The organism is Hyphomicrobium sp. D-2, from assembly GCF_029872155.1.
Lineage (GTDB): Bacteria > Pseudomonadota > Alphaproteobacteria > Rhizobiales > Hyphomicrobiaceae > Hyphomicrobium_A.
The window spans coordinates 289589-345992 of record NZ_JARXLA010000008.1 but is presented as its reverse complement, the minus strand read 5'-3'; the positions used below and the strand labels follow the sequence as shown (position 1 = coordinate 345992).

At 61.2% G+C, this 56404-nt stretch carries 54 protein-coding genes, 1 tRNA gene and 1 pseudogene (1 of these 56 only partly in view); 35 read left to right on the top strand and 21 right to left on the bottom strand.

Annotated elements, in window-relative coordinates; translation table 11 throughout:
• Nucleotides 1-93, top strand: the 3' portion of a protein-coding gene (locus QEZ49_RS14065; RefSeq protein WP_280387830.1) for a hypothetical protein. 471 nt of this gene lie to the left of the window's left edge; the window shows 93 of its 564 coding nt (coding positions 472-564); its start codon lies beyond the left edge, outside the window; it ends in the stop codon at nucleotides 91-93.
• A 169-nt stretch (nucleotides 94-262) separates the two neighbouring features.
• Here the strand turns inward: QEZ49_RS14065 and pqqA are convergent, their stop codons facing one another.
• Nucleotides 263-352, bottom strand: coding sequence for a pyrroloquinoline quinone precursor peptide PqqA (pqqA, locus tag QEZ49_RS14060; protein ID WP_068459738.1), 90 nt, complete (start codon nucleotides 350-352; stop codon nucleotides 263-265).
• A gap of 141 nt (nucleotides 353-493) precedes the next feature.
• A complete protein-coding gene (locus tag QEZ49_RS14055; protein ID WP_280387828.1) occupies nucleotides 494-769 on the bottom strand; it encodes a hypothetical protein in 276 nt (91 codons plus the stop codon).
• A gap of 63 nt (nucleotides 770-832) precedes the next feature.
• Between QEZ49_RS14055 and QEZ49_RS14050 the strand changes: the two genes are divergently transcribed.
• The 3 genes from QEZ49_RS14050 (at nucleotide 833) to QEZ49_RS14040 (ending at nucleotide 2941) form a co-directional block, all read left to right on the top strand.
• On the top strand, nucleotides 833-1243 hold the full coding sequence (locus tag QEZ49_RS14050) for a hypothetical protein (RefSeq protein WP_280387826.1): 411 nt from the start codon (nucleotides 833-835) through the stop codon (nucleotides 1241-1243).
• Nucleotides 1244-1327: 84 nt separating this feature from the next.
• Nucleotides 1328-2449, top strand: a complete 1122-nt coding sequence (locus QEZ49_RS14045; RefSeq protein ID WP_280387824.1) for a choloylglycine hydrolase family protein — start codon at nucleotides 1328-1330, stop codon at nucleotides 2447-2449.
• 171 nt (nucleotides 2450-2620) lie between these two features.
• A complete protein-coding gene (locus QEZ49_RS14040; protein WP_068459732.1) occupies nucleotides 2621-2941 on the top strand; it encodes a hypothetical protein in 321 nt (106 codons plus the stop codon).
• Between the two features lie 68 nt (nucleotides 2942-3009).
• Here the strand turns inward: QEZ49_RS14040 and QEZ49_RS14035 are convergent, their stop codons facing one another.
• Nucleotides 3010-3456 carry an NUDIX hydrolase gene (locus tag QEZ49_RS14035; RefSeq protein WP_280387822.1) on the bottom strand — a complete coding sequence of 149 codons (447 nt, stop codon included), beginning with the start codon at nucleotides 3454-3456 and terminating at the stop codon, nucleotides 3010-3012.
• A gap of 242 nt (nucleotides 3457-3698) precedes the next feature.
• Here QEZ49_RS14035 and QEZ49_RS14030 point away from each other — a divergent pair, with 242 nt between their 5' ends.
• Nucleotides 3699-4340 (top strand): hypothetical protein, encoded by a 642-nt coding sequence (locus QEZ49_RS14030; protein WP_280387820.1) that lies wholly within the window; start codon nucleotides 3699-3701, stop codon nucleotides 4338-4340.
• A gap of 126 nt (nucleotides 4341-4466) precedes the next feature.
• Nucleotides 4467-5246: a succinate dehydrogenase iron-sulfur subunit gene (locus QEZ49_RS14025; protein WP_068459728.1), complete on the top strand. Its 780-nt coding sequence runs from the start codon at nucleotides 4467-4469 to the stop codon at nucleotides 5244-5246.
• Nucleotides 5247-5594: 348 nt separating this feature from the next.
• Here the strand turns inward: QEZ49_RS14025 and QEZ49_RS14020 are convergent, their stop codons facing one another.
• From QEZ49_RS14020 to QEZ49_RS14010, 3 genes are all read right to left on the bottom strand, one after another.
• The gene (locus QEZ49_RS14020; RefSeq protein WP_280387817.1) at nucleotides 5595-5717 is read right to left on the bottom strand and encodes a hypothetical protein; all 123 of its coding nucleotides are present in this window, start codon (nucleotides 5715-5717) and stop codon (nucleotides 5595-5597) included.
• A 416-nt stretch (nucleotides 5718-6133) separates the two neighbouring features.
• Nucleotides 6134-6529: a hypothetical protein gene (locus QEZ49_RS14015; protein WP_280387815.1), complete on the bottom strand. Its 396-nt coding sequence runs from the start codon at nucleotides 6527-6529 to the stop codon at nucleotides 6134-6136.
• A 257-nt stretch (nucleotides 6530-6786) separates the two neighbouring features.
• Nucleotides 6787-7389, bottom strand: a complete 603-nt coding sequence (locus QEZ49_RS14010; RefSeq protein ID WP_280388564.1) for a GNAT family N-acetyltransferase — start codon at nucleotides 7387-7389, stop codon at nucleotides 6787-6789.
• Between the two features lie 262 nt (nucleotides 7390-7651).
• Here QEZ49_RS14010 and zapE point away from each other — a divergent pair, with 262 nt between their 5' ends.
• Nucleotides 7652-8785 carry a cell division protein ZapE gene (gene zapE, locus QEZ49_RS14005; RefSeq protein WP_280387813.1) on the top strand — a complete coding sequence of 378 codons (1134 nt, stop codon included), beginning with the start codon at nucleotides 7652-7654 and terminating at the stop codon, nucleotides 8783-8785.
• A gap of 116 nt (nucleotides 8786-8901) precedes the next feature.
• Here the strand turns inward: zapE and QEZ49_RS14000 are convergent, their stop codons facing one another.
• The gene (locus QEZ49_RS14000; protein ID WP_280387811.1) at nucleotides 8902-9828 is read right to left on the bottom strand and encodes a matrixin family metalloprotease; all 927 of its coding nucleotides are present in this window, start codon (nucleotides 9826-9828) and stop codon (nucleotides 8902-8904) included.
• Between the two features lie 237 nt (nucleotides 9829-10065).
• On the opposite strand from QEZ49_RS14000, the gene mdh reads away from it, so the two are divergent.
• The 8 genes and pseudogenes from mdh (at nucleotide 10066) to QEZ49_RS13960 (ending at nucleotide 20189) form a co-directional block, all read left to right on the top strand.
• Nucleotides 10066-11031: a malate dehydrogenase gene (gene mdh / locus QEZ49_RS13995; protein WP_068459717.1), complete on the top strand. Its 966-nt coding sequence runs from the start codon at nucleotides 10066-10068 to the stop codon at nucleotides 11029-11031.
• Nucleotides 11032-11070: 39 nt separating this feature from the next.
• Nucleotides 11071-12276 (top strand): annotated as a pseudogene (sucC, locus tag QEZ49_RS13990) (ADP-forming succinate--CoA ligase subunit beta); the annotation flags it as partial.
• Between the two features lie 151 nt (nucleotides 12277-12427).
• A complete protein-coding gene (sucD, locus tag QEZ49_RS13985; protein ID WP_280387808.1) occupies nucleotides 12428-13327 on the top strand; it encodes a succinate--CoA ligase subunit alpha in 900 nt (299 codons plus the stop codon).
• Nucleotides 13328-13459: 132 nt separating this feature from the next.
• Nucleotides 13460-16429, top strand: coding sequence for a 2-oxoglutarate dehydrogenase E1 component (locus QEZ49_RS13980; protein ID WP_280387806.1), 2970 nt, complete (start codon nucleotides 13460-13462; stop codon nucleotides 16427-16429).
• A gap of 104 nt (nucleotides 16430-16533) precedes the next feature.
• The gene (gene odhB / locus QEZ49_RS13975) at nucleotides 16534-17856 is read left to right on the top strand and encodes a 2-oxoglutarate dehydrogenase complex dihydrolipoyllysine-residue succinyltransferase (protein WP_280387804.1); all 1323 of its coding nucleotides are present in this window, start codon (nucleotides 16534-16536) and stop codon (nucleotides 17854-17856) included.
• Nucleotides 17857-17904: 48 nt separating this feature from the next.
• Nucleotides 17905-18333, top strand: coding sequence for a VOC family protein (locus QEZ49_RS13970; protein WP_280387803.1), 429 nt, complete (start codon nucleotides 17905-17907; stop codon nucleotides 18331-18333).
• A gap of 13 nt (nucleotides 18334-18346) precedes the next feature.
• Nucleotides 18347-19747 (top strand): dihydrolipoyl dehydrogenase, encoded by a 1401-nt coding sequence (lpdA, locus tag QEZ49_RS13965; protein ID WP_280387801.1) that lies wholly within the window; start codon nucleotides 18347-18349, stop codon nucleotides 19745-19747.
• 76 nt (nucleotides 19748-19823) lie between these two features.
• Nucleotides 19824-20189, top strand: coding sequence for a hypothetical protein (locus QEZ49_RS13960; protein WP_280387799.1), 366 nt, complete (start codon nucleotides 19824-19826; stop codon nucleotides 20187-20189).
• 164 nt (nucleotides 20190-20353) lie between these two features.
• Here QEZ49_RS13960 and QEZ49_RS13955 read toward each other — a convergent pair whose 3' ends face one another.
• From QEZ49_RS13955 to QEZ49_RS13945, 3 genes are all read right to left on the bottom strand, one after another.
• Entirely contained in the window at nucleotides 20354-21379 is a 1026-nt protein-coding gene (locus QEZ49_RS13955; protein ID WP_280387798.1) for a TraB/GumN family protein, read from the bottom strand.
• A 131-nt stretch (nucleotides 21380-21510) separates the two neighbouring features.
• Nucleotides 21511-22452: a tyrosine recombinase XerC gene (locus QEZ49_RS13950; RefSeq protein WP_280388563.1), complete on the bottom strand. Its 942-nt coding sequence runs from the start codon at nucleotides 22450-22452 to the stop codon at nucleotides 21511-21513.
• Nucleotides 22453-22639: 187 nt separating this feature from the next.
• Entirely contained in the window at nucleotides 22640-23968 is a 1329-nt protein-coding gene (locus QEZ49_RS13945) for a DnaJ C-terminal domain-containing protein (RefSeq protein ID WP_280387796.1), read from the bottom strand.
• A gap of 234 nt (nucleotides 23969-24202) precedes the next feature.
• Here QEZ49_RS13945 and QEZ49_RS13940 point away from each other — a divergent pair, with 234 nt between their 5' ends.
• Entirely contained in the window at nucleotides 24203-26428 is a 2226-nt protein-coding gene (locus QEZ49_RS13940; protein ID WP_280387795.1) for a primosomal protein N', read from the top strand.
• Nucleotides 26429-26491: 63 nt separating this feature from the next.
• Nucleotides 26492-27649, top strand: a complete 1158-nt coding sequence (locus tag QEZ49_RS13935) for an AAA family ATPase (protein ID WP_280387793.1) — start codon at nucleotides 26492-26494, stop codon at nucleotides 27647-27649.
• Between the two features lie 322 nt (nucleotides 27650-27971).
• On the opposite strand, the gene QEZ49_RS13930 is transcribed toward QEZ49_RS13935, so the two are convergent.
• Nucleotides 27972-28268, bottom strand: a complete 297-nt coding sequence (locus QEZ49_RS13930) for a hypothetical protein (protein WP_280387791.1) — start codon at nucleotides 28266-28268, stop codon at nucleotides 27972-27974.
• Nucleotides 28269-28620: 352 nt separating this feature from the next.
• On the opposite strand from QEZ49_RS13930, the gene QEZ49_RS13925 reads away from it, so the two are divergent.
• From QEZ49_RS13925 to QEZ49_RS13895, 7 genes are all read left to right on the top strand, one after another.
• A complete protein-coding gene (locus tag QEZ49_RS13925; protein WP_280387789.1) occupies nucleotides 28621-29178 on the top strand; it encodes a F0F1 ATP synthase subunit delta in 558 nt (185 codons plus the stop codon).
• A 105-nt stretch (nucleotides 29179-29283) separates the two neighbouring features.
• Nucleotides 29284-30819 (top strand): F0F1 ATP synthase subunit alpha, encoded by a 1536-nt coding sequence (atpA, locus tag QEZ49_RS13920; protein WP_280387787.1) that lies wholly within the window; start codon nucleotides 29284-29286, stop codon nucleotides 30817-30819.
• A 73-nt stretch (nucleotides 30820-30892) separates the two neighbouring features.
• The gene (locus tag QEZ49_RS13915; protein ID WP_280387785.1) at nucleotides 30893-31774 is read left to right on the top strand and encodes a F0F1 ATP synthase subunit gamma; all 882 of its coding nucleotides are present in this window, start codon (nucleotides 30893-30895) and stop codon (nucleotides 31772-31774) included.
• Between the two features lie 32 nt (nucleotides 31775-31806).
• The gene (locus QEZ49_RS13910) at nucleotides 31807-32211 is read left to right on the top strand and encodes an organic hydroperoxide resistance protein (RefSeq protein WP_280387783.1); all 405 of its coding nucleotides are present in this window, start codon (nucleotides 31807-31809) and stop codon (nucleotides 32209-32211) included.
• Between the two features lie 22 nt (nucleotides 32212-32233).
• Nucleotides 32234-33667 (top strand): F0F1 ATP synthase subunit beta, encoded by a 1434-nt coding sequence (gene atpD, locus QEZ49_RS13905; protein ID WP_068459683.1) that lies wholly within the window; start codon nucleotides 32234-32236, stop codon nucleotides 33665-33667.
• 54 nt (nucleotides 33668-33721) lie between these two features.
• The gene (locus tag QEZ49_RS13900; RefSeq protein WP_245281800.1) at nucleotides 33722-33997 is read left to right on the top strand and encodes a hypothetical protein; all 276 of its coding nucleotides are present in this window, start codon (nucleotides 33722-33724) and stop codon (nucleotides 33995-33997) included.
• A gap of 14 nt (nucleotides 33998-34011) precedes the next feature.
• The gene (locus QEZ49_RS13895) at nucleotides 34012-34407 is read left to right on the top strand and encodes a F0F1 ATP synthase subunit epsilon (RefSeq protein ID WP_280387779.1); all 396 of its coding nucleotides are present in this window, start codon (nucleotides 34012-34014) and stop codon (nucleotides 34405-34407) included.
• A gap of 498 nt (nucleotides 34408-34905) precedes the next feature.
• On the opposite strand, the gene QEZ49_RS13890 is transcribed toward QEZ49_RS13895, so the two are convergent.
• The 4 genes from QEZ49_RS13890 to QEZ49_RS13875 all read right to left on the bottom strand — a co-directional run bounded on the left by QEZ49_RS13890 (nucleotide 34906) and on the right by QEZ49_RS13875 (nucleotide 39275).
• Nucleotides 34906-35472: an RNA pyrophosphohydrolase gene (locus QEZ49_RS13890; RefSeq protein WP_280387777.1), complete on the bottom strand. Its 567-nt coding sequence runs from the start codon at nucleotides 35470-35472 to the stop codon at nucleotides 34906-34908.
• 117 nt (nucleotides 35473-35589) lie between these two features.
• On the bottom strand, nucleotides 35590-36108 hold the full coding sequence (locus tag QEZ49_RS13885) for an RNA pyrophosphohydrolase (RefSeq protein WP_280387775.1): 519 nt from the start codon (nucleotides 36106-36108) through the stop codon (nucleotides 35590-35592).
• A 327-nt stretch (nucleotides 36109-36435) separates the two neighbouring features.
• Nucleotides 36436-37827 (bottom strand): S41 family peptidase, encoded by a 1392-nt coding sequence (locus QEZ49_RS13880; RefSeq protein WP_280387772.1) that lies wholly within the window; start codon nucleotides 37825-37827, stop codon nucleotides 36436-36438.
• Nucleotides 37827-39275 (bottom strand): peptidoglycan DD-metalloendopeptidase family protein, encoded by a 1449-nt coding sequence (locus QEZ49_RS13875; protein WP_280387770.1) that lies wholly within the window; start codon nucleotides 39273-39275, stop codon nucleotides 37827-37829. The genes QEZ49_RS13880 and QEZ49_RS13875 overlap by 1 nt, the downstream gene beginning before the upstream one ends.
• A 184-nt stretch (nucleotides 39276-39459) precedes the next feature.
• Here QEZ49_RS13875 and QEZ49_RS13870 point away from each other — a divergent pair, with 184 nt between their 5' ends.
• The 6 genes from QEZ49_RS13870 to QEZ49_RS13845 all read left to right on the top strand — a co-directional run bounded on the left by QEZ49_RS13870 (nucleotide 39460) and on the right by QEZ49_RS13845 (nucleotide 44060).
• Entirely contained in the window at nucleotides 39460-39651 is a 192-nt protein-coding gene (locus QEZ49_RS13870; RefSeq protein ID WP_280387768.1) for a twin transmembrane helix small protein, read from the top strand.
• Nucleotides 39652-39724: 73 nt separating this feature from the next.
• A complete protein-coding gene (locus tag QEZ49_RS13865) occupies nucleotides 39725-40306 on the top strand; it encodes a cob(I)yrinic acid a,c-diamide adenosyltransferase (protein WP_068459671.1) in 582 nt (193 codons plus the stop codon).
• Between the two features lie 103 nt (nucleotides 40307-40409).
• The gene (locus tag QEZ49_RS13860; RefSeq protein ID WP_280387766.1) at nucleotides 40410-41129 is read left to right on the top strand and encodes a rhomboid family intramembrane serine protease; all 720 of its coding nucleotides are present in this window, start codon (nucleotides 40410-40412) and stop codon (nucleotides 41127-41129) included.
• Between the two features lie 274 nt (nucleotides 41130-41403).
• Nucleotides 41404-42156 (top strand): electron transfer flavoprotein subunit beta/FixA family protein, encoded by a 753-nt coding sequence (locus tag QEZ49_RS13855; protein WP_280387764.1) that lies wholly within the window; start codon nucleotides 41404-41406, stop codon nucleotides 42154-42156.
• Nucleotides 42156-43097 (top strand): electron transfer flavoprotein subunit alpha/FixB family protein, encoded by a 942-nt coding sequence (locus QEZ49_RS13850; protein ID WP_280387762.1) that lies wholly within the window; start codon nucleotides 42156-42158, stop codon nucleotides 43095-43097. Before QEZ49_RS13855 ends, QEZ49_RS13850 begins: the two co-directional genes overlap by 1 nt.
• Before the next feature lie 39 nt (nucleotides 43098-43136).
• A complete protein-coding gene (locus tag QEZ49_RS13845; protein ID WP_280387760.1) occupies nucleotides 43137-44060 on the top strand; it encodes a 3-hydroxybutyryl-CoA dehydrogenase in 924 nt (307 codons plus the stop codon).
• 61 nt (nucleotides 44061-44121) lie between these two features.
• Here QEZ49_RS13845 and QEZ49_RS13840 read toward each other — a convergent pair whose 3' ends face one another.
• Together QEZ49_RS13840 and argB are read right to left on the bottom strand one after the other, a co-directional pair.
• Nucleotides 44122-44841 (bottom strand): pyrimidine 5'-nucleotidase, encoded by a 720-nt coding sequence (locus QEZ49_RS13840; RefSeq protein WP_280387758.1) that lies wholly within the window; start codon nucleotides 44839-44841, stop codon nucleotides 44122-44124.
• A 71-nt stretch (nucleotides 44842-44912) separates the two neighbouring features.
• Nucleotides 44913-45830 (bottom strand): acetylglutamate kinase, encoded by a 918-nt coding sequence (gene argB, locus QEZ49_RS13835; protein WP_280387756.1) that lies wholly within the window; start codon nucleotides 45828-45830, stop codon nucleotides 44913-44915.
• A gap of 265 nt (nucleotides 45831-46095) precedes the next feature.
• On the opposite strand from argB, the gene QEZ49_RS13830 reads away from it, so the two are divergent.
• Nucleotides 46096-48489 (top strand): Clp protease N-terminal domain-containing protein, encoded by a 2394-nt coding sequence (locus tag QEZ49_RS13830; protein ID WP_280387754.1) that lies wholly within the window; start codon nucleotides 46096-46098, stop codon nucleotides 48487-48489.
• A 114-nt stretch (nucleotides 48490-48603) separates the two neighbouring features.
• Here the strand turns inward: QEZ49_RS13830 and yihA are convergent, their stop codons facing one another.
• The 4 genes from yihA to rpmH form a co-directional block, all read right to left on the bottom strand.
• A complete protein-coding gene (yihA, locus tag QEZ49_RS13825) occupies nucleotides 48604-49251 on the bottom strand; it encodes a ribosome biogenesis GTP-binding protein YihA/YsxC (RefSeq protein WP_280387752.1) in 648 nt (215 codons plus the stop codon).
• A gap of 162 nt (nucleotides 49252-49413) precedes the next feature.
• Nucleotides 49414-51378, bottom strand: a complete 1965-nt coding sequence (gene yidC / locus QEZ49_RS13820; RefSeq protein WP_280387751.1) for a membrane protein insertase YidC — start codon at nucleotides 51376-51378, stop codon at nucleotides 49414-49416.
• 40 nt (nucleotides 51379-51418) lie between these two features.
• On the bottom strand, nucleotides 51419-51850 hold the full coding sequence (gene rnpA / locus QEZ49_RS13815; protein WP_280387749.1) for a ribonuclease P protein component: 432 nt from the start codon (nucleotides 51848-51850) through the stop codon (nucleotides 51419-51421).
• A 4-nt stretch (nucleotides 51851-51854) separates the two neighbouring features.
• Entirely contained in the window at nucleotides 51855-51989 is a 135-nt protein-coding gene (gene rpmH, locus QEZ49_RS13810) for a 50S ribosomal protein L34 (RefSeq protein ID WP_068459654.1), read from the bottom strand.
• A gap of 290 nt (nucleotides 51990-52279) precedes the next feature.
• Between rpmH and QEZ49_RS13805 the strand changes: the two genes are divergently transcribed.
• The 4 genes from QEZ49_RS13805 (at nucleotide 52280) to QEZ49_RS13790 (ending at nucleotide 56215) form a co-directional block, all read left to right on the top strand.
• Complete coding sequence (locus QEZ49_RS13805) at nucleotides 52280-53752, top strand: FAD-dependent oxidoreductase (protein WP_280387746.1); 1473 nt, start codon at nucleotides 52280-52282, stop codon at nucleotides 53750-53752.
• Between the two features lie 90 nt (nucleotides 53753-53842).
• Nucleotides 53843-55300, top strand: coding sequence for a HAMP domain-containing sensor histidine kinase (locus QEZ49_RS13800; RefSeq protein WP_280387744.1), 1458 nt, complete (start codon nucleotides 53843-53845; stop codon nucleotides 55298-55300).
• A gap of 205 nt (nucleotides 55301-55505) precedes the next feature.
• Nucleotides 55506-55582: transfer RNA gene (locus tag QEZ49_RS13795), tRNA-Arg, on the top strand.
• 327 nt (nucleotides 55583-55909) lie between these two features.
• The gene (locus tag QEZ49_RS13790) at nucleotides 55910-56215 is read left to right on the top strand and encodes an EF-hand domain-containing protein (RefSeq protein ID WP_280387742.1); all 306 of its coding nucleotides are present in this window, start codon (nucleotides 55910-55912) and stop codon (nucleotides 56213-56215) included.
• The last annotated feature ends 189 nt before the right edge of the window (nucleotides 56216-56404 follow it).

The window sequence follows — 56404 nt, the reverse complement described above, 5'->3', positions numbered from 1 at the left end:
TGGGGCAATGCCGTGGATGCCGATATCGATTGCCGCGGGCTGAAGGGCGGCAACACGCAGTGCATCGCGTTGGCGACGGCCTGCCTGCCCTGATCGGCAGCACGTTGATTGATTGAATGAGGGCCGTTCCTGCTGGGGCGGCCCTTTTTCGTATCCGTTTGCAGTGCTCGGCGGGTCACGCGGTGGCGAGGGTGGCCCAAAAGAAAGCGGCGGCCGGGTGTCCCGGCCGCCGCTCAAAATCTGTCAGCTAATTCGGATCGAATTAGATGATGTCGATCTCAGCCGGCATGTAGGAGGTGACCTCAAGGCCAACTTCCTGCTCGCGAACGGCTGGCTTGCTCCAAACCTTCATTGTCTTTCCTCCTGCTAAAGCCTAGGCGGCGAGTACCGCCTGTCTGATGGACAATATGTAGCAACTTCCGGCGATAAACAGAAATCGCAATTGCGTGATGACGCAATAAGGGAATCTGATCGGCTCGATAAGGTCGCCGCATCATTTAATGTAGTTGTTTTTCAATGACTTAATAATTTTAGCGCGGCCGTTGGCGCTGTTTCGGCGCTTGGCCTTTGGGGTGCAGAAGAGCGCCAGATCACGGAAGGTTCGAGAATCAGAACTTCCGAGCCACCCATTCCGGTGCCACCGGGGCCGATTTGAGCCCTCGCGGATCTCTGCCAGCTTCTCCGCGCGGCAGATCCTTACAAGCCGTTTTTGCAATCCAAAGAATTTGCGCAAAACCTGCGCGCCCGATTTTGCAGCCTTCTCAGGCAATTGCGCTAGCCTCCCTGCTGTCGCCGGAGTGTCCGGCCCGCAGATACAACAGGGGCTTTTTGCATGCCGTCCATTCTTGTCGTCGTGGCCTCCTCGATCGCCGCTCTTGTGTCCGTGTCTGCAGCCGATACTGCCCCTGCTTCATGTGTCGAGGGGCTCTCCAGGATCGCGCAGCAGATGCGCATCGCCGAGATCGGAGCAAGCAACGCTCAGACCGCCGCCGTGACATCGCAGCCGATGCGGGTGGCTGAGATCGAAACGCAGCAGGAAAATCTGGACGCGGATGTTCATCATCCGGGTCAGAAGGGCGATGAGGCTGAAGCGATCCTGAAGGAATCGAAGGAGAGCTTCAAAGTCACACATCAGAGTTTCGACGACTGCATGAAGGATTGGGGCCCTTCAACGCAGATGAGCAAGGAAGAGTGGGCGCAAAGCTGCCGCTCGACGCTCAAGTATTTCCCCGAAGGCAAGTAACAGCGGCTCGGGACGGGTCCGCGGGGAGGGGGCGTCTGCTCGCGAGGGTGAGGCGCACTTCGCTTTCACATTACGAGGTAAAAGATGAAACACACTCTGCTGCGGCGCGCCGTGGCCACGCTTTGTGCTGGCCTGATGGCATCGACACCCGCTCTCGCCTGCACCGACGTGCGCCTGATGGCGAAGGATGGCTCCGCGTTCAGTTCGCGGACGATGGACTTCGGCATGGACCTCGAAAGCGCGCTGCTGATCGTGCCGCGCGGCAATGAGGTGGTTTCACCTGCTCCGAAGGGCAACGGTCTGACGTGGAAGGGCAAGTACGGCTACGTCGGCATGAATGCATTCAATCTGCCGATGATGGCCGATGGCATGAACGAAAAGGGCCTCGGCTTCGGCGCGCTCTATCTGCCGGGCGAGACGAAATATCAGGACGTGCCAGCCGATGGCAGCGCAAAGGCGCTTTCGAACGCTCTGTTCGGCGACTGGGTGCTGAGCAACTTTGAGACGGTTGAAGAAGTGAAGGCCGCTCTGGATGGCGTGACGGTCTGGGGCGAGAGCATGCCGCAGTTCGGTTCGTTCATTCCGCTGCACTTCACGATTCACGACGCAACCGGCAAGAGCATCGTGATCGAGTATGTGGGCGGCGCTGCGAAGGTCTACGATAACACCGTCGGCGTGCTGACCAACTCGCCCACCTATGACTGGCACATTCAGAACCTGCGCAACTACGTTTATCTGTCGCCGCTGAACGCAGGGCCTGAGAAGATTGGCAACGTGACCTATACGGGAACGGGCCAGGGCTCGGGGCTCTACGGCCTGCCGGGTGATCCGACTCCGCCGTCGCGCTTCATCATGGCCGTGGCCTCGTCGCACCTCGCCATTCAGCCGAAGAACTCTGCTGAGGCGCTGACGCAGGCGCAGCACATCATGAACCGCGTCGACATCCCGAGGGGTTTGGTGCGCGACTATTCAAAGACGACCAAGGGCACGGTGGCCGGCGACTACACGCTCTGGACGGTTTTCCGCGACCACGCCAATCTGGTCTACTACTGGAAGACGTATGACCACCCCAACCTGCGCGCTATCGATCTGACGAAGATCGATTTCAGCAAAGGCCAGTCAATTCGTCAGTGGGCTATTACAACTTCACAGCCTGCCGCTGAGATGATCGACTCCAAGGATCTCAAGCCAGCCAAGCTGCAATAATTGGCGGCTACCCTTGATTCGCAGTAGACGCCGGAGGGCAACAGTAGCTCTGTTGCCCTTCCGGTGTGCTGTTACACCCGTTCCCTTGCCGTCCAAACGCCTCTGGATTCGATTGCGAATCACTGGCAGCGGTTTTCCTGCCGGAGACAAGCGCTTTCCGGAGGTGTCTGTATGAAGGCTCTGCGGCTCAGACTGGCCGTTGCTGCAGCGGCATTTTTCATCGTGACGCCGATGGCGATGCCGGCAAACGCAGCTATCAAATGCCGTGACGGCAACCAGAACATCTCCGGCAACTGGACGCCGACACCCTATTGTCAGGACAAGCTGCTGTTTGAAGTGGCCAACTCGCGCGGCTTCAAAACCTCGTTCGCGGCGATCCGCAACAATCCCAACCACAAGAAAGAGCTTTGCCGCTTTCTGTTCACCGATATTCGCGTCGAGATGACGTGCCTAGACGCAGGTGTTCCCGGCTTCATCGGCGGCGGGCGATGAATCTGGACGAATGCGTTGAACCAATTCGCCCGATGATCATTGCTGCATGGCGCATCGACGTGGCGCGGTTATCGCTCCGGTTCCGAGTTAGTTGATAGCCCCTGAAGCAGCAGGCGTTCGGCATCTGCAATGATCTGGGCGTGATCGAAGGCGAGCTGCAGTTCGCGCCAATTCGCAACCCACTCGGCACTGGCGGCATCATCGCCGCCCTTAACGGGTGTGTTTCTTGTCTGGGTGAGGTAGGCGACCGAGCAGGTATGTCCGCGCGGGTCGCGCTTCGGATCGGAATAGACACCGACCAGACGCAGCTGGTCGACAGGGATCTGAAGGCCCGTTTCTTCGTGTAGTTCGCGGCGGCAGGCATCATCGACACGCTCGCCGATGTCGACGAAGCCGCCGGGAAGCGCATATCCACCACGGAACGGTTCGTTGGCGCGTTGAATTAGAAGTACGCGTCGCTGGTCGTCAAAAACGACACAATCGGTTGTCAGAGCGGGTGTCGCGGGGAAAGCCATTGGTCGATACTCTTTCAAGAAGCGGGTCAAAAGGCGGTTTCTGGCTGTTTCGCGGTGACAGGCAGGAACTCGATCCCAATTCTACCTTGCCGCCGATCGCCGGGCGTGACGGAAGCTTATCCCTGTTGCGCCGGGCTGTTCCCGCTTTGCCTAAGGCGCTGAGGCATTTAAAAAAGGGCGGCGTTCAAGAGGAAGCTGCAGCGCGTGACACAGAACAAGACCTACCGATGCGGGAACCGGCCGTGACCGATGAACCCAAGGCGGCCGCAGCCGAAGTCGCTGTCGAACCGCAGGCTCAGCCACGCCCTGCGGAAGTTGTCAGCGAAACGCGGCTGGCGCCAGATCCGTTCACGGCGGTGCTGCCGGCCTTAGCAGCCCTGGGCGCGATTGCTTCCATCGCCACGATCAACTGGGCGGCGCAGGAGCGCACACCGGACCGCAGCCGTTCCAAACGCAAGGCGGCCACGGCGTTGCGGGATCTTGAAACCTGCTGTCTCGGCCTGCTGGAGATCTTTCGGCGCTTCCAGCGCAATCCGCGCCTTTTCGCGGGCGAAGGGGCGCCGGCATCTTCTCCGCTGAAATTTGGTGTGCATGGACCGCGCGTCGGCCCCGATGCGGCACGGCTCTTTCAGCAACTCATCAATGACGTCGCGTCGATGCTGGTGCTGGCTTCCCAGAACGCCTTCGATGTGATGTCGGCGGTCGAGGATGGGGAGATCGAGGCGCCGGAAGAGCTGTTCTTTGGCTTCGGTGAACAGCAGGATCGGCTTAATCAGCTTATCCAGTCGCGCGCGACGTTGAAGGCCTCGGTGGATACCGGTGCCGATGTGGCAGCACGGCTGACGCTTCTGGTGCGCGAACTCAAGCGCTGCCGGCCTGAATAGCCAACTCTACGGGTCAGGTTTTGCTACTAAAACGCGACGCCAGCGAGCGTTGACATCGGCGTTTGCGGTGCGTCATGTGGGGCTGACGGGTGTGGCATTTGCCGACAGCAGGAAAGCCCCAATAATATGGTCCACTTCACACTCCCCAGAAACTCCAAGGTCCAGCGCGGAAAGACCTGGAACCAGCCGGAAGGCGAGGGGTCGTGGAAGGAGTTCCAAGTTTATCGCTGGAACCCGGATGACGACGAGAACCCGCGGGTCGACACCTATTGGGTGGATACCGACCGCTGCGGTCCGATGGTGCTCGACGCACTTATCAAGATCAAAAACGAGATCGATTCCACGCTGACCTTCCGGCGTTCGTGCCGTGAGGGCATTTGCGGTTCGTGCTCGATGAATATCGACGGCACCAACACGCTTGCGTGCCTCAAGGGCTATGACGACGTCAAAGGTCCGGTGCGCGTCTACCCGCTGCCGCATATGGAAGTGGTGAAGGATCTCATTCCGGATCTGACCAACTTCTACGCGCAGCATCGGCTGATCGAACCGTGGCTGCAGACCGATACCCCGGCGCCGCCCAAGGAGTGGCGTCAGTCGCATGCGGATCGGCAGAAGCTTGACGGTCTGTACGAATGCATCCTGTGCGCGTGCTGCTCCACGTCGTGCCCAAGCTATTGGTGGAACCAGGACCGTTATCTCGGTCCGGCCGCGCTGTTGCAGGCATTCCGCTGGGTTCAGGACTCGCGCGATGAGGCGACCGGTGAGCGGCTCGACAATCTGGAAGATCCGTTCCGGCTCTATCGCTGCCACACGATTTTGAACTGCACCAAGGCTTGCCCGAAGGGCCTAAACCCCGCCAAGGCGATTGCGGAGTTGAAGAAGCTGATGGTCGAGCGCCGCGTCTGATAGTCAGGCCGGTCGCGCCGTCGTACGCGGTTTTCCTTTGTGCCTCGCGCCCACCACCGCGAGCAGGCAGTAGCCGCGAGGCTGCTGCCTTTTTGTTTGCGGAATGCATCGCCCGTCGTGGCGCGAGCTGTGTGGCTGGCAGCGCGATGGCTTTTCATCGCATCGCGGCGCAGCTCCAGCTCATTGGTGAGGCTTGCGATGCACGCTGATGGTCAGATGCGATCATGTTCAGTGGGCGGGTAGTGCGCCGCGATGCGCCTCATCGAGTGTCGTCGCATTCCGAATGCGGAATGGCTGGGCGCGGACAGCGCAGCGCCGAAAGCGCGTGAGCATTATTGGACTGAAGCGCTAGGTGGTCAGCGCGCTTGCGGGTGCGCCTGCGAGCGAGGCGTACGCCAGCGGCCATTCGCCTTTAGGAATGGCGTCGAACTTAACGGCAAAGCCTGAGTTTTCGGCGCTTTTGCTCGCCATTCCGGAAAATGCTGCGACGCAGCATCACGTCAATTCTGGCGGCTATTTCGGGCTCAGCGGCCCTTCAAACGCCCGCCCATTTCAGGCCAATTCAGGCCCATATGGGAATGGCAAAAGGGGTCTTTTCACCGGCCGTAAGAATGGCCGAAAGGGCCATTGCCGGTTCACCGCGAAATGGGCCCATGTTTCAATGATGGTTAATGCAACTTAATCTGTTTAGGACGGTGCTTGCGGGAACTGCCGCTGCGGGTGCACCCGGCCGATATCCGATCGGCAAAAAAATAAGACCGGAGCAGCGTATGCTGCCACCGGTCTTTGACAGGTGTTGAAGGCTGAGGTCGGCTTGCTGGCCCAACAGCCTTCACCATCGCGCGGTACGAGGGAACTGGCGCGTATTCCTTGTCTGATGCCTTGAATTAGGCAGCAGCAGCGGCCCGACGGGTCTTCTTAGCAGCAGCCGGCTTGCGAGCGGCGGTCTTGCGAGCAGCAGCAGGCTTACGGGCAGCAGCGGTCTTGCGAGCGGCGGCCGGCTTGCGAGCGGTGGTTGCCTTGGCAGCAGCAGGCTTACGGGCAGCAGCCGTCTTGCGGGCGGCGGCAGGCTTACGGGCAGCAGCGGTCTTGCGAGCAGCGGCGGGCTTACGGGCAGCAGCCGTCTTGCGGGCGGCGGCGGGCTTACGAGCAGCAGCCGTCTTGCGAGCGGTGGTGGATGCCTTGCGAGCCGTCGTCTTGCGGGCTGCGGCGGGCTTCTTCGCTGCAGCGGTGCGAGCGGCAGGAGCCTTCTTCACTTTGCGAGTAACTGCTTTCTTGACCATGGGAGTTCTCTCTTTCTGGCGTCGTTGTTTCTATCTCTCTCAGTCCGAATCACTCGAACTAAAAAAATCATGTGCAAGTTCGAACATTTTGTTGACACGAAATTGCAAATTGAAAGCTAACGCATGCGCATTCAATCGCATGTGTTGCGTGAAATCATCATTTTTCTCGTATTTCGAATGTCATGCGCCATTGAGTGAAGACTCTTGTTGCAGTTTTCGTCGTGCAAACGCTTCGCGCTTCGACAACACAATGCGCACTAAATGACGTCGCGCCGACGCAGATCGGTGTTGGTTTTGACGATGCGTGATTGCAGATCGAGTACCGCCATCATGAAGCCGAAGCGATCGTCGACTGCCTCCGCGAGCAGCGAAAAGTAGTTCGGGCTGCGCGGTACAATCTCGCCAACGATCTCGCCGTACTCGAACCGAAGGTCAGCGTCGTAGTGTTTGGCGATGGATCGCATCTTGGCGTTGTCGGCGAGACAGACCAGGCGCAGGTTTCTGACACCGCGGTTGCGGGCGGCGCGGATCACGCGTCCCATCAGTTCGGTGCCGATGCCGTGTTCCTGTAGAGGTTGTTCGACGGAGAATGCGGCTTCGGCATCGAGCCCCCAGACGGAGCCTATCGTCTTGAGTTCAGCTGCGGCCCTCACCTCGTCACCGTGAAAGAGGCCGTAGACGATGTTCCCGACATCGCCGATGTCGTGCGCGTACTTCTCGATGAAGGAGTCCGATACGGCATGGGCGAAGCGCATGTGCCGGCTGGCTGTATCGAGCCGCAGCAGATGATCGCGGAACTTGCGTGCCTCGCTGGGCCACAGTTTACGGATGGTGCCTGGGTTTACTTGGCCGGTTTCCATCACACTACCTCTGCTCTTATGCGTGCAGGTTCTGAAGGTCATAGCGGTTTCGCAAATCCGGTATGCTGCCAGATGACTTGATTTGCGGGCCGCCGACGCTTCTACTGCGCCGCACAAATATGCGATCGATGATGGTGTTTTTCCATTCCTGCCCGTTAGCCGGATCTAGTGGGCCCCCGTGTTATCGATCAAACCGGCTTGGTGACATTCCGCCGCGGCGTACATTTCAGTGCCGTTGGCGGATGCGGAGAATTTGAGACGAATGACCGCTTTTCCGTTGGAGCAGCTGCAGGCAAGGGTTCGCGCAGGCTCACTGGAGGCCGATCCGGCGCAGCTTGCTGTTGCCGGGCTGCTGGACGCGCTTGCGCGCCGTTTGCCGGACTGGAAGCCGGAGCGCCGTGGGCCGTTGGCGTTTCTGGGACGCGGGAAGAAGTCGTCACCGCCGCGCGGGCTCTATGTCCATGGCGAGGTCGGGCGCGGCAAGACGATGCTGATGGACCTGTTCTACAATTCCGTCAGCTTTGCGCCCAAGCGGCGCAGCCACTTCCATGAGTTCATGGCGGACGTGCACGAGCGCATCGCGGAGGCGCGGCGGACGCATCCCGGAGACCCGATGCCGGTGGTTGCAGCCAGCATCGTCAGCGAGGCGCGGCTGCTGTGCTTCGACGAACTGCAGGTCACGGACATCGCCGACGCGATGATCCTGGGCCGTCTGTTCGAGCATATGTTCGCAAGCGGTATCGTCGTCGTCGCTACGTCGAACTCTACGCCTGCAAGCCTCTATGAGAGAGGGTTGAACCGCCAGCTCTTCCTGCCGTTCATTGCTCTGGTCGAAGCGCATATGGATGTCGCGGAGCTGCAATCGGCCCGTGATTACCGGCTGGAGCGGCTTGCGGGATTGCCGCTGTACTTCTGTCCTGCCGACGATCGCGCATCGGCGGAACTGGATGCCCATTGGGATCGGCTGACCGGGCATCAGTGCGGGTGCGCTGAAACGCTCGACGTGAAGGGACGGCAGCTTCGCGTGCCGCAGGCGGCCATGGGCATCGCCCGGTTCTCGTTCCACGACCTGTGCGAGGCGCCGTTGGGCACGGTGGACTATCTTCGGCTGGCGCACACCTATCACACGGTGGTGGTGGATGGCATTCCGAGGCTCGATCGGGACCGGCGCGAGGTTTCCCGACGCTTCATCAATCTGATCGACACGCTGTACGACAATAAGGTGTGCCTGATCGCGTCGGCGGCGGCGGAGCCTGAGGCCCTGTGCGAAGACCCGGCCACCGCCAAGGTTTTTGAGCGGACCGTTTCCCGCCTGATGGAGATGCGGAGCGCCGACTATGTCGCTTCGCGGGGCGTGACGCGGGATGGCGTTGCGATGGGCCAAGCCGAAGGGTGATACGGGCCGGGCCGTCGTCGCTTCGTTCTCGTGCCGGTACTTACGTAAAGGGAGTATTCAGCGGGCGAGCGGCGGCATCAGGCAATGCAAGCCGGATTATGCAGGCCGAAGGTTGATCAGCGGGCTTTGTTGGCTAGTGGTAGCTGCGATGTGGGTGCGATCGGCGTAATGGACCCCGTCTCCGGCGGAGCTACCGCTACCGTGTCGCCAATACCGAATGTCCGGCCATCTTCCGCATCGGGCGCGACCGCAGCTTCGGTTGAGCTGTCGGAATTGGCATAAACTTCGGTTGCCGGCCGCGCACCGTACAGCGTCACCGCGCCTTCAATGTCGCCCGGTTGCAGGCCCTGGTGCCGCTCATCATAGCGATAGGACATGAGCTGGCCGGAAGCGCTGGGATGGTCGAGCCCGATCGCATGGCCGATTTCGTGGGCCATGGTGTAGCGCAGGTCATAAACCTGCAGGCGGCCATCGAAGCCGATCTTCCACGGCTGTTCCGGGTTGAGGCAGATGAGCGAACGGCCGATGACTTTGTTGGTGGCCGGTTGATCTGCCGCGCCTGAGATGGTGGTGGCCGCTACGGATGCGGTTGTCAGGCCGCCATTGTCGGTTGCGCTGGCTTTCAGTGCCACGTTGGTGAAAGCGCGGCCGATGGGGTCGGCCTGCGCGCCGATGAGAATGTTGGCCTCAGCAGGATCGCTGATTTCGCGGAAGGCGAGGTTGGCAACCTTCTCCCACATGCGGAAGGCTTCAGCGGTTTCGTTGCGGAAGTCCTGCTCGGCGATGCCCGAGCGCGTGTAGGCCATGGCAGCGGACTGCATGCGCGCGCAGTTTCGCGCGCCCTCCGAGGTGACGGGCTCGGTGACGAAGGCATAGGTGATCGTTGCACCACTGCCGAGCACCGGCGTGTGCCATCGCACCGACTTCTGCTCCATGTCGAGCAGCCGGAAGCCTAGATATGTCGAGCCGCCTCCGGCAAAAGCGGACGCTGCGACGAGCAGCGCCGTGCCGCCGGACAACGCGCCAATAAATGACGGTCGCAATTCCCCTCCCAATCCAGTGCAACACACTGGCTCAGGTTCCTCCGAAGACCAGGAAAAGCATCCGCCCGCTTGTTGCGGCGCACCCAAAAAGTACTGGGAAGCTTAGCTAATGTCGGGCTTTCCCTGCTCTGAGGCCTAGTCTAAACGTACTCGTGACGGAGTTGTGGCGTCCCGTTGGCACTGCGGGTGTTCGCCACACAAATCAATTTCCTAAGATAAAGAGGGAGCTTGCATCGCATGGCGCGGACTAAGATCGCCTTGATTGGCGGCGGCATGATCGGAGGGACGCTCGCCCACCTGATCTCCTTGAAAGAGATGGGTGATGTCGTGATCTTCGACATTGCGGAGGGAATGCCGCAGGGCAAGGCCCTCGATCTGTGCCAGTCCGGCGCGGTTGAAGGCTCCGATTCCCAGCTCAAGGGCACCAATGCCTACGCCGATATCGAGGGTGCTGACGTCTGCATCGTGACCGCCGGTGTGCCGCGCAAGCCCGGCATGAGCCGCGACGACTTGATCGGCATCAATATCAAGGTGATGGAGCAGGTTGGCGCGGGCATCAAGAAGTACGCCCCCAACGCATTCGTCGTCGTCATCACCAATCCGCTCGATGCCATGGTGTGGGCGCTGCAAAAGGCTTCGGGCCTGCCGCGCAACATGGTTGTCGGCATGGCTGGCGTTCTGGATTCGTCTCGTTTCCGTCACTTCCTGGCGACAGAGCTCGGCGTTTCGGTTGAAGACGTTTCGGCGTTTGTGCTGGGCGGTCACGGCGACGAGATGGTGCCGCTGGTGCGCTATTCGACGGTTGCGGGCATTCCGCTGCCGGACGTTGTCCGCATGGGCTGGATGCGTCAGGAGCGTCTGGATGAGATCGTCGATCGCACCCGCAAGGGCGGTGGCGAGATTGTCGCTCTGCTGAAGACCGGCTCCGCCTACTATGCTCCGGCAGCTTCAGCGCTGGAAATGGTCGACAGTTACCTCAAGGACAAAAAGCGCATCCTGCCCTGTGCCGCATACCTTAATGGCGAATACGGTGTTAAGGGGCTGTATGTCGGCGTGCCGGTGATCCTCGGAGCAGGCGGCGCAGAGCGTATTGTTGAGATCGATCTCAACGCCGCTGAGCGCGCCATGTTCATCAAATCGGTGGAATCGGTGAAGGGCCTCGTCGACGCCTGCACCCAGATTGCTCCGCAACTCGGGGCCTAAGCTCCAAGCAGGCTTTATTATTCTAACGCGACGCAGGACTATCGAATGAACATTCATGAGCATCAGGCCAAAGAACTGCTGGAGCAGTTTGGCATTCCGGCACCCAAAGGCTTCGCTGCCTTCAACGTGAAAGAGGCAGGCGAGGCAGTGCAGCGCCTTCCCGGTCCGGTTTACGTCATCAAGGCACAGATCCACGCCGGTGGACGCGGCAAAGGCCGCTTCAAGGAAGCTTCGGCTGGCGAAAAGGGCGGTGTACGCATCGCCAAGTCGCGTGAGGAAATCGAGCAGGCCGCCGAGCAGATGCTGGGCGCCACGCTGGTGACCGAGCAGACCGGCGCTGACGGCCGCGTCGTCAACCGCGTTTACGTGACGGAAGGCGTTGAAATCGACCGCGAGCTTTATCTCTCGGCGCTGGTTGATCGCGCCACCTCGCGCATCGCGTTCATCGCCAGCTCCGCCGGCGGCATGGACATCGAGCAGGTCGCGCACGATACGCCCGAGAAGATCATCTCGGTGTCGATCGATCCGGCCAGCGGCTATCAGCCATTCCACGGCCGCCGCATCGCCTTCGCGCTTGGCCTTGAAGGCAAGCAGGTTGGCCAGTGCGTGAAGCTGATCGGCGATCTCTACAAGCTTGTGCTCGCCAAGGACATGAGCATGCTGGAGATCAACCCGCTGATCGTCACCAAGGGTGGCGAGCTTTCATGCCTCGACGCCAAGTTCAGCTTCGATTCCAACGCGCTCTACCGTCATCCTGACGTTCTGGAAATGCGCGACCTGGCGGAAGAAGATCCGGCCGAGGTCGAGGCTTCGAAGTATGACCTCTCCTACGTGAAGCTCGACGGCTCGATCGGCTGCATGGTCAATGGTGCCGGTCTCGCCATGGCGACGATGGACATCATCAAGCTGTGCGGCGAGGAGCCCGCTAACTTCCTCGACGTCGGTGGCGGCGCCTCCAAGGAAAAGGTGCAGGCCGCATTCAAGATCATCCTTTCGGACCCGTCCGTGAAGGGCATCCTGGTCAACATCTTCGGCGGCATCATGCGCTGCGATATCATCGCGGAAGGCGTCGTTGCGGCTGCCCGCGAGATGGAGATCACCGTGCCGCTCGTTGTGCGCCTTGAGGGCACCAACGTTGAGCTGGGCAAGAAGATCCTGGCCGAGAGCGGCCTCAAGATCACCCCTGCTGACAACCTGGGCGACGCTGCGGAGAAGATCACCGCTGCGGTCAAGGAAGCCTCTTGAAATCGAACGGTTGAGCCGTGGCGCGGGTCATCCGCGCCTCAGTTCGATTGAGCAAATCGCCCAGATAAGTCTGTCTCAAAGCAGAGAGAATATGGGCCTTAAACAGGGCGGCAGAGCGCAGTAGAGCTCGGTCGCAACAGGCGACGACGACATGGCAATTCTTGTAGACAAAAACACCAAAGTCATCTGTCAGGGCATCACCGGTGCCCAGGGCACGTTCCACACCAAGCAGGCGAAAGCCTACGGCACGCAGATCGTTGGCGGCGTAACGCCCGGTAAGGGCGGCACGCAGCATCCCGACGCAGAGCTGGCCGATGTGCCGATGTTCAACTCGGCGGCCGAGGCACGCGCGGTCACCGGCGCCGACGCGACATCTATATATGTGCCGCCGCCGTTCGCGGCCGACGCCATCCTTGAAGCCATTGATGCCGGCTTCCCGTTCATCGTCGCCATCACCGAGGGTATTCCGGTGCTGGACATGGTGAAGGTGAAGCGCGCGCTGACGGGTTCGGGCTCGCGCCTGCTGGGTCCGAACTGCCCCGGCATCCTGACGCCGAACCAGTGCAAGATCGGCATCATGCCGGGCAACATCTTCAAGCCTGGCCGCGTTGGCATCGTGTCGCGTTCCGGCACGCTGACCTATGAGGCGGTGAAGCAGACGTCCGACGTTGATCTCGGCCAGTCCACGGCTGTTGGCATCGGCGGCGATCCGGTGAAGGGCCTTGAGTTTATCGAGGTGCTGGAGCTGTTCCTCGGCGATCCCGATACGGACTCGATCATCATGATCGGCGAGATCGGTGGCTCGGCTGAAGAAGAAGCCGCTGAGTTCATCAAGTCGGAAGCCAAGAAGGGCCGTTCCAAGCCGATGGCTGGCTTCATCGCCGGTTCGACCGCACCTCCGGGACGCCGCATGGGCCACGCTGGCGCCATCATCTCGGGTGGCAAGGGCAAGGCTGAAGACAAGTTCGAAGCAATGCGCTCGGCAGGCATAGCGATTGCGCCGAGTCCATCCGCCCTTGGTACGACGCTTCTTGGCGCGATCAAAGGTTGATCGAGCTGGAAAGCCTCTAGAATTGGCGTATGCTGCACTGCATATAATTTGTCAGTGCAGCCGGCGCCAATAACCTTGAATTTGGCATTGCGCGCCAACCTATGCTGCATCGACAGTTGTTGAGAGCAGCAAATGGCGCGCAATCCACTCAATGAAGCTTTTCTGCGGACATCCTTCCTCGGCGGCGCAAACGCGGCCTATGTGGAGGAGATGCAGGCCGAGTACGAGCGTAATCCCGGCTCGGTAAGTGATGAGTGGCGGCACTTTTTCGACAGCCTCAAGGAAGAGCACGCCGGCGCCCGCGAGGCCGAGCGTGGTCCGTCGTGGGGGCTGCCAGCGCCGGAGCTGCTGGAAAACGGCAGCGATGAACTCGTCAGTGCGTTAGCCGGCGAGTACGAGGCGACCGAACGCTCCATCCGCAACGGTATTCAGGCCAAGGCCCATCAGATGGGCTTTGAGATGTCTCCGGCAGCTTCGTTGCGGGCGACGCAGGATTCCATCCGCGCCCTGCAGCTGATCCGCGCTTACCGCGTGATGGGCCATCTGGCCGCCGACCTCGATCCGCTGGGGCTTGCCGACCGCAAGGTGCATCGCGACCTCAAGCCGGAAACCTACGGCTTCACAGACGCCGATCTCGACCGGCCGATCTTCATCGATCGCGTGCTTGGCCTTGAGACGGCAACGATGCGCCAGATCCTGCGCATTCTGCGCCGCACCTACTGCCGGCACATCGGCGTGCAGTACATGCACATCACCAGCCCGACACAGCGGGCGTGGATCCAGAACCGTATCGAGGGCGATGAGAAGGACATCCGCTTCACGCCGGAGGGCAAGCGGGCCATCCTCAACAAGCTGATCGAGGCCGAGACCTTCGAGAAATTCTGCGAGGTGAAATACACCGGCACCAAGCGCTTTGGCATCGACGGCGGCGAGGCGATAGCGCCCGCGCTGGAGCAGATCATCAAACGCGGCGGCCAGCTCGGGGTGAAGGAAATCATCATCGGCATGGCCCATCGCGGCCGGCTGAATGTGCTTGGCAACGTGATGGGCAAGCCGCACCGCGCCATTTTCCATGAGTTCAAGGGCGGTTCGTTCAAGCCGGACGATGTGGAAGGCTCGGGCGACGTGAAATACCATCTCGGCGCCTCGTCGGATCGCTCGTTCGACGGCAACGACGTGCATCTTTCGCTTACCGCCAACCCCTCGCACCTTGAGATCGTCGATCCGGTGGTGCTGGGCAAGGTGCGCGCCAAGCAGGATCAGCGCGGCTGCAAGACCGGCGAACGCACGCCGGTGATGCCGTTGCTCATCCATGGTGACGCGGCGTTCGCCGGGCAGGGCGTTGTGGCTGAGTGCTTCGGACTATCCGGGCTGAAGGGCCATCGCACCGGCGGCTCGATCCATTTCATCATCAACAATCAGATCGGTTTCACCACCAATCCGCGCCATTCGCGGTCGTCGCCCTATTGCTCGGACGTGGCGAAGATCATCGAAGCGCCGATCTTTCACGTGAACGGTGATGATCCTGAAGCGGTGGTGCACGTCGCCAAGATCGCGACCGAGTTCCGGCAGAAGTTCCAGAAGCCGGTTGTCATCGACATGTTCTGCTATCGGCGCTACGGCCACAACGAGGCCGACGAGCCGATGTTCACGCAGCCGTTGATGTACAAGGCGATCAAGGGACATCCGACCGTCACGGAAATCTACGCCAAGAAGCTGGACGAGGAAGGCGTTGTTCCGCGCGAGGAAAGCCAGCAGATGCAGGCTGCATTCCGCGCGCATCTGGAGGAAGAGTTCGCAACCGCTGACGGCTTTCTGCCGAACAAGGCAGACTGGCTGGATGGTCGCTGGTCGGGCATGGGCGTTGCGGGTGACGATGAGCGGCGCGGTGAAACCGGCGTTGATCTGGAGCGTCTGCGCATCATCGGCCGACGCATCACCTCGATCCCGCCCGATTTCAACGCCCACAAGGTGGTGCGCCGTCTGCTGGATCGGCGCCGCGAGATGGTCGACAGCGGCACCGGCATCGATTGGGCGATGGCGGAGCACCTGGCATTCGGTTCGTTGCTGAATGAGGGCTTCCCGGTGCGCCTTTCGGGGCAGGATTCAGAGCGCGGCACGTTCTCGCAACGCCATTCGGTGCTGATCGATCAGGACACCGAGCGCCGCTGGACGCCGCTGAAGCATGTGGCGAACGATCAGGCCAGGTTTGAAGTCATCAACTCGATGCTTTCCGAAGAAGCGGTGCTTGGCTTCGAGTACGGCTATTCGCTGGCCGAGCCGAACGCGCTGGTGATGTGGGAAGCGCAGTTCGGCGACTTCGCCAACGGCGCGCAGGTGGTGTTCGATCAGTTCATATCGTCGGCCGAGCGCAAGTGGCTGCGTATGTCCGGCCTCGTGTCTCTGCTGCCGCATGGCTATGAAGGTCAGGGCCCGGAGCATTCTTCCGCGCGGCTGGAGCGCTATCTGCAACTTTGCGCCGAAGACAACTGGCAGGTGGCTAACGTCACGACGCCTGCAAACTACTTCCATATTCTGCGCCGGCAGATGAAGCGCAAGTTCCGCAAGCCGCTGATCCTGATGACGCCGAAATCGCTGCTGCGCCACAAGCGCGTGGTGTCGAACCTCGACGAGATGGGGCCGGGCACGAGCTTCCATCGTCTGCTGTGGGACGACGCGCAGCGCGCGCATGATGCGAAGATCAAGCTGGTGCCGGACAACAAGATCCGGCGCGTGGTGATGAGCACGGGCAAAGTCTATTACGACCTTTACGATGCGCGTGAGGCGCAGGGCATAGATGATGTCTATCTGCTGCGGGTGGAGCAGCTTTATCCGTTCCCGGCGCGCGCACTGATGAATGAGCTTGGCCGCTTCCCGAACGCGGAGTTTGTGTGGTGCCAGGAAGAGCCGCGCAACATGGGCGCGTGGAGCTTCATCGAGCCGAACATCGAATGGGTGCTGGAGCGGATCGAGGCGCAGCATCGTCGCCCGAGCTATGCGGGGCGTCCAGCGTCGGCATCGACGGCGACGGGACAGCTTTCCAAGCACCTCAACGAACAGAAGACACTGGTGCAGGCGGCATTGACGGGCGGCGCAAGCTGAGCGTCCGTTATTCTAATGATGGATCGCGTCTAGCCTGCCGATGCGTTTATTCTGAGCAAAGAAATCACATCGGGCGCGGCGCCCGGAATTAAGCGAGAGGGACGATGGCAACGGAAATTCGGGTTCCGGCTCTGGGCGAGAGCGTAACCGAGGCTATCGTCGGCAAGTGGTTCAAGAAGCCGGGCGACGCGGTGAAAGTTGATGAGCCGCTGGTTGAGCTTGAGACCGACAAGGTAACGGTTGAGGTGCCAGCGCCGACGGCCGGTGTGCTGGGCGATCACGCCGCGAAGGAAGGCGAGACCGTTGCGGTTGGTGCGCTGCTCGGCCTGATCGGCGAAGGCGCGGGCGCGTCGGCCGCCGAAACAAAGAGCGAGCCCAAGAAAGAGAAAAAGGACAAGCCTGCTCCGGCTGCAGCGGCGTCAAATGGTGGCGCTGAGCCCCGCAGGTCATCCGAGGGTGCGGTGCCGCCAAGCCCCGCGGCACGCAAGCATCTGGCTGAAGCTGGTATCGACACTGCTGACGTCGCGGGCAGCGGCAAGCGCGGACAGGTGCTGAAGGAAGACGCGGTGAAGGCTGCATCCGCGGCCGCCGAGGTGCCTGCCGCTACTTCATCGGCCGCCGCCGCCCCCGCGCTTCAATCCAGCCCCGGACTGGCGCCCTCGCGTGCATTTGCGCCGATGCCGGTGCCAGCGCAGAACCTGCGTATTCCATCTACGCCCAACGATGCGGCGCGCGAGGAACGCGTGCGGATGACGCGTCTGCGCCAGACCATCGCGCAGCGGCTCAAGGATGCGCAGAACACCGCAGCAATGCTCACGACATTCAACGATGTCGATATGGGCGCGGTAATGGAGCTGCGCGCGCGCTACAAGGATCTGTTCGAGAAGCGCCACGGTGTGAAGCTGGGCTTCATGGGCTTCTTCGTGAAGGCGTGTTTGCAGGCGCTGAAGGAAATTCCGGCCGTCAACGCCGAAATCGACGGCGATGAGATCATCTACAAAAACTATTATCACATCGGCGTTGCGGTCGGCACCGACCGCGGGCTTGTGGTGCCGGTGGTGCGTGAAGCAGATCGCATGAGCTTCGCTGAGATCGAGGCGCAGATTTCCGATTTCGGCAAGCGCGCCCGCGACGGCAAGCTCTCCATCGATGAGATGCAGGGCGGCACTTTCACCATCACCAACGGCGGCGTTTATGGCTCGATGATGTCGACGCCGATCCTCAACGCGCCGCAGTCGGGCATCCTTGGAATGCACCGCATCGAGGAGCGCGCGGTGGTGCGCGATGGCCAGATTGTGGCGCGGCCGATGATGTATCTGGCGCTAAGCTACGATCACCGCATTGTTGACGGCAAAGAGGCCGTGGCTTTCCTTGTTCGTGTCAAAGAGTGCCTGGAAGATCCGCAGCGTTTTCTGTTGGAGCTTTAGAAGCTATTTCGGCAACGGAACGGCTTTGGAGTCGTGGGAGCTCCCGGCATGGCGGAGGAAGGCACGATTTCTTCGATTGAAGTTTATCTCACGGTGGCAAATGCCAGCGCGGCGCTGGCGTTTTACGAGAAGGCCTTCGGTGCCAACGTCACCTACAGGGAAATGGCCGAAGATGGCGCGCGTGTGCAGCACGCTGCGTTGTCGGTGTTCGGCGGCCACTTCATGCTGTCCGATCATTTTCCCGAGTTCATCTCGGATGTTGCGCCCGGCGCTGCTGAAGCGAGGGGCTGCGTGACGGTGCAGGTCAATCTTTCATCACCGCTGGAAGTCGATGGCGCGGTCGCGCGTGCTGTTGCTGCCGGTGCTGTCGTTACGGCGCCGCCAGCCGACACCTTCTGGGTGATGCGCTATGCCCGGGTGCGCGACCCATTCGGACACGTATGGGCTTTCAGCGCGCCGCTATCGCTTGGTTCTTGAACGGAGAAGTGCCGTGGCAACCTATGATCTGATCGTCATCGGAGCAGGGCCGGGCGGCTACGTGTGCGCCATTCGCGCCAGCCAGCTTGGAATGAAAGTGGCCATTGTTGAGAAGCGCCCTCGCTTCGGCGGCACGTGTCTCAATGTCGGCTGCATTCCATCGAAGGCGCTGCTGCATGCTTCGGAGCTCTACGATGAAGCCGGACACGCCTTTGCGGACATGGGCATCGAGGTGAAGCCGAAGCTGAATCTGCCGCAGATGCTGGCGTTCAAGGACGACGCGGTGAAGGGCAACACCGAAGGCGTCGCCTATCTGATGCGCAAGAACAAGATCGATCACTTCCACGGCACGGGACGCATTCTCGGCCCCGGCCGGGTCGAGGTGACGTTCATCAACGGTGAGCAGCAGGAAGTTGACGCGACGTCGATTGTCATCGCTACCGGTTCGGATGTCGCGCAGCTGCCCGGCATCGAGATCGACGAGAAAGCCATCGTGTCATCCACCGGCGCGCTGTCGCTGGAAAAGGTACCGAAGCGCATGGTGGTGATCGGCGCCGGCGTGATCGGGCTGGAGCTTGGCTCGGTTTGGCGGCGGCTCGGCTCGGAAGTGACGGTGGTTGAATATCTGGATCGCATCCTGCCGGGGAACGATCTGGAGGTGGCAAAGCAGCTCCAGCGTCTTCTGGAAAAGCAGGGCATGGCGTTCAAGCTGGGCCACAAGGTGACCGGCGTGAAGAAGAACGGCGCGGCGCAGGCTGTGAGCATAGAGCCCGCTGCGGGCGGCGATGTCGACACGCTGGCGGCCGATGTCGTGCTGGTGGCGATCGGGCGCGTGCCATACACGCGTGGGCTGGGCCTGAGTGAGGCGGGCGTGCAGCTGGATAAGCGCGGCCGTGTCGAGGTGGATGCGCATTATCAATCGAATGTGCCCGGCATCTACGCGATTGGCGACGTCATCAAGGGGCCAATGCTGGCGCACAAGGCCGAGGACGAAGGTGTCGCGCTGGCGGAACTACTCGCCGGTCAGGCAGGCCACGTGAACTACGGCATCATCCCGGCCGTGGTGTACACCTCACCGGAGGTGGCGAGCGTCGGCAAGTCCGAAGAGGAGCTGCAAGCCAAGGGCGTCGCATACAACGTTGGCAAGTTCCCGTTCACCGCCAACGGTCGCGCGAAGGCTAACAAGCAGACCGACGGTTTCGTGAAGGTGTTGGCGGACGCGGCAACGGATCGGGTGCTGGGTGTGCACATGGTGGGGGCCAACGCGTCGGAGATCATTGCTGAAGCTGCGGTGCTGATGGAGTTCGGCGGCTCGGCTGAGGATCTGGCACGCACCTGCCATGCGCATCCGACGCTGACGGAAGCTGTGAAGGAAGCAGCGCTGGCGGTGGAAAAGCGCGCTATTCACATGTGATCATCCATTTTTGTTCTAGATATGTTCCTTGTATGTGCTAGGCTGTTATCCGTAATCTGAGTGTTACGGGGGTTTTATGGGACTGCAAGGCTTTGCTCCGCAAAAGAATGTTGAGCGCATTCCGGCTGTGTACTGGTCGGGAGTAAGCGGGGCCCTTCATTTGCACTGGGCGTTTTCTTGTCGGGCGCTGCCGACTTTCGCGGCAGGCCACTTCAATTATGTGTTCGTCCGCAGGATGCCGGATGGAGAGCGCACGCCGCTTTTTATCGGCGAAACGGCAAATTTCGTCGAGCGGATGCAGGATCACGAGCAGTGGCGAAACGCGATCTGCCTGGGCATGAATGAGGTGCACGTCAATCTGTCGGCCGACAGTTATTGGGGCCGACGATTGATTGAGGGCGATCTGCTGCAGACGCACAGACCGCCCTTGAACCGAGGCTGATCTGCTAACTGTGCGCTGCGCAGCAGTCAGACGCCATTGAAGCCCGGTCGAGGAGTCGTTCGCGATTACGCGTCCCCTAACCGGGGACTTGCGGCCCGGGTGTGGTGGGGCGCCGAAGTCGAGCGCGAAGCAGCGCCAGCGAATGGGTACAGGGCTGCTTTGAGCTACTCGACCTTGGTGACGGTGTAGCCATTGCGGCGCAGGATCTCGATGAAGCCGTCGTCACCGGGAAGGTGCAATGCGCCGACGGCAACGAACAGCCCGCCCTTGTCCAGCAGCGGTTCGGCGACTGCGTGCATCTTCTGGTTCCGCTCGACGATGAGCTTCTGCTGGAAGCCAGCAAACGCATCGTCACCGATGCCGGCTTCGCGCGCCATCGCGATCTGGAACGGCAGGGCGGCTGCAATCTTGCGCTTGAGATAAAGCTGCACCAGCGTTTCCATCATGTCGTCGGTGCGGTCGGCGAATTTCAGGCTGGCGCGCAGCATGTCGATCTGCTGCTGCTCCGGCACCGATGCCAGCGATTCAATCTGGGCCGGGATCGTTTCCAGCCCCACCACGTCGAGACCGGCCTTCTTGCCAATTTCGGCGATTCTCATGTCGAGCACGCGCTCGCCCTTCTGAACCTTTTCGCGTTCACAGTCGGAAACCGAAAGGATCATGGTCACGATCCACGGCTTGAACATCGCCGCGAGATCACCGGGCAGGCCGGTCCGGCCCATGACTGACTTCACCGTTTCGTATTCTTCTGGCGAGATGAGGCCGTCGAGACGGCGACCGTCAGTATACATCACCAGCGGCGCGGACTGTGCGATCACCGATGCGATTGCTGTCTCGGAAAGATCGGACACCTCAAGCGCGACTTGGCTGGAGGATTTGATCGCCTTCATCACTTCTGGCGAAAGGTCGTTCACGCGCTTGTCGGTCAGGTGCACGGTGCCGAAAAGGTATGAGGCGGGACGACCTTCCTTCTCAACTTTCCAAAGCAGGCCATCGGCGTTCTTGATGTTGGCGGCCTGCGACATGACCCGCTGATAGAGCGTAGGGTTTTGCGTCGCTGCTTCAGCAAGCATATCGGTGCCGGCACACTGACCGGGAGCGGCAGCGGCTTTTTTCTCAGCGGCGCTGGCGAAGGTCAGCATGGCCGAGGTGGCCATCATGGCGATAGAAGTTAATAGACGGGCGCGCATGGGGTTTCCCAGATACTGCAAACGATTGGCGGGTCTTAGCCCCCGCCCTCGCATGGCGAGCCGCAGAATAAAAGAGGCAACAATAGGTCGTCATATCTGTTGGTTAGCGCTGCGGCCCCAAAAATCGGGCTTTAGGCGCGCGGATGTGCGACATCGTAGACCGCAAGCAGGCGTTCCCGGTCGACTTCGGTATATGCCTGCGTCGTCGACAATGACGCATGCCCCAGCAACTCCTGGATCTGCCGCAGATCGCCGCCCGCTGAGAGCAGATGCGTGGCAAACGAATGCCGTAGCGCGTGGGGTGTGGCCGTGGCGGGAAGATCCATTGTCTCGCGCATCCGCTGCATGGCGAGTTGAATGATGCGCGGTGAAAGCGGGCCGCCTTTCGCACCGCGGAACATCGGTTCGTCAGCCGCCAGCGGATAAGGGCAAAGCGCAACGTAACGCGCAATCGCCTCGCGGATCGCTGGCAAAACCGGCACCAGCCGCTCCTTGCTGCCCTTGCCGACGATGCGGATGACTTCGCGCTCGGGCGTTGGCGCATCCCGCGGCGTCAAACCCAGTGCTTCTGAAATGCGCAATCCGCACCCATACAACATGAGCAGCACCGCAGCATCGCGTGCGATCACCCAGTCGAGTTCGGCGGCCGCATCAGCCTGCACCACTTCGGCAGCCTTCGTCACGGTGAGCGGCTTGGGCACCGAATGCGGCACCTTCGGCATTGCGAGCTGAAGGATGGCGCGATTTTGCAGCAGCTTGCGAGCTTCCATCCAGCGGAAAAGCTGTCGAAGCGCGGACAGCGAACGTGCAAGAGAGCGGCTCACCGTGCCGTTGCGTCGGCGCGCGGCAAGGAAGCCGCGAAACACCTTCAGATCCAGATGCTGCAGATCGGCAAGGCAGGGCGGATGCCCAAGTCGATGCGCCAGAAAGTTCAGAAACTGGCGCACATCGCGTGCGTAAGCTTCGATTGTTTTGTCCGAGGCATCGCGGCCATGACGCAGATGTGTCAGCCAGTCGGCAACGGCGCGCTCAAGGTCGGCACCGAGCGGCAGTTGCGGCGCGCTAGCTGCAATAGCTTCAGCGCTGATATCGGGTGGTGACGTCATCGATATGTGATCGCTCGCTGCGGCCGACCGAGCCGCGTGATTTTCCACGCGGTGAAAACTATCAGATTCGGACCGCAAACGACTGCCTGCGGTCCGTGGCCGGAGTGTCAATTCGGCGGCGCTGCTGTTTGCGCATTAAACGCCGCGCAGTTTCTCAGTCATCGTCGTGGTCATGCAGGTCCGGTCGCACGGAAGCGGCGCGCAAACGCGATTCCAGATTGTCGATGCGATCGAGCAGCTGCAACGCCAGCGCGATGCCGGGCACGTTGACGCCCAGGTCGCTCTGCAGGCGCTGTGCCTTTTGAATGCGCACGATGCTGGTGGCGGAAAACCGCCATTGCGGGCCGGCGTGGCTGCGCGGTTCGATGACGCCTTCGTCGACCAGCTCCATCACCCATTCAGTGCGAACGCGGCAGGTGCGGGTAAGATCGGCGAGCGTGATCTCTTCCTCGTCGAGAATAATCACGGACTGTTTTTGCTGTTCTGCCATCGATCGGACTCCCAGACTTGCGCGGGGATTGAACGGAAGCTCGCGTTCCATCTCTTTATACAGCTCCTTCGCCTTGTCGCTGTCGGCGGCGGGCGTTTCAATCTTCAGCACCGCGTGCATGTCACCCGGCGGGTTGGACGGAATGCCTTTGCCCTTCAGCCGCATCGTGCGTCCCTTGGTGGAGCCGGGTGGAATCTTCAGCATCACCGCGCCTTCCGGGGTCGGCACTTTGATGCTGGCGCCCAATGCCGCTTCCCACGGCGTAATCGGCAGATCGAGGTAGACATCCTTGCCCTCGACGCGGAAGTGCGGATCCGGTGCAAACGCTATCTCCAGATAGAGATCGCCGGGCTGGCCCTTGCCCATGCCAGGAGACCCCTGCCCCGCAAGGCGAATGCTCTGGCCCTCACGAATGCCCTTCGGGATCGTGATGCTGAGCGTGCGATCTTTCACGGTAACGTGGCCGGTATCATCGAGTTCCGGCACACGCAGGGTAATCTCGCGCTTGGCGCCGGTGTAGGCGTCGCGCAAATTGATGACCACCTTGGCGTGGTGATCCTCGCCAGGCATATGAAACTCGCGGCGCTGATAGCCGCCACGGCCCGCACCCGCTCCGGTACCGCCTGCACCGCCGCGACCTGTGCCGCGCATGCGTTCGCCAAACAGTCCCTCGAAGAAATCGGAGAACTGCGACGGGTCGGCATCGGTGTAGCCGCCGCCGGAAAATTCAGATCCTGCATCCCAGTTTGGCGGCGGGCGGAACTGCTGACCCTGCTGCCAGTTGGCGCCCAGTTCGTTATATGCAGCGCGCTTCTCTGGATCTTTTAGGACTTCGTAGGCTTCGCCAGCATCCTTGAACTTGGTCTCGGCATCGGGCTCCTTGTTCACATCGGGATGATAGGTGCGCGCCAGCTTGCGATACGCGCGCTTGATTTCATCCTGGGTGGCGGTGCGCTCGACACCGAGGATTTTGTAGTAGTCTTTGTATTCCATGGAGCCGGTGCTTCCTCCGCGACCTCGACGCAGGGCCGCAGCATAGCCGCCGCCTGTCGCTCAGCGGTTAATCTGTGATATCGACAAGGATTATTTCCGTCGTTGCGGCTGAAACCCGGCGACAAAGAAATGCGCGGCCTTTCCCTCGCGATGCCTTGGGTGTGCCGCCGTTGTTGTTTAGGTAATCGAAAGCTTTGCACCGCGCGCCTTTCGATGGGGGTCCTTGTCGCGCCTATGGACAGTCTGTTTGCGCCTCTTGATGACGAGCCGCGCGGCGCACCGGTGACGGTGCCCGTGGTGATGGCTGTCGCGCTGGATCAGACCTACGACTACATCGTGCCGCATGGCGTAGAAGTTGAGCCCGGTTGCTTTGTGCTGGTGCCGTTCGGGCCGCAAACCCGCACCGGTGTGGTGTGGGATCGGCCGGTGGGCGAACCGGGCAAGCCCGTCGATCCGAAGAAGCTGAAAGCCGTCGTTGCGCGGCTCGATGTGCCGCCGCTGCCGGAAATCACACTGCGCTTTGCCGAGTGGATCGCGAAATATACGTTGGCTCCGCTGGGTATGACCGTACGCATGATGATGAGCGCGCGCGCCGCGTTCGAGCCGGTGAAGCCACGCTTCGGCGTGACGATTGTTGCGGGCGCTGCTGAACCGGCGCGCATGACGCCAGCCCGCCACAAGGCGCTGGAAATTGCCGGCGATGGCGCCATTCGCGCCAAGTCGGCGCTGGCGCAGGAAGCGGGTTGTTCCACCGGTGTCATCGACGGTCTTGTCGCATCGGGCAATCTGGTGGAAGTGGCGATTCCGGAAAAGCGCCCGCCGCTGCCCGATCCGCATCATCGTGAGATGGAATTCACGCCGGAGCAGCATCAGGCGGTGCATGCGTTGCGCGCTTCTGTCGATGCGCAGAACTTTTCCGTCACGCTGCTGGATGGCGTCACCGGGTCGGGCAAGACGGAGGTTTATTTTGAGGCCGTCGCGCGTGCGCTAGAGCATGGCAGGCAGGCGGTTATCATGCTGCCGGAAATCGCGCTGACGGATCAGTTCATGCGTCGGTTTCATTCGCGCTTTGGCTGCGCGCCGGTGGAATGGCATTCGGCGCTGTCAGGGCCGGAGCGTGGTCGCGTGTGGCGGCAGGCGGCGACGGGTGAAGCGCGCGTTGTTGTCGGTGCCCGCTCGGCGCTGTTTCTGCCGTTCAGCGATCTCGGTCTCATCATCGTCGATGAAGAGCACGACGCGGGCTACAAGCAGGACGACCGCGTGCACTATCAGGCGCGCGACATGGCGGTGGTGCGCGGCAATCTCGGTGGCTTCCCGGTGTTGCTGGCGTCCGCCACACCATCAATCGAAACGCACGTCAACGCGCGCACCGGGCGCTATCGGCACGTCGTGCTGCCGGGGCGGTATTCCGGTGCATCGCTTCCCGATATAACGGCGATCGACCTGAAGACAACGCCGCCGGATAAAGGTCGCTGGCTTGCGCCGCCGTTGGTGGAAGCGGTTGCGAATACGCTGGCCGATGGCCAGCAAACGCTGCTGTTCCTCAACCGGCGTGGTTATGCGCCACTAACGCTGTGCCGGACGTGCGGGCATCGCATCGAATGTCCGCAGTGTACGGCGTGGCTGGTGGAGCACCGTTTTCGTGGGCGGCTGCATTGCCATCACTGTGGCTTTTCAATTCCGCTGCCCGAGAAGTGTCCGAAGTGCTCCGAGCCCGGGTCGCTGGTTGCGTGCGGGCCCGGTGTCGAACGCGTTGCGGAAGAAGTGGCTGAGCGTTTTCCAGATGCGCGCGTGGCGTTGCTGTCATCAGATCTCGTGCCGGGCCTGACAGAAATGCGCGAGATTATTCGCAGCATTGAAGCCGGCGGCATCGACATCGTCATCGGTACGCAGATGGTTGCCAAGGGCCATCACTTCCCGAACCTGGCAACGGTCGGCATCGTCGATGGCGATCTTGGTTTGGCGCAAGGCGCCGATCCGCGCGCGGGCGAACGCACATTCCAACTTTTGCATCAGGTGACGGGCCGCGCCGGCCGTGCGCTCACCGAAGGGCGCGGTCTGGTGCAAACGCATATGCCGGAGCATCCGGTGATGGCGGCGATTATTTCGGGCGACCGCGAAGCGTTTTTGAATCACGAGATTGCAACGCGGCGCAAAGGCCTTCTGCCGCCATTCGGACGATTGGTAGCGCTGGTTGTTGCAGCGCGCGAGAAAGACGTGGCGCAGCAGGTGGCGCGTGAAATTACACGCCGCGCGCCACGTTCAGAAAAAATCGAAGTGCTGGGTCCGGCGGAAGCGCCGCTGTCGATCATTCGCGGCCGGCATCGCTGGCGCATTCTGGTGAAAGCGCCGCGTGAGCTGGATGTGCAGGGCTATCTGCGCGCGTGGATGGCGGAGGTGCCGCCGCTGAAAGGTGACGTTCGCGTCTCGATTGACATCGACCCTTACAGCTTCCTTTGATGGTGGCAGCGTGGCTTCAGCAAGCCCGACATTTTGCAAAAACTGTTCGAATGAGAGCCACCAGTGCTGATTACATTTGCTGTTGCAGGTTATCGCTCGTTGCGAGATCTGGTCATCCCGCTTGGACAGCTGACGCTGGTGACGGGCGAGAATGGCAGCGGCAAAAGCAGCCTTTATCGTTCGATACGCCTGTTGGCTGACGTTGCGCAGGGGCGCGTCATTCCGGCGCTCGCGCGTGAAGGTGGGTTGCAGTCCACGCTGTGGGCAGGGCCGGAGCAGATATCGCGCAGGATGGTGCGCGGAGACGTGCCTGTGCAAGGCACGCGACGTGATGGGCCGATCGCACTGAAGCTCGGCTTTGCGGACCAAGACTACGGTTATGCGATAGACTTGGGTTTGCCGATACCGGATTCCAGAAGTGCGTTCGGCCGCGATCCGATGATCAAGTGCGAGGCCGTCTGGATGGGCGAGATGCTCAAACGGTCCAACGTATTGGCACAGCGAGCAGGTGCCGGTGTGAGCGTGATGACGAAGGGCGGGACGCGGAAGACCGTGATCTCGGATCTGGCATCATTTGACAGCATGATGACTCACGCAGCGGATCCCGAGCACATGCTGGAGCTGCTGGTGTTGCGCGAGAAAATGAAGTCCTGGCGCTTTTACGATCACTTTCGCACCGACGCAGATGCGCCCGCGCGCAAACCGCAGATCGGGACGCGAACGCCGGTGTTGGCTGCCGACGGCCATGATCTTCCATCTGCCATTCAGACTATTCTGGAAATAGGCAACGGCGCTGAATTGGAAGCAAGCGTGGACGACGCTTTTCCGGGTAGCGAACTGATTGTGTCTGAGGTCGATGGGTTGTTTGAACTGAGCATGCAACAGCGTGGCCTGTTGAGGCCGCTCCGGACATCCGAACTTTCAGACGGCACACTGCGATATCTGCTGCTGGTGGCAGCGCTCTTAAGCCCGCGACCTTCTCCGCTGCTTGTTCTCAACGAGCCAGAAACGAGTCTGCATCCCGATCTGTTGCCCGCATTGGGCCGCCTCATCGCCGCCGCGTCGAAGCGCTCGCAGGTGATCGTTGTGTCTCACGCGCCGACATTGGTCGATGAGTTGTCGAAAGTGCAGGGCTGCTCGATCCTGAAACTGCACAAGGTGCTGGGTGAGACCAGAATCGATGACATGACACCTCCGGGTTGGGCGTGGCCCCAACGATGAGGGTGTGCTCAGCAAAGTGTTCAGGAGCCGAAAGAAATGGCCGGACCTTGGGGGGAAAGGTCCGGCCGGGACTGAGCGCGAGGGTGGCAGCGCCCAGTCGCAATTATCGTTTCATCGTCATGCTTGGACCGATGATTCACGCGTTGGACTGTCAGGGTCCGAAGCGATCATGGTCTGGGTCTTGAAACTCGTACGAACGCTGAAACGCATTTCTCCGTGGGGGCGTCGGGTCGTGTTTGAGGGGTGTTAGCTAAGTACGTAAGTACGGGAGCGAAGGTGCCGGGGGCCGAAACCCCCGGCTCGGAGGAAGTGTCGCGGATGGCTAGCGACGCGAAGCCTCCGAAGCGATGACACCGAGCATCAGAGCGGCGGCACCGATTGCGATGTACTTTCCGGTGTTGTCCTTCTTGCGATAGTGGCCGTGATGGTGGCCATGGCCGCGACCGCGATTCTTGTAGTGACCGTGTCCGTAGCCCGGACCGCCGTGGTTGTAATGCTTGCCGCCGTAATATCCGCCGTGGCGGGGGCCGGCTTCAGCGGCGGTCGTCAGGGTACCCAGGCTGCCGACTGCGATAGCGGCGGCGGTGGCAACAGCGGTGAACTTGCGAGCGATGGTCATTGTCTTTCCCCTTTGGCCTTCTGGCCTTTGATCTCGGTGCCGGCTGTCCCGCCGACCATGGAAAGCATTCAACACTTTCCGGGCTGAACCCTCTCTGAAGGTGGCATGCAGGTTCTGTTCATCTGGTTAGGTCGGCCAAATGATCGCCAAATGCGGCATTCGGGCGCCTATCCCCCGTTGAAGGGTGGCCCGGTGCATGTTAGAGAACCCGCGCACTTTACAGGTGTGCTGGGGCATCACGTGCTTGCGGCCACCTTCGGTGCGGACTGAATTTCCTCAAAACGGGGGAGGGTGTGGCTGGCCATTTGGCCTGATTGCCCCCGTTTTTGGCTGCCGGCGAGAGCGTTTTCACGTGGCAACGGACAATCATATGACGTCAGGTGTTGCGGGGCGCTATGCCTCGGCGCTGTTTGAATTAGCGCGGGAGCAGGGCGAACTCGACGCTGTCGATGCCGATCTCTCCAAGTTTCAGGGTCTGCTCAACGGGAGCGAAGACCTCAAGCGGTTGGTTAACAGCCCCGCTTTTGCGGCCGAAGATCAGGAGCGCGCCTTGAAGGCGGTGCTCGATTGGGCCTCTGTCGGCGCTACAACCGGCAATTTCCTCAAGGTGGTGGCGCGCAATCGGCGCCTGTCAGCTGCTGAGGACATCATCAAGAATTTCCGCCAGCAGCTTGCCCTTCACCGGGGTGAGATGACGGCCGAAGTACAGTCGGCGGTTCAGCTCAGCGATGAGCAGCTCGCCGAGCTGAAGAATACGCTGAAGGCGTCCTACGGTAAGGATGTGCGGCTGGAAACCAAGATTGACCCCTCGCTGCTTGGCGGCCTGGTGGTCAAAGTTGGCAGCCGTATGTTTGATTCCTCGCTGCGGACGAAGCTCTCAAATCTAAAGGTCGTGCTGAAGGGCGCCTGATCGGGGAGACCGGCTGCGGGCTTTCCCTGCGGCCGCTCCTGGAAAAGGGCTCCGGCGCCGCTGGCGCCAGCACGTAACGAAGCGCTGTAAGGGAAGAGGCAAGTGATGGACATCCGGGCCGCAGAGATCTCCTCGATCCTCAAGGACCAGATCAAGAATTTCGGCAAGGAAGCCGAGGTCTCAGAAATCGGCCAGGTGCTGTCGGTTGGCGACGGTATTGCCCGTGTTTACGGGCTCGACAACGTCCAGGCGGGCGAAATGGTCGAGTTTCCGGGCGGCATTCGCGGCATGGCTCTGAACCTTGAGGCTGACAACGTCGGTATCGTTATTTTCGGCGACGACCGTGGCATCAAGGAAGGCGATACGGTCAAGCGTACCGGTGCCATCGTGGAAGTGCCGGTCGGCAAGGGTCTGCTGGGTCGCGTCGTTGACGCTCTCGGTAACCCGATCGACGGCAAGGGCCCGATCGAGTTCACCGAGAAGAAGCGCGTCGACGTTAAGGCGCTCGGCATTCTGCCCCGCAAGTCGGTGCACGAGCCGATGGCAACCGGCCTCAAGGCCGTTGACGCTCTGATCCCCGTTGGCCGCGGCCAGCGCGAGCTGATCATCGGCGATCGCCAGACCGGCAAGACCGCCATCATTCTCGATACCATTCTGAACCAGAAGGCGATCAACGCCGCAGCCAAGAGCGACAAGGACAAGCTTTATTGCGTGTACGTCGCTATCGGCCAGAAGCGTTCGACCGTTGCCCAGTTCGTGAAGGTTCTGGAAGAGCAGGGCGCGCTGGAATACTCGATCGTTGTCGCTGCTACCGCTTCGGAGCCCGCTCCGCTGCAGTATCTCGCACCGTTCACCGGCTGCACGATGGGCGAATACTTCCGCGACAACGGCATGCATGCCGTGATCGCCTATGACGACCTTTCCAAGCAGGCCGTTGCTTACCGTCAGATGTCGCTGTTGCTGCGTCGTCCGCCGGGCCGCGAAGCTTATCCGGGCGACGTGTTCTATCTCCACTCCCGCCTGCTTGAGCGCGCTGCGAAGCTGAACGACGACCATGGCGCCGGTTCGCTGACCGCACTTCCGGTCATCGAGACCCAGGCTAACGACGTGTCGGCCTACATTCCGACTAACGTGATTTCGATCACCGACGGTCAGATCTTCCTTGAAACCGACCTCTTCTATCAGGGTATCCGTCCGGCCGTTAACGTCGGTCTGTCGGTGTCGCGCGTTGGCTCGGCAGCCCAGACGAAGGCGATGAAGCAGGTCGCTGGCAAGATCAAGGGTGAGCTGGCGCAGTACCGCGAAATGGCGGCCTTCGCTCAGTTCGGCTCGGATCTCGACGCCGCAACCCAGAAGATGCTTGCCCGTGGTGCACGTCTGACCGAACTCCTGAAGCAGCCGCAGTTCTCGCCGCTGCAGATGGAAGAGCAGGTTTGCGTGATCTTCGCCGGTACGCGCGGTTACCTCGATAACCTGCCGGTTAGCTCGGTTGGCAAGTTCGAGCAGGATCTGCTCCGCCTGCTGCGTACCGACGGCAAGGATATCCTTGAGGACATCCGCTCCAAGAAGGCGCTTTCTGAAGACACCGAGAAGAAGCTTGTCGCGTTCGTCGACAAGTTCTCCAAGGGCTTCACCGCCTAATTATCGATTGTGATCCGGGCGCGCCATTAGGGCGCCCCCGGGGCCAGCAGGATAAGAAGGAAGGCGCCGCCCGATGGCGAGCTTGAAAGACCTCAGAAATCGCATCTCCTCAGTGAAGGCGACGCGTAAAATCACCAAGGCGATGCAGATGGTTGCCGCGGCGAAGCTTCGCCGTGCGCAGGAAGTCGCAACCGCCGCCCGTCCCTACGCCGAGCGTATGGACCAGATGATCGCCAACCTCGGTTCGCGCGTCACTGACAAGGGTTCGGCGCCGCTCCTGGCCGGCACCGGCCGCGATAACGTCCATCTGATGGTTGTGATGACCGGCGAGCGTGGTCTTGCCGGTGGTTTCAACGGCAACATCTCCAAGCTTGCCCGTCAGGACGCACAGCGTCTCCTCGCCGCCGGCAAGACCGTGAAGATGATCATGGTTGGCCGTAAGGGTGCTGAAGCCCTGAAGCGCGAGCTGGGCGAGCATTATATTGATCGCATCGATCTGCGCGCCGTGCGCCAGGTTGCATTCGCCAACGCCGATGAGATCGCGCAGAAGCTGCTGCGCCTCTACGAAGCGGGCGAGTTTGATGTGGCGACGCTGTACTTCTCGGAGTTCAAGTCGGTCATCAAGCAGGTGCCGACCGCACTTCAGCTTATCCCCGCCAAGCTGCCCGACGGCAAGGCTGAGGCAGCGGGTGGCGCTGAGGCGATTCACCAGTACGAGCCGAGCGAGGAAGAAGTTCTTGGCGACCTGGTCACCTTGAATATCTCGACTCAGATCTTCCGCGGCCTGCTGGAGAACGTTGCTTCGTTCTATGGCGCGCAGATGAGCGCGATGGATTCGGCAACGCGCAACGCTGGCGAGATGATCAACAAGCTGACGCTTACGTACAACCGTACCCGTCAGGCAATGATCACCAAGGAACTCATCGAGATCATCTCGGGCGCTGAGGCCGTATAAGCGGCCGGCGAGAAGGGATCTGGGGAAACGTCATGGCGTACAGGACGACAGCAACGACCAAGGGGGGGCGCGATGGACGCGCTGTCCTCGACGAGTCCAAGCTGGCGCTTGCCATGGCATTGCCCAAGGAACTCGGTGGATCGGGTGAAGGCCACAATCCGGAGCAGCTTTTCGCTCTGGGCTGGTCGTCATGCTTCGGCCAGGCGGTTTTGCTGCTGGCAAAGAAGCACGGTCTTGATGGTCAGGCCGCGCGGGTATCCTGCGCGGTTTCGCTCGATAAGGACGCTACGAGCTTCGGGCTTGCGGCGGAAATTACACTCTCAATTCCTGGCGCCGACCGCGACAAGGTCGAGGCGCTGCTGAAAGAAGCTCACGAAATCTGTCCGTACTCGAAGGCGACGCGCGGGAACATTCCCGTCACGCTGACGGTCGCCTGAAATTCATCTGCTGGAGACGCAAATGGCAAACAAAGTTGGTCGCATTCGCCAGGTTACGGGCGCCGTCGTTGACGTGCAGTTCGACGGTCACCTGCCGGCAATTCTGAACGCGCTTGAGACGAAGAATCAGGGCAACCGCCTTGTGCTCGAAGTCGCTCAGCATCTCGGCGAAAACACCGTGCGTACCATCGCCATGGACTCTACCGAAGGTCTCGTCCGCGGTCAGGAAGTCAGCGACACCGGATCGCCGATCAAGGTGCCGGTTGGTGACGCTACGCTGGGCCGCATCATGAACGTGATCGGCGAGCCGGTTGACGAAGCCGGGCCGATCCAGGGCGCGACCGAAGCTCCGATCCATGCGCCTGCGCCTTCGTTCCAGGACCAGTCGACCGAAGCTGAAATTCTTGTCACGGGCATCAAGGTCGTTGACCTGCTCGCTCCGTACGCCAAGGGCGGCAAGATCGGCCTGTTCGGCGGCGCCGGCGTCGGCAAGACCGTGCTCATCATGGAGCTCATCAACAACGTTGCGAAGGCACACGGTGGTTACTCCGTGTTCGCTGGCGTGGGTGAGCGTACGCGTGAAGGCAACGATCTCTATCACGAGATGATCGAGTCGAAGGTGAACATCGACCCGAAGGAAAACAACGGCTCGACCGCTGGTTCCAAGTGCGCGCTGGTGTATGGCCAGATGAACGAGCCGCCGGGCGCTCGCGCTCGCGTTGCTCTCGCCGGTCTGACGGTTGCTGAGCACTTCCGTGACCAGGGCCAGGACGTGCTGTTCTTCGTGGACAACATCTTCCGCTTCACCCAGGCCGGTTCTGAGGTGTCGGCGCTTCTCGGCCGTATTCCTTCGGCCGTGGGTTATCAGCCGACGCTGGCCACCGACATGGGTGCTCTGCAGGAGCGCATCACCACCACGCAGAAGGGCTCGATCACCTCGGTGCAGGCCATTTACGTTCCGGCCGACGACTTGACCGACCCTGCTCCGGCAACCTCGTTCGCGCATCTTGACGCGACGACCGTGCTTTCGCGTTCGATCGCTGAAAAGGGCATCTATCCGGCTGTGGACCCGCTCGACTCCACGTCGCGCATGCTCGATCCGCGCATCATCGGTGAGGAGCACTATAAGGTTGCTCGCCAGGTGCAGGAAATCCTTCAGCGTTACAAGGCACTGCAGGACATCATCGCAATTCTCGGCATGGACGAACTGTCTGAGGACGACAAGGTGGCCGTGGCGCGCGCCCGCAAGATCGAGCGCTTCCTGTCGCAGCCGTTCCACGTCGCCGAAGTGTTCACGGGTTCGCCCGGCAAGCTCGTCTCGCTGGCTGACACGATCAAGGGCTTCCAGGGTCTGGTCAACGGCGATTACGATCACCTCCCCGAGCAGGCCTTCTACATGGTCGGCAGCATCGAGGAAGCGATCGCCAAGGCCGAAAAGATGGCTGAAGCTGCCTGATAATTTAACCGGGGCCCCGGCAATCGATCGGGGCCCGATTCAAGGACGACCGTTATGGCCGTTGGAACTTCAGGCGTGCATGAGTTCGGCACCTGCTGCGTTGACCTGCAGGATGCTATGAGCGGCGAGGAGTTCGAACCACTCCTGACCGTGGGCGAGGACGGCGTGCTCTATATGTCCGTTGGCCTGATCGACCTCGATGAAGAGGACGATGACGCCGGCATGGTAGATCATCCGATGTTCTTCTGCCCGTTCTGCGGAACGAAGCTGCAGACCGTCGAAGACGTGCGCGCCAAGACCGGCGATGTCGACGAAGACGACGAGGACTGAGGACAGTTTGAACGATGGCAGCGACTTTCAATTTTGAGCTGGTGACGCCTGAGCGCCTTCTGTTTTCAGGTCAGGTTGAGCAGGTTGTGGTCCCCGGTGCCGAAGGTGACTTCGCTGTACTGGCTGGGCACTCTCCGTTCATCTCCACCATTCGTCCGGGTATTCTTGAGGTGACCTCGCCGGAAGGGCGCCAGCAGCTTCTGGTCAAGAAGGGCGTTGCCGAAGCCGATCCCGATCGCCTGACCATCCTGGCGCAGTCGGCGGTATCGGTTGAGGATTTGCGGGGCGATCGCCTCGCTAGCGAACTCAAGGCCGCTGAGGCTCAGCTTGCTGAGGCAAAGGACGATCATGCTCGCATGACGGCTGAGGGTCTGATTGACCTTTTGAAGCGTATCCAGCTCAAGGCTTGAGCCGGACTTATCGGCGGATGAGACCGCCGAAGCTGGCTTCTGCACTGAAAAATCACAAAGTCCGCATGTCTCACGACGTGCGGACTTTTTCGTTTATTGACAATTTTAGAAAAAGTGGCAAAGTAGCATGGTTAAGAGGAAGTCTTGTTGCCACTTATGGCGTTTAAATGTCGAAAGGATTTCGAAATGGAAGCAATTGTACGACGATCTTTAATCCAACGCTGTGTGTTGGCAATTGATTATCCGCCTGGATTGAGGAGCGTTGAGCCTCATGCTCTAGGTTACAGCAGTGATGGCAATATCTTATTGCGTGCCTACCAGCGCTCCGGTGCTAGCGCTTCTGGCGAACATGAACATTGGAAGCTATTTAGGTTGGATAAGGTTATTAGCATCAACATATCGGCCGATATGTTTGATGGGCCTCGACCTGAGTATAAGCGAGGTGATCGGTCGATGAGGGGCGGAATTATCGTCGAGCTATAGAAAGCGCCAGCCAATCTACTCGGCCGCGACGGCCATGGCGGCAGGCGAGCCGAAGCGTGCGAACTCCCGCGCAACTTCCTCGTACACAGGACGGCGATAGCCGATGGCCAGCGACGGCACCTCCGCGAGCGGCACCCACCGCCATTCCTCGAACTCGGGCTTGCTCGCGCCGCCCTTCGGCGTGATGTCGATCTCGCTGTCAGGACCGTCGAAACGCATCGCATACCAGCGCAGGCGATGCCCGGCGTAGCGGCCCTTGAGGGCAATGCCCATCAACTCCGGCGGTAGATGATACGTCAGCCAGGTGGGGATCTCGCCGATGAGCGTCGCATTGGTGACGCCGGTTTCCTCCCATAACTCACGGAAGGCGGCCTCGCGCGAGGGCTCCATCGGCTCGATGCCGCCCTGGGGCAGTTGCCAGACGGTTTCGCTGCCCGCCGCAATGGCGGCGTTGCCCGTGGCCCACTTCGGGCGGTGTTTGCCCATCCAGACGTGGCCATCCCGATTGAACAGCACAACACCGACGCACGGCCGCATGGGCAGCGCGATGGTGGAAGCATTGGATGAGCGCGAAGTGGACATGTGTTGCCAGCTATCAACAGTACGAGTGCGAGAAAATTGATTCTATCCGAGTTTGTTGCGAAAATTAAGCTATTCTATGACGTTAACAAAAATGTGCACCGATGCATCGGTGTGGCGTCATCGCAGCGGTTCAGCGTGCGATGCAAACGCCGATACAACCTGCTGATATACCGAGCGTTTGAACGGAACGATGAGGTCCGCGACCCGATCCAGCGGGTTCCAGCGCCAGTGCGAAAACTCCGCCTTGTGTCCTGCGGGAGCGGCGATGTTGATCTCGCTTTCGTCGCCATCGAAACGCATAGCGAACCACTTTTGCGCCTGCCCGCGATATTTTCCCTTCCAGGCCTTGCCGATCAGTTCCGGTGGCAGATCGTATCGTAGCCAGTCGTCCGTCTCGCCGATGATGATGGCCGAGCGAATGCTTGTTTCTTCGTACAGCTCACGCAAGGCCGCTTCAGCCGGGTCCTCGCCCTTGTCGATGCCACCCTGGGGCATCTGCCACCACGCGCCCGGGCCCTCAGGCTCGCCCGGCGCGTCGGCGCGGCGCCCGATCCAGACGAGGCCGTCGCGATTGAACAGCGCGATGCCAACACAGGGGCGATAGTCGGCCGAGATTGGGTGGTGTGATTTGCTCATTGGATCGACGTCTCGGTTGTCAGGAGGCTGCTCGCAGGACCCGACGCCGGAACTGCGCGGATCTCAGGAATTGAGATTAGCACTAGCGGACCTGTGTGGCAGCTGAGTGGGGCTGGCGGTCACATACGAAGAGCCAAGTCAACACGTCAGTCCGAAGCTCGCGCCATGGGATTGGCCTCGCGAATGGGGCGCCGGCGTCGGAGTGTGATGGCCTGCCGATAATCCGGCTAGTTCGGCACCCGCATCGGTCTCGAAAAAGAAAACAGCCGGACCGCAGTTTGCGATCCGGCTGGTTGTCAGTGTCGGAAACTGGCGATCTCTGCGACCTCAGTTCTTGGCCTTTTCCTTGGCGCCTTCCGGCTGAGCCTTCTGGGCGGTCTGGCTGTCCGTGGCCGTGCCGCGCAGGAACGAAAGCGCATACTGGAGCTGAGTGTCCTTCTCCGCTTCCTTGGGCACATAAGCCGACGAACCCGAAGATTCCTTGGCAGCTTCCTTGCCCTCTTCTTCTTCCTTGCCGGTCTCCGGATTGCGGAGATGGCCGCGCAGCGATGCCTCGCCGCGTGAATTGTCGGCGGCGGATACAGTCTTCTTCTTCAGCTCTTCCGGCAGTTCCTGTTCGATCACGATGTCAGGGTCGATGCCCTTGGCCTGGATCGAGCGGTTGGACGGCGTGTAGTAGCGCGCCGTCGTCAGGCGGATGGCGCCGTTTGCGCCCAGCGGGATGATGGTCTGCACCGAGCCCTTGCCGAACGAACGCGTGCCGATGACGGTGGCGCGCTTGTGGTCCTGCAGTGCACCAGCGACGATTTCAGACGCCGAGGCCGAGCCACCGTTGATGAGCACGACAACCTTCTTGCCGTCCGTCAGATCGCCGGGGTTTGCCTGCGCGCGCTGAGTTTCCTCGTTGTTGCGGCCCTTGGTCAGAACCACGGCACCGCGGTCGAGGAAGTCATCGGACACAGCAATCGCCTGATCCAGCAAACCGCCGGGGTTGTTGCGCAGATCGATGATGTAGCCCTTGAGATTCTTGCCCAGTTCCTTCTTGGCAGTCTCGATCGCCTTCACCAGGTTGGCGTGGGTCTGCTCGTTGAAGGTGGTGACCTTGATGTAGGCGATGTCGTCACCCTCGTTGCGGGCTTTGACGGCATTGATGCGGATGATGTCGCGCGTCACCTTCACGTCGAAGGGATCGTCGGTGCCCTTGCGCACGATCGTCAGGCTGATCGGCGTGTTGACCGGCCCGCGCATTTTCTCAACCGCCTGCTCCAGCGTCAGACCGACGATCTGCTCACCGTCCAGGTGGGTGATCAGGTCGTTTGCCTGCAGTCCGGCCTTGTATGCGGGGGTGTCGTCGATCGGCGACACGACCTTCACGACGCCGTTCTCCATCGTCACTTCGATGCCGAGGCCGCCGAACTCACCGCGCGTCTGCACCTGCATGTCGCGATAGTTCTTGGGGCTCAGATAGGACGAGTGCGGGTCAAGGGCAGTGAGCATGCCATTGATGGCCGACTCGATCAGCATCGTGTCGTCCGGCTTGTCGACATAGTCGGCGCGAACGCGCTCAAGCACGTCGCCGAACAGATCGAGCTGACGATACAGTTCTGAATTCTGCGAGGCCGAAGCCGAGTAGGTGCGCGTAACGTTGAGGAGGGTCGTCGCTCCGGCGAGGCCCGTCATCAGCAGGAACGTCCAGAAGGCGAATTCCGTCTTGCGCATTATCCTTGCACCTTTCGATCCCTCGCGGCCCACCATGGGTCGGGGTTTACAGGCCGTCCGTCCTTACGAAACTCCACGTAGAGGACGGGGGCACTATTAGCGGCAACGGGGCGTGTCTGTTGCGACCAGCCACTCATAGTTCCGATGGGCTCAGCCGCGAGCACGAATTGTCCCGGCTGAACGTCGATCTGAGATAGGCCGGCTAGCAGAACATGATAGCCGTCGCCGGCATTGATTATCAAGAGTTGGCCGTAGCTGCGAAACTCACCAGCGTAAACGATCCAGCCGTCGCACGGCGAGGTGACCTGAGCGCCCTGCCGGGTCTCAAGAACGATGCCTTTGGACTGTCCGCCGTACTGCGTCTTGTCGTTGAAGTTGAGCACCTTCCGACCTTGTACAGGAAGCGGCAAAAGCCCTTTTGTCTTGATAAATTCGACCTCGGGCTCGATTCTGCCGGGGCGCCCCAAGGCTGTGCTCGGTGCCAGTTCGACCACATTCAAATCCTTCTCGGCGCTCTTTGCGGGCGATGCTTTTGCATCGGCTGTTCGCGCTGCCGGAGGGGCATCGATGGGGGTGGGTGCGTCACTGGCTGAAGATGAATTCGGCGTAATGTTGGGCTTTTCTCGCGCCCGTTGGGCTTCATAGGCGCCCAGCCCGGTGTTCGTCTGCACCGCCTTGTCGAGTTGAACGATAAGGTCGTTGAGGTTGTTGACGTTGCGCGAGATGTCGGCGGCAGCCGTGCGCATCTGCTTCAGTTCGGACTGGCGCTGGTCCAGGGCAACGCTTTTCTCCTGCATCAGACCGGACAGGCGCACGCGGGCATCGTTGAAGTGGGCCATCTCGCTGCGCAGCTTGTCGCGCTGGGTGCGGATGTCGCCCGTCACGCGGGCAAGCTCATTCAAGCGGGTCATCAGTGCTTGCGCCTGATTGCCGAGTTCGGGAAATGCAGCCGACAACAGCATGGCACTGCGCACCATCTCCAACGCGTCTTCCCGGTCGGTGATGATTGCGGGCGGTGGATTGCGGCCCATGCGCTGGAGCGCACCCAACAGCTTTGCAATCTGGTCGTTGCGCTGGCTGAGCGAGCCTCGCAGGATGCGTTCCTGGCTCTCCAGCTCTTCCAGCCGGGATTCAATGTCGGTGAGCTGGCCTTCGCTGTCCTTGATGATCTTGGCAGTATCCACCAACTGCGTGTTCAGGCGCTCGCGTTCGGCGGCCAGGCCGTCAACGTCGCCTTCGAGGGATTTGGCCCGCTGCTGGGCGTTCTGCAGTTCCTGCTGCTTATGCTCAAGCCGACTCTTTGCTTCCTCCGCAGAGGCAGGCTTTGAGCGATCCTGAGCGATGGCGGACGGGAGGCACATCGGCGCAGCAACACCGGTGACGGCCAGTACGGCCGCCAGCAGGCGAAAACGGTGGTGGATGGAAAAGGTCAGGCGTGCCCGCGTCAAAGGCCGATTGCTCCGAATAATATGGCTGAGTCTCTACTGAGGCTGGAAATACGGCAATTATGGCGCGCAGGCCTTGCCAGAGGGTTGCGGGGCTCTGCTTTGTACGCCAGCAGCCAGCAGATACGGTTTGCGGGCCGAAGTTCAAAGGCCTAATGAATGGCCCAGCAAACAGGGATCGAACGCGATGGAAACAGTGCTCTACCACATGACCACGATAGCGGTGGTGGCGGTGGCTATCGTGCTTTTTCTCGGCATTATGACGATCGGGCAGGGCAGGCCCAACCTTAGCCAGAAGCTGATGCGGTGGCGCGTCGGCCTGCAGGCGTTGGCAATTGCCATCATTGTGCTCTACGCGGTCGTTCATACCTACGTCTGAAGGCGCTGGCCGCGGCGGTCGCCATCGGATCGGCGAAGTCACAGGCTCGGCACTTACGGGATTGGCAAGTCGAATGGTTGTACTCAGCAAGATTTATACGCGCACCGGCGATAAAGGCACTACCGCGCTGGGAAGCGGCGAGCGGGTGCTCAAGCACGATCTGCGGATCGCGGCCTATGGCACGGTAGACGAGACCAATGCGAGCATCGGCATGGTGCGGGTTCACCTGGGCTCGGGGCATCCCGGTGTCGATGCCAAGCTGGTGCGGGTTCAGAACGATCTGTTCGACCTTGGCGCCGATCTGTGCGTGCCCGACCGCGGCCAGAAGATGGAATATGAGCCACTGCGGATCAGCCAGACTCAGGTTGAGCGGCTTGAAGCGGAAATCGACGAGATGAACAGCGAGCTGAAGCCGCTGCGCTCGTTCGTGCTGCCGGGCGGTTCGCCAGCGGCGGCGGCGCTGCATGTTGCGCGGACGATTTCACGCCGCGCCGAGCGGTTGATGGTGGAGCTGGCCGGTGACCCCAACGAGCCCGTTGGCACCGCGGCACTGCAATACATCAACCGGCTTTCGGATTTTCTCTTCGTTGCCAGCCGCTATGTGAACGATCGCGGCAAGAGCGATGTACTTTGGGTGCCGGGGCAGAACAGATAAAAGAGCAGCATCGCTAAAGCACAGCGCGGCGTTCGGCGGATTGAACGTCTGGCGGACTACTTACTCCTAATCCTTCGGGTCTTGAATAATTGGGGCTGCCAGAGTGTTCATTCCGCTGCGCGACGACAATTCCTTGAAGAGTATTCCGTTTCAGTATGTGACCGTCTCCCTCATCGTTGTGAATGTTCTGGTGTTCATTCTTGAGGTCAGCGGTCTGGGCGACGCGTCGATCGCGAGCTTCGCGGTAACGCCGCGCAATCTGCTGGCGTCAATTCTGCCGGTCGGCGAGGCATCGGGCACGCTGGTTCCCGAGGGCGGATATTCGTATCCGCTGGCTGTCCAGACGACGCTGCTGACGTACATGTTCTTCCATGCTGACATCTTCCATCTGGTCGGCAACATGCTGTTCCTGTGGGTGTTTGGCGATAACGTCGAAGACGCCATGGGGCATGCGAAGTTTCTGCTTTTCTACATCGCGTGCGGTGTCATGGCGGGATTGCTGCACACGATCATGCAGCCCGATAGTGACGTGCCGCTGATTGGCGCGAGTGGCGCTGTTGCAGGCGTTATTGCGGCCTACCTGATGCTGCATCCGAGAGTGAATGTGTGGGTGCTGGCGTTCAAGGTCATCCCGCTGCGCATCACCGCCGGTCTGGCGCTTGGCGTGTGGGTGGCGATGCAAGTTGCGATGCTGCTGATGCCCGATGGCAGTCCGGTAGCCTGGTGGGCGCACATCGGCGGCCTCATCACGGGTGCGGTGTTGATCGTCTTCATGCGCCGGCCAGGGGTGCAGCTTTTCGATCGCGATATGAAACTCGCCTGAAGCCTTTCAAAGCTAGCGGTTCTGACCCGGTCCGGCGCGAGATGGGACGTTACCGATCTGTCCCGTGCGGCGATTGCGTACCCTTGTTTGGGTTAATTCGCGCGCCAATTGACTTGCATTCCCGGCGCTTCTAGTTTCATTTTTCGCACTTGCGAATAAATAGAAGAAGGCGTGAGACAGGGGACTTTATCGCGGCGCGCTTTTTCACCGTCGCGCTGCAAAGGCATATCCCCCGTTCCCAAAAAATCGCCAATAGCGCTGGAGAGCCGACGGCATGAAGATCCTGGTGCCGGTCAAACGAGTTGTCGATTTTAACGTCAAGATTCGCGTCAAGCCGGATGGCTCGGGGATCGATCTGGCAAACGTTAAGATGTCGATGAATCCCTTTGATGAAATTGCTGTCGAAGAGGCAGTTCGCATCAAGGAAAAGGGCGGGGCCAGTGAGGTCATCGTCGTTTCCATTGGCCCGACGAAGGCGCAGGAAACGCTCCGCACAGCACTCGCGATCGGCGCCGACCGCGCGATCCTGGTCGAGACGGCTGATACGCCCGTCGAGCCGCTGGCAGTCGCCAAGATCCTCAAGGCCATCGTCGAGGCTGAGAAGCCCGATCTCGTCATCCTCGGCAAGCAGGCCATCGACGACGATTGCAACCAGACCGGCCAGATGCTGTCCGGGCTGCTGGGCTGGCCCCAGGGCACGTTCGCTTCCAAGCTTGAGCTGGCCGACGGCGCTGCCGTGGTCACGCGTGAGGTCGATGGCGGCCTTGAAACCGTACGCCTGAGGATGCCGGCGGTGGTGAGCACCGACCTGCGTCTCAACGAGCCACGCTATCCTTCGCTGCCGAACATCATGAAGGCAAAGAAGAAGCCGCTCGACACCAAGAAGCCTGAGGACTTCGGCGTCGATATTGCCCCGCGCCTCAACGTTCAGAAGATTTCCGAACCGGCATCCCGCAAGGCGGGCGTGCGTGTCGGCAGCGTTGCCGAACTGGTCCAGAAGCTCAAGACGGAAGCCGGGGTGCTCTGATGACAATTCTACTTCTCGCCGAGCACAACAACGGCGCTCTGCATGCTGCCACGGGCAAGGCTGTGGCCGCTGCCAAGGATATCGGCGGCGACATTCACGTGCTTGTTGCTGGACACAACGCCAAGCCTGCGGCTGAGGCCGCTGCCAAGCTGGCCGGCGTTGCCAAGGTTCTGCATGCCGATGCCCCGCATCTGGAGCATGGATTGGCGGAAGAGGTCGCGGCCCTCGTGGTGCCGATGATGTCTTCCTATGACGTGTTCGTTGCTCCGGCGACGACGTCGGGCAAGAACGTTGCTCCGCGCATCGCAGCTGCTCTCGACGTGATGCAGCTTTCCGACATCACCAAAGTGCTTTCGGCCGATACGTTCGAGCGTCCTATCTACGCTGGTAACGCCATTCAGACGGTGCAGTCGCCGGAAGCCAAGAAGATCATCACCGTTCGCATCTCGGCATTCCCTTCGGTTGATGAAACCGGATCGGCCGCGATTGAAAGCATCGATGCTCCGGCAGCGCTGGGCCTCTCGACGTTTGAACGGGCTGAGCTGACGAAGTCGGACCGTCCGGAGCTTTCCGCCGCCCGCATCATCATTTCCGGCGGTCGCGGTCTGCAGTCGGGCGAGAACTTCACGAAGTATCTGGAGCCGGTTGCTGACGTCATCGGTGCAGCGGTTGGTGCATCGCGCGCTGCCGTCGATTCCGGCTTCGTGCCAAACGACATGCAGGTCGGCCAGACCGGCAAGGTCGTGGCGCCGGAGCTCTATATCGCGGTCGGCATTTCAGGCGCGATCCAGCATCTCGCCGGCATGAAGGACTCGAAGATCATCGTGGCCATCAACAAGGATGGCGAGGCGCCGATTTTCCAGGTGGCTGACTATGGTCTGGTGGCCGATCTGTTCCAGGCTCTGCCAGAGCTTGAAGCAGAGCTGAAAAAGGCCGGCTAGTAAGCAAAACTCTGATCTGGGGCAGAAGGGCTTGTGGGCATGAACGTAGCGGCGAAATCGGCGGGCAAGCCAGAGCATCCGGTTCCTCAGTCAATCAAGAAGGTCGGCATTATCGGTGCCGGTCAGATGGGAACAGGCATAGCCCACGTCGTGGCCCTCGGCGGCCATGACGTGGTGATCAACGATCTCAAGCCTGAGGCGGTAGAGGAATCGATCCGCACCATCGAGAAGTACATGACGCGTCAGGCGGAGAAGGGGATCATCTCCGAGGCGCAGGTGGCTCCCGCGCTGGAGCGCATCAAGTTTGCGCCGACGTTTAGCGATTTCGCGGACTGCGATCTCGTCATTGAGGCGGCAACGGAAGACGAGGCGGTAAAGCGCAAGATTTTCGCCGAGCTGTGCAAGCACCTCAATCCCCGCACGATGCTGGCGACGAACACGTCGTCCATTTCAATTACGCGGCTGGCGTCCACGACCGATCGCCCCGAGCGCTTCATCGGCATGCACTACATGAATCCGGTGCCGCTTATGGAGCTGGTCGAGCTGATCCGCGGCATCGCCACTGACGACGACACGTTTGTGGCGACGCGGGAGTTCGTCGAGAGCCTCGGCAAGAACGTTGCCGTGAGCGAAGACTTCCCGGCGTTTATCGTCAATCGCATCCTGCTGCCGATGATCAACGAGGCCGTCTATACGCTGTATGAAGGCGTTGGCACGGTTGAGGCGATCGACAAGGCTATGAAGCTGGGCGCTCACCACCCGATGGGGCCGCTGGAACTGGCGGATTTCATCGGTCTCGATACCTGTCTTTCGGTGATGCAGGTGCTTTACGAGGGGCTGTCCGATTCCAAGTATCGGCCGTGTCCGCTGCTGGTGAAGTATGTCGAAGCCGGATGGCTGGGCCGCAAGACGAACCGCGGCTTCTATGACTATCGCGGTGAAACGCCGGTTCCGACGCGCTGATCGCGTCGAAATTTCTCAATTCCATATATGTGAAGCGCGCTCTGTCGCTGCAGCAGCCAGCCTATTTGTCAGGGGCTGCGCTGTAGCTTTCCAGAAAGCCCGTCAGATCAGCCGTCGCGTGATGGATGTGATCGGGCAGCGTTCGCCATTTGCGGATCTGGGCCTGCGCACGGTGATCGTCGTAATCGGAATGCACCAGCACCGTCGTCATGCCAAGCGTGTGTGGGGCTTCCAGATTCTGCGGCATGTCCTCGAACATCGCGGCTTCGCTAGGGGCTACGCCGTGCCTGCGCACCATGCGATCGAACGCATCGGGTGAGGGCTTGGCGACGAACTCGCACGCAGCGATGTCGCAGATGTCTTCCATCAGGTGCAGCACGCCGAGCTTTCCCGCCACCCGCTCGGCGTGAACGCGCGAGCCGTTGGTGAAGATGATGCGCCGCCCCGGCAGGCTGGCGATGACGCGCTCCAGTTCGGGCGCAGGTTCCAGCGCCGAAAGATCGATGTCGTGCACGAACTCCAGGAAGTCGTGCGGGTCGATCTTGTGCAGCTTCACCAGCCCGGTCAGCGTGGTGCCGTAGTCGTGATAGTAGCTTTTCTGCAGGTAGCGCGCGTGCTCGATCGGCACATCCAGCAGGCGGACGATATATTCCGCCATCTTGCGATCGACCTCGGCAAACAGGTTGCATGCCGAGGGATAGAGCGTGTTGTCGAGATCGAAGATCCAGACCTTGGTGTCGTCAAAGCCGCGCCGAATGCTTAGGGGGCGGGTGTCTTCCATCCGAAGAACCGGTGGGAGATTGCCTGACCGGCCAGCCGACCGTGACGTACCCATGAAAGCTCTGAGCCTTTCTATGTCTTCGATTTGTAGCGCGCGCGACCCAGCAGGGTGCCGACGCCGTGGGCGGTGAAAAGTTCCAGCAGAACGCAATGGGGAACGCGCCCGTCGATGATGACGACGGCCTCAACGCCAGCCTCCACCACTTCGATGCAGCCTTCGATCTTGGGGATCATACCGCCGGAAATCGTGCCATCCTTGATGAGTCCGCGCGCCTCCTCGATGGTGAGCTGCGAGATGAGTTCGCCGCTTTTGTCGAGCACGCCGGCCACGTCGGTTAGAAGCAGCAGGCGCTTGGCCTTCATGCGCGCGGCCAATGCGCTGGCGAACGAGTCGGCATTGATGTTCAGGGTTTCGCCGTCGCGGCTTGCGGCCACCGGGGCGATAACGGGAATGATGTCCGACTTCGAGATGACATCGACGATGTGCGGATTCACTTCGATCGGATCGCCGACATAACCGATATCGACCGCTTGCATCAGGTTGGACTGCGGATCGGGCATCTCGGTGATGCGGCTGGCGATCATCAGGTTGGCGTCTTTGCCGGAGATGCCGACAGCCTTGCCGCCCTGCCGATTGATGGCGGAGACGATGTCCTTGTTGATGAGGCCGGAGAGAACCATCTCGACCACTTCGACGGTGGGCTTGTCGGTCACGCGCAGCCCGTGCACGAAGTCGGACTTGAGCTCCAGCTTCTTCAGCATCGCTGCGATCTGCGGCCCACCGCCGTGAACGACGATCGGGTTAACGCCAGACTGCTTGAGATAGACGACGTCCTTGGCGAAGGCGTCGGCCAGCGCCGCGTCGCCCATCGCGTGGCCACCGAATTTGATGACGACGGTCTGCTCATCATACTGGATGAGATGCGGCAGGGCCTCGGCCAGAATGCGGGCCTGAAGGTGCGGGGACGGGACGAACGGCGACGTGTTCATGTGCCTGGCCTGGGCCTTCTGTCTGGCGCGGCTTCCCGCCGCCGGGGCTTAGGTTGCATCCTTATGCATCCATGGGCCTGCTCATATACTGGCCCGCCCCCTATCGCCAAGCCCCGTGGCTTTTCGCTCACCACGATTAGCGCAATGACGCAGGGGGCAAAATCCAACGGAATTCCCCCACATTCGTCTGCTAGATGGCATGGTTGATGCTATGCAACTGTAACGCCCGCCGCACCGCAGCAGCCACGCCTTGGGAAGTCCGTTCATGATTGCCGACGATTTGAGCCGTATTGCCATGTCTTCCGGGCTCGCGGCCTCACTTTCGCGGGCAACCGACCATGCGCGCGCGCGCGGCCATATCGAAGTTTCGCTTGAGCATATCCTGCTGTCGCTGTGCGATGACCCGGATGCGGTGCTTGTGCTTGCCGCCAGCAACGTCAACGTGGCGGAGCTGATCGGCGAGGTGGATGGGCAACTCGCTGGCATCCCGCCCCACCCTGATGCGCAGCACACGGAGCTGGGCGTATCGGATGACCTGCGCCGTATCCTTGAAGCGGCCGCAGCGGCTGCGCGTGGTGGCCGCCGCCGGGAGATCAACGGCGCCATCGTGCTGGCGGCTATCGTGGGCGACGGCAAGAGCCTGGCGGCGCAGGTGCTCGGCGCGCAGGGCATGACCTTCGAGGGCGCGATCAGGGCGCTGCAGGCGCGGGTTTCAACGCCGCCGCCTCAGTCGGCTTCGCCAGCGCCGGATGCTGAATCAATTCTCGCCAGCGCGCGTGAACGGGTGCAGTCGCGCACGGTTGTGCCGCCGGTCGTCGCGCGGCCGGTTGAGCCTGCCGCCCACTCCATGCCGGAACCGTCACCCAGGGATGATGTCGAGCAGCACGGCGACGATGCGTTCAACACTGATGATAGTCACGATGGCTACGCGGCTGAGGACGAGGACGAAATCGCTGGCTATGCAGGCGCGGCAGCAGACCATTATGCCGACGATCCGGCTCGTGATGGCACCGGCGCGGGGTATCGGGATGCGCGTGACCTGCAGGGACATGCGCCAGCGGCATCGGACTTTGACGCTGAACCGGAGCATCAGGACAGCTTCGATCATGGCTTCGATGAGCCAGCGGAGCATCAGCCGGTAGCGCCTCCACCAGCGCCTGCGCCGCGGCAGGGAATGCAACTGGAGCCATCGGCTCCGCGCGGTGTTGCGCCGCCGCCTCCGCCAGATTTTTCCGAGTTCTCCGGCGGGCCACCGCCTGCACGGCGCGAGCAGGGGCAGGAACCGGTTTGGGCTTCGTGGCCGGCCTCGGAGCCTGAGATTACTCCGGACGAGGTCAATTCGCGCCCGCCGCCACGTCGGCCGGAGCCGATGGATGGTGTGCCACCTCCGGCGCCTCGGCCGCAGAACCGGCCATCGCTGCCGCCGCAAACGACTGCGTTCCCCGGCGGTAACGCGCCTTCCACGCGTGGCGTTGGCGACCATGATGCTTATGCGGATGAGCCGGAGCACTCGCTGCGGCATCAGCTGCCATCGGGCGATGATTACCCTTCGTTTGATCGCGTCGCCGATAGGCAGCAGGCCGACCGCTTCGATGATTTCGGATCGCACAGCGAAGCTTCGCCAGAGCCGCACGGCGCCGACGGCGATTTTGCGGACGCCGACGATTACGATGAACCGCCGATGCCGGCATCGGCGCCGTTTCCGCCAGCGGTGCGTCCGCCGCCCCAAACGCATACCTCGGCGCATGACGGATGGGCGCCGCCGCCTGCGCCTCCAGCACGTGCACCCGCGCCACCTGCACCGCCACCTATGGGCGCTGCTGGTGTCCGCCCGCCCGCACCGCGGCCGCCAATGCCGTCCGTGCCTTCGGCTGCGTTGCCGGTAGATCCATCGGCCGGGCCACAGGCATATCTGAGACGTTCACCGGCACCACCTGAACCCGAGCAGGTTCGCCCCGGTCCGCCGCCGCTTGCGCCCTGGCCGGAACCGGAAGCGCGCGTTCCAGCGCCGATGCCGCCTGCTCCTGTGCCGCCCGGCCGGGGTGAGGTCGTGCCGTTCGATAAGCGTCCGCCGCGCGGCGGTGCTAATGCCGGCCCTGCTGCTGGCGCGCCGATGGCTCGGGCCCCGCGGGCGGAAGTAGGTCAGCTCGTTGAGAATATTCCGCGCGTCATGCGCGTCAGCATTCCGGCGCTGATTGAAGTGCGTATTGCGCGCGCCGATGTGCAGCGTCTGGCGGACGGCTTGCAGGGCGGTGGCGCTGTCTATCAGCACGACGTCACTGTCACCAAAGCGATGTCAGTGCGGCTACGTGCGCCCGATGGTGGCTTTTTCATCGAGACCGCTTCGCCCGAGACGCAGTGGATCGAAAAATCTATGCTGATGTCGGCGGATGATTTTGCGAGCTGGCGCTGGCATGTGACGCCGCGTGACACCGGACGCAAGCGGCTGCAGCTCATCATATCGGCACGCACTGTTGGTGCCGATGGTCTGGCGGCGGAGACGGCGCTGCCCGATCAGGTCATCACCGTGCGGGTGCGCACCAACTATGCGCAGACGGCGACGCGCTGGGCTGGCTGGGGTGCGGCCGCCATTGTGGGCGGCTTGCTGGCCAAGTTCGGTGAAGGCGTGGTGAGCGTGATCGGAAGCTTGATCGGATAAAGTTTTATTTTGCGCCAGCGACACCGCTGCGCGGCGCCAGCCGCTGGCGCTGATTGGTGCGCGCTGCTCTCTCCTTTGGAGAGCCGGCCGCCGAGCGCGCAATAGGGAAATGCGCTAGGCGCGGTCCTGCATGATCTCGGCGATGGTTGCGCGCAGCTCCGGAATGCCGAGGCCCTTTTCCGACGACGTGGCAATGATGCGCGGGAACGCAGCGGGATGCTTTGCCAGTGCCTTCGAAGTTTCCGCAATCACCTTCTGCAACTCGTGCGGCTTGATCTTGTCGGCCTTGGTCAGCACCGGCTGATAGGTGACGGCTGACGTGTCGAGCATGTCAGCGATCTGCAGGTCGGTGGGCTTCAACCCATGGCGGGAGTCGATCAGCAGAAACACGCGCGCCAGCGTCGGCCGCCCGCGCAGATAGTCCATCACCAGACGGCCCCATGTCGCCACCTTGTCGCCCGGCGCGCGCGCGTAGCCATAGCCCGGCATGTCAACGATGTAGAGCGGATCGCCATCGCTTTCGAAGTACACCAGTTCCTGCGTGCGGCCCGGTGTGTTGGACGTGCGAGCCAGACCGTTCTGGCGCACCAGCGCGTTTATCAGGCTCGACTTGCCGACGTTGGAACGGCCCGCGAAGGCGATTTCGGGACGGTCGGCGGAGGGCAGGAACTCCAGCGCAGGAAGGCTTTTCAGGAGCTGCCAGCGCCGCTCAAAAAGCTGGTCTCCGGCGGCGATCAGCGATGGGTCGAACTCGTCGTTCACGTTCGGCTTCCTTCCCGGCGACGTTGGAGCAACTCAGCTGTGCGGCGCGCGATGCATTCTAGAGATGCGATCGCCGATGCCCATAATCAAAAGGCGCCCCGCCGATTGATAAGCGGAGCGCCTTTAAGGTGGTGTGAAGCGCTTTAATTGCGCGCTTCGCCGTTATTCCTTGTCGGGGCGCTTCTTGATGAGGCCAGCGCCCTTTTCAGCCGTCGAGGCCAGGGATTTGAACTGGCGGGAGAGGTTGCCCGCCAGGTGAACCTCAACGCCCTGCTTCTTCATGATGTAGTACTGCTGGGCGAGCGACAGCGTATTGCTCCATGCCCAGTAGATCACCAGACCGGCCGGGAACGAGGCCAGCAGGAAGGTGAACAGCACCGGCATCCAGTTGAAGATCTTCTGCTGGATCGGATCAGGCTGCTGCGGGTTGAGCTGCATTTGCAGCCACATCGTGACACCCATGATCAGCGGCCAGATGCCGATGTGCATGAACTCCGGCACCGAGTAGGGCAGCAGTCCGAACAGATTGAAGATCGACGTCGGATCGGGCGCAGAGAGATCCTTGATCCAGCCGAAGAACGGCGCGTGCCGCATGTCGATGGTGATGTACAGCACCTTGTACAGTGCGAAGAACACCGGGATCTGCAACAGGATAGGCAAGCAGCCGGCAACCGGGTTCACCTTTTCCTTGCGATAGAGGTCCATCAGCGCCTGCTGCTGGCGGACCTTGTCGTCCTTGAAGCGATCGCGGATCTGCTCCATCTGCGGCTGCAGCTTCTTCATCTTGGCCATGGAAGCGAACTGCTTGTTGGCCAGCGGGAAGAAGGCGAGGCGCACCAGAACGGTCAGGATCAGAATGGTGATGCCGAAGTTATGGACGTGGGAGTTGATCCACTCCATCAACTGGAACAGCGGCTTGGTGATGAAGAAGAACCAGCCCCAGTCGATCAGCAGGTCAAACTGGAGGATGCCGGTGTTCTGGTAGTGCTGCAGAAGCTGCATCTGCTTCGCGCCGGCGAAGAGCTGCGATTCAACTTCGGCCTTCGCACCGGGCGCAACGCGGATGGCGTCGCGCATATAGTCGGTTTGATAGGACGGCTGCTCGCTAGGCAGTTTCGGCATGTTGCCGGAGAACTGCGCACGATACTGTGCCGTCTGGTCAGGAATGACGGTGGCGGCCCAGTATTTGTCAGTGAAGCCGATCCAGCCGCCGATGGCAGGATCGAAAACGCGGGTTGGCTCGTCGCGCGCGTCGGCATAGCTGGCACGCTGCTCACCCTGCTTGCCGATGACGCCGATGAGGCCTTCGTGCAGGATCCAGTTGTTCTCGATTTTCGGCGTGCCGTAGCGGTGCACGCGCGCATACGGCGCCAGCGCGACTTCGGCGCCGGACTTGTTCTCGACCTCGTCGACGATCTTGAACATGTAACGGTCATCGACCGAGATCGTGCGTGTAAAGGTTAGGCCCTGGCCATTGTCCCAGGAGAGCGTGACCGGCGACGACGGTGTCAGGGTGGTGCCGCTGGCGAGCTGCCAGAGCGTGTCACGATCAGGAACCTTGGTGTCGGTGCCAGCAGCGGGAACCCAGCCATATTCCGCGAAGTACGGATGCTGGCTTTCGCTGGGCGAGAACAGCACGACGTTCGGGCTCGTGGGGTCTACCGTCTCGTGATACTTCACCAGCACGACGTCATCGAAGCGACCGCCGCGCAGGGCAACCGAGCCCTTCAGCGAAGGCGTGTCGATCTCGACGCGCGGCGACAGGCCGATGGCCTCTGCGCGCGGCAGGTTGGCGGCGACCGGTGCGCCTGCTCCGGGAACTGCTCCGGCGGCTGCCGGAGCCGCTGGAACGGAGCCGTCCTTGTTGCTGGCAGCAGCCTGTTCAGGCTGTTGGCTCAGTTCGCGCTGGGACTGCTGGCGCTGCTGCTCTTCGCGCATTTGGGGGCCGGCATAAAAAAGCTGCCAGCCAAGCAGCACCATCATCGACAGGACGACGGCCAGGATGAGATTCTTCTGGTGATCGGGATCTTTCACTGCATCGGTCCTCAGCGCCGTCTGTTTCGGCCCATGGAGCCGGCGGTCACTCGCGTCCAGCGCGCCTGGAGGCGCACCTGCGGGGGAGAGCATGTGCAAATACCCCGAGAGCACCTCAACGCAAAGCCGGAAATCATGGGTTCTTCGAACCCCGGCGTTTTTGCCCCGAGGGTTGGTGAATGCGCGCCAGCGCGACATCCAGATCGTTCTTCAGGGCGGTGAAGTCTCGCTCTACGGCGGCGGAGCGAGCGATCAGCACATAATCGAAGCCGGGAAGGGTCTGCTCGGGCGCCAGGGCGGCGGTGAGCGCGCGCAAACGCCGTCGCACGCGATTGCGTACAACGGCGCCGCCAACTTTCTTGGAAACGGTGTAGCCGAAGCGTGCTTGAGCATCCGCCCCTGCGACATTCTGCCGGGGGCGTGCCTCAAGAACGAAAGCGGCCGCACTGTGGCGGCGGCCGTTTCTAACCCAGAGAAATTCTCTGCGTTTTTTTAAGGTAGGTGGTGCCACGGCGCAGAACCCAGATAGGACTACGCACAAAGACTGCTGGAGCGTGTGCTCCACCAGATTACGCCGACAGGCGCTTGCGGCCCTTTGCGCGGCGACGTGCAAGCACGCGAACGCCACCAACGGTTTGCATCCGCTTGCGGAAGCCGTGGCGACGCTTGCGGACGAGCCGGCTTGGTTGATAAGTGCGCTTCACGATACAGCTCCAAAGTCCGCAGTAAAAAAACAAGCACCCCCGCCAACCTTTCGGTCAAGCCCGGGAGCGCAAAGCTTCAAGGATTAGGCGCGGCTTATACGGGCTGGCCGCGCGCAAGTCAACGTACAGCCTGATGGCAGATTAATCCACGCTTCAGTCAGTAAAGCGGGTGCGCCCCGGCCCGGGAAATGGCAAATCTGATATGCCGATAGCATATGGGTAAGGTTTGCGGTCTCCTGTGGGATAGCGACTGACCTTAACGTGGGGCCGGAATTTCGGGGGGCATGGAAATGGCGGCATCTCAGTCCGGGGACGCGCTGGTCAATGCCCCGGAAGAGCACGGCGAAATAGTTAACGCCGACATTTGCGTTATAGGTGCTGGGCCTGCGGGGCTGGCGGTTGCCACCTCGGCAGCCGCGCTGGGCCGCACTGTCGTGCTGGTTGAAGGCCAGCGGTTTGGCGGTCAGGCACTGAACTCCGGATGTATTCCCCTGCGAGCCCTGGCTGTGGCCGGCGCCCGTGCCTATGCCATACGCACGGCAGCGATGGTGGGAATTACCGGGGCTGAGCCCGTCGTCGATATGCGGGCAGTGAACGCCTATATTTCGTCAGCGGTCGGGAAGGTGACGCCTAATTTCGCCCCTGAGCGATTTGCCGGCCTTGGGGTGCGAGTCATTCAGGCAGCGGGGCGCTTCATCGATCGGCGCACCGTGCAGGCGGGCGAATATCGCATCAAGGCTCGCCGTTTTGTCATCGCTACGGGCACGACACCGTCAATGCCGGAAATTTCCGGACTGCAAAGCACGCCTTACTTCACCACAGATTCGATCCTCGAAAACATCATCCCGGTGCACAGCTTGATTGTAATCGGTGGCAGCGCTGCGGGACTTGAGGTCGCGCAGGCCTATAGCCGGCTGGGCGCGAATGTCATCGTACTCAATCGCAAGCCGATACTTCCGGATGAAGATGCTGAGCTGACGCAAACGGTATTTGACCAGCTGGGCGAAGAAGGCGTCGGCGTGCACCAGAATGCCAACGTGGATGCAGTGGAAGGCGATCTCGGCCGTGTTCGCGTCAAGGTCAGCGTGAACGGCGAGCAGCATGTTGTTGAGGGTAGCCACTTGCTGATCGCTGCTGAGCGCAAGCCAGCGATCGATAATCTCGGGCTCGATGTGGCGCGCATCCGCCATGACGCCAACGGCCTGCAGCTCAACAGCGGGCTGAGAACCAGCAACCGGCGCGTTTTTGCGGTTGGGTCGGTCACTGGCGCGCCGCTGTATGCTCATACCGCGGAGCATCATGCCGCTGTCGTGATATCGCGCGCTCTGATGGCTGTGCCTGCAAGTGTCGATACCAGCCTTCTCGCGCGGGCCGTCTTCACCGAACCGGAATTCGCCTATGTCGGCCTGACGGAAGACGAAGCAAAAAAGCGCAACAGGAAAATCCACGTTCTGCGCTGGCCCTATCGCGAGAATGAGCGCGCGCAGGCGGAGGGAATTGCGGCGGGGCACGTCAAGGTCGTCACGACGCCGACGGGTCGCATTCTGGGCGCTGGGATTGCCGGATCGCGCGCGGGCGAACTTATCCAGCCATGGGCATTGGCGATCGCGCGCGGGCTCGACATGAAGGCTATGGTCAGGTGGAACTTGCCATCGCCAACGCTGGGCGAGATCAACAAGCGTGTGGCCAGCAGTTACTATGCCGCTAATCTGGCGAGCCCGGCCTTACGCAAGTTTATAGGTCTGCTTGCTAAGATCCGATGAGTTGCGGCCAGTGAAAGGAAGCGCGTGCTCCGCGAGCTGAAAGATGAGGCGGGGAGCCCCCAAGAGGCTGGGCCGGGGCGTGCCGATGGTTTGACGGGACGCAAGCCGGGCTATCTGAAGCGCTGGCGTTATATCGGCTTGCCAGGCAAGCTTCTGCTTCTGACCGGCCTGTTCGTCATGCTGGCTGAAGTGCTGATCTTCCTGCCCTCAATTTCCACCTTCCGCGTTGACTGGCTCAACCAGCGTTTAACCGCAGCCCAACTCGCCACCCTTGCCGCCGAAGGCTATCCGGGAGGCGACGTGCCGGCCGGGCTGCGGGCCGAGATGTTGCGCACCGCGCAAGTGAAGGCGATAGCCTCGCGACGGCACGGTGTGCGCCGGCTGGTGTTGCCGGTTGATCCGCAGGTGGCCATCCATTCCCATTTCGATTTGCGCCAGCAGCCGGAGAGCTGGTGGGAAAACGTGAAGCTGAAGTTCGAGCAGGTGGGTGATGCGCTGAGCGCGCTGGTTGCGCCTGAGGGGCGCGTTATCCGTGTGTTGGGCAGCATCGGCGACAATCGGGATGACCTTGTCGAGGTGATCATGCCCGAGGCTCCGCTCAAGGCGGCGCTGAAAACCTACGCGATGAACATTCTCGCGGTTTCGGCTGTCATTTCGCTGCTGACCGCGGCGCTGGTCTATTTTGCGCTGAGCCGTTTGCTGGTGCGGCCGATGATGCGCATCACCGAAGCGATGGTGCATTTCGGGCAGGCGCCGGAAGACCCGGCCCGCATTATTGTGCCATCGGGGCGCCACGACGAAATCGGCATTGCCGAGCGCGAGCTGGCTGAAATGCAAAAGCAACTCTCGGGCGCGCTGCTGCAAAAGACGCGTCTGGCTCAGCTAGGCTTGGCGGTGAGCAAGATCAATCACGATCTGCGGGGCATGCTGGCCAATACGCAGCTTCTGTCAGATCGCCTGACGGCAATTCCGGACCCGACCGTGCAGCGGTTTGCGCCCAAGCTGATTGCCTCGCTCGACCGTGCGATCAGCTTCTGCACCGATACGTTGCGCTTTGGCCGAGCTGAGGAAGCCGCGCCCCGGCGCGAGCTTCTACGCCTCAAGCCGCTGGTCGCCGAGGTTGGCGATGCGCTGGGGCTGCCGCGTGACGACATCGACTGGAAATTCGACGTCGATGAAAATCTGCGGATCGACGCAGACCGTGAGCATCTGTTCCGCATTTTGTCGAACCTGGCCCGAAATGCCGTGGAGGCCCTGGCGGGGTCTTCCGAGCAGGAACGCGGCGCGCGTGGCGAAATCGAGGTCCGTGCCCGGCGCGAAGGGCGTCGCGTCATCGTGGACGTGCGGGACAACGGGCCTGGCGTGCCGGTGAAGGCGCGGCAGCATCTGTTCGAGGCCTTCACGGGCTCGCAGCGCAAGGGCGGCACGGGCCTCGGGCTTGCCATAACGGCTGAGCTGGTTGGGGTGCACGGTGGTCAGGTGCGGCTGCTGGAATCCGAGGCCGGTGCCGTTTTCCAGTTCGAGATTCCGGATCGGAGCGTGGTCTAGGCCTGCATTGTGCGGATGCAGCAAAGAGAGAGCATTGCTTGCAGGGTGAGCCAGCAATTCTGCGGCATTTTCATGCCGTCGCAATTCGTGCTGTTAAGCCCCTTGCTTCTGGCGCCAGTAGCGATTAGTAGTGTCGCACTTCGGCAGCGCAATGCTCGCCGAGCATGTGTTGTTGGGCCGCTGCGTCCCCTTAAATCGCAGACAAGCACCGGTAGCTCAGCTGGATAGAGCACCAGACTACGAATCTGGGGGTCGGGAGTTCGAATCTTCCCCGGTGCGCCACTATCTTTTCAGATAGATTTTCAGAACCTCCTTCTTTTTCGCATTGATAGCCATGGATACGTCCGTGGTCGGACGTTTTTGCGCCTGCTAACCAGGTGGAAAATGCTGCGTTTTTGAGTGCAGCGCAAAAAGTCGCATGACTAAAAGCCAGCAACAAAATGTTACTGAATTCAGGGGTTTTGGCACCTCCTACCAGTATGTCCCGGCCGGATTTGGAACGTGTGCCATTGATAAAATGTCGCGACAAGGTGCCCGTTATAAGGTCGCTAAAATTCGGCGACTGAACGTCGCGCGCAATGCCCGGCGAATATGTAGGGAGAAAACGCAATGGCCAAAAAATGGGTCGCTATCGCTGCTGCTCTGGCGCTTTCTGGTTCGGCTGCACTCGCCGCTGACTGGACTGAGCAGTTCAAGGTAATCGACACCGACGGCAGCGGCACGATCGCCCAGACCGAGTGGGAAGCCAACGCTGGCAAGCTGGGCATCGACCCGGTTCCGCAGTTCCAGGCTATGGACAAGAACAACAACAGCAGCATTTCGAAGTCCGAATGGGCTGCTGCTGAGAAGATGGTCAAGGCATTCCCCGTGTCCTGCAAGTCCGCCACCGAATCCTGGTGCCCGCCGGGATACTAATCCCTACGCGGCGTGACCTTAGCCCGAAACCCGGTGGGCAACCCCGGGTTTCGGGCGAGATGGGTGTTGGTTCGTTGGCTTGCTATTGTTGCCTTGCAGCAAAGCCTGTCCCGGCAACACCAGGTGATCGACCAGCTGGTCGAAGAGTTGCGGAGCAAATTGCGCAGCTCAGTCTCGGCTTCCGGCGTC

Coding starts and splice junctions, on each gene's coding strand:
- QEZ49_RS14015 (WP_280387815.1), bottom strand. CDS start 6,529: ATGGTCAAGAAAGCAGTTACTCGCAAAGTGAAGAAGGCTCCTGCCGCT.
- QEZ49_RS14045 (WP_280387824.1), top strand. CDS start 1,328: ATGAAACACACTCTGCTGCGGCGCGCCGTGGCCACGCTTTGTGCTGGC.
- mdh (WP_068459717.1), top strand. CDS start 10,066: ATGGCGCGGACTAAGATCGCCTTGATTGGCGGCGGCATGATCGGAGGG.
- QEZ49_RS13840 (WP_280387758.1), bottom strand. CDS start 44,841: ATGGAAGACACCCGCCCCCTAAGCATTCGGCGCGGCTTTGACGACACC.
- QEZ49_RS13890 (WP_280387777.1), bottom strand. CDS start 35,472: ATGTCCACTTCGCGCTCATCCAATGCTTCCACCATCGCGCTGCCCATG.
- QEZ49_RS13940 (WP_280387795.1), top strand. CDS start 24,203: ATGGACAGTCTGTTTGCGCCTCTTGATGACGAGCCGCGCGGCGCACCG.
- QEZ49_RS13830 (WP_280387754.1), top strand. CDS start 46,096: ATGATTGCCGACGATTTGAGCCGTATTGCCATGTCTTCCGGGCTCGCG.
- QEZ49_RS14050 (WP_280387826.1), top strand. CDS start 833: ATGCCGTCCATTCTTGTCGTCGTGGCCTCCTCGATCGCCGCTCTTGTG.
- QEZ49_RS13870 (WP_280387768.1), top strand. CDS start 39,460: ATGGAAACAGTGCTCTACCACATGACCACGATAGCGGTGGTGGCGGTG.
- QEZ49_RS13970 (WP_280387803.1), top strand. CDS start 17,905: ATGGCGGAGGAAGGCACGATTTCTTCGATTGAAGTTTATCTCACGGTG.
- yidC (WP_280387751.1), bottom strand. CDS start 51,378: ATGCTCTCCCCCGCAGGTGCGCCTCCAGGCGCGCTGGACGCGAGTGAC.
- QEZ49_RS13895 (WP_280387779.1), top strand. CDS start 34,012: ATGGCAGCGACTTTCAATTTTGAGCTGGTGACGCCTGAGCGCCTTCTG.
- QEZ49_RS13845 (WP_280387760.1), top strand. CDS start 43,137: ATGAACGTAGCGGCGAAATCGGCGGGCAAGCCAGAGCATCCGGTTCCT.
- QEZ49_RS14040 (WP_068459732.1), top strand. CDS start 2,621: ATGAAGGCTCTGCGGCTCAGACTGGCCGTTGCTGCAGCGGCATTTTTC.
- QEZ49_RS13790 (WP_280387742.1), top strand. CDS start 55,910: ATGGCCAAAAAATGGGTCGCTATCGCTGCTGCTCTGGCGCTTTCTGGT.
- QEZ49_RS13850 (WP_280387762.1), top strand. CDS start 42,156: ATGACAATTCTACTTCTCGCCGAGCACAACAACGGCGCTCTGCATGCT.
- sucD (WP_280387808.1), top strand. CDS start 12,428: ATGGCAATTCTTGTAGACAAAAACACCAAAGTCATCTGTCAGGGCATC.
- QEZ49_RS13955 (WP_280387798.1), bottom strand. CDS start 21,379: ATGCGCGCCCGTCTATTAACTTCTATCGCCATGATGGCCACCTCGGCC.
- QEZ49_RS13945 (WP_280387796.1), bottom strand. CDS start 23,968: ATGGAATACAAAGACTACTACAAAATCCTCGGTGTCGAGCGCACCGCC.
- QEZ49_RS13930 (WP_280387791.1), bottom strand. CDS start 28,268: ATGACCATCGCTCGCAAGTTCACCGCTGTTGCCACCGCCGCCGCTATC.
- QEZ49_RS13805 (WP_280387746.1), top strand. CDS start 52,280: ATGGCGGCATCTCAGTCCGGGGACGCGCTGGTCAATGCCCCGGAAGAG.
- QEZ49_RS13900 (WP_245281800.1), top strand. CDS start 33,722: ATGGCCGTTGGAACTTCAGGCGTGCATGAGTTCGGCACCTGCTGCGTT.
- QEZ49_RS14035 (WP_280387822.1), bottom strand. CDS start 3,456: ATGGCTTTCCCCGCGACACCCGCTCTGACAACCGATTGTGTCGTTTTT.
- zapE (WP_280387813.1), top strand. CDS start 7,652: ATGACCGCTTTTCCGTTGGAGCAGCTGCAGGCAAGGGTTCGCGCAGGC.
- QEZ49_RS13865 (WP_068459671.1), top strand. CDS start 39,725: ATGGTTGTACTCAGCAAGATTTATACGCGCACCGGCGATAAAGGCACT.
- atpA (WP_280387787.1), top strand. CDS start 29,284: ATGGACATCCGGGCCGCAGAGATCTCCTCGATCCTCAAGGACCAGATC.
- pqqA (WP_068459738.1), bottom strand. CDS start 352: ATGAAGGTTTGGAGCAAGCCAGCCGTTCGCGAGCAGGAAGTTGGCCTT.
- QEZ49_RS13980 (WP_280387806.1), top strand. CDS start 13,460: ATGGCGCGCAATCCACTCAATGAAGCTTTTCTGCGGACATCCTTCCTC.
- odhB (WP_280387804.1), top strand. CDS start 16,534: ATGGCAACGGAAATTCGGGTTCCGGCTCTGGGCGAGAGCGTAACCGAG.
- QEZ49_RS13910 (WP_280387783.1), top strand. CDS start 31,807: ATGGCGTACAGGACGACAGCAACGACCAAGGGGGGGCGCGATGGACGC.
- QEZ49_RS13880 (WP_280387772.1), bottom strand. CDS start 37,827: ATGCGCAAGACGGAATTCGCCTTCTGGACGTTCCTGCTGATGACGGGC.
- QEZ49_RS13855 (WP_280387764.1), top strand. CDS start 41,404: ATGAAGATCCTGGTGCCGGTCAAACGAGTTGTCGATTTTAACGTCAAG.
- QEZ49_RS14025 (WP_068459728.1), top strand. CDS start 4,467: ATGGTCCACTTCACACTCCCCAGAAACTCCAAGGTCCAGCGCGGAAAG.
- QEZ49_RS13960 (WP_280387799.1), top strand. CDS start 19,824: ATGGGACTGCAAGGCTTTGCTCCGCAAAAGAATGTTGAGCGCATTCCG.
- argB (WP_280387756.1), bottom strand. CDS start 45,830: ATGAACACGTCGCCGTTCGTCCCGTCCCCGCACCTTCAGGCCCGCATT.
- QEZ49_RS13915 (WP_280387785.1), top strand. CDS start 30,893: ATGGCGAGCTTGAAAGACCTCAGAAATCGCATCTCCTCAGTGAAGGCG.
- atpD (WP_068459683.1), top strand. CDS start 32,234: ATGGCAAACAAAGTTGGTCGCATTCGCCAGGTTACGGGCGCCGTCGTT.
- QEZ49_RS13885 (WP_280387775.1), bottom strand. CDS start 36,108: ATGAGCAAATCACACCACCCAATCTCGGCCGACTATCGCCCCTGTGTT.
- QEZ49_RS14020 (WP_280387817.1), bottom strand. CDS start 5,717: ATGGCGAGCAAAAGCGCCGAAAACTCAGGCTTTGCCGTTAAGTTCGAC.
- QEZ49_RS14010 (WP_280388564.1), bottom strand. CDS start 7,389: ATGGAAACCGGCCAAGTAAACCCAGGCACCATCCGTAAACTGTGGCCC.